This is a genomic window from Streptomyces sp. NPDC054047 (assembly GCF_055585065.1).
This window is the reverse complement of record NZ_JBVJKV010000002.1, coordinates 259787-316180: the sequence shown is the minus strand read 5'-3', so window position 1 is coordinate 316180 and position 56394 is coordinate 259787. Positions and strand designations below refer to the sequence as shown.

Annotated in this window: 50 protein-coding genes and 1 pseudogene (2 of these 51 only partly in view); 30 read left to right on the top strand and 21 right to left on the bottom strand. The window is 70.7% G+C overall.

Features of this window, described 5'->3' with window-relative positions; translation table 11 throughout:
* The 5 genes from ACZ6ZP_RS08075 to ACZ6ZP_RS08055 form a co-directional block, all read left to right on the top strand.
* A protein-coding gene (locus ACZ6ZP_RS08075) for a chemotaxis protein CheB (RefSeq protein ID WP_469406023.1) crosses the window boundary here: on the top strand, positions 1-539 show its 3' portion. 61 nt of this gene lie to the left of the window's left edge; 539 of the gene's 600 nt are visible here — the last part of the coding sequence; its start codon lies beyond the left edge, outside the window; it ends in the stop codon at positions 537-539.
* On the top strand, positions 539-2581 hold the full coding sequence (locus ACZ6ZP_RS08070; protein WP_469406022.1) for a CheR family methyltransferase: 2043 nt from the start codon (positions 539-541) through the stop codon (positions 2579-2581). The genes ACZ6ZP_RS08075 and ACZ6ZP_RS08070 overlap by 1 nt, the downstream gene beginning before the upstream one ends.
* Before the next feature lie 24 nt (positions 2582-2605).
* Complete coding sequence (locus tag ACZ6ZP_RS08065) at positions 2606-3466, top strand: ANTAR domain-containing protein (protein WP_469406020.1); 861 nt, start codon at positions 2606-2608, stop codon at positions 3464-3466.
* A 101-nt stretch (positions 3467-3567) separates the two neighbouring features.
* Complete coding sequence (locus ACZ6ZP_RS08060) at positions 3568-4785, top strand: hypothetical protein (RefSeq protein WP_469406018.1); 1218 nt, start codon at positions 3568-3570, stop codon at positions 4783-4785.
* Entirely contained in the window at positions 4773-6035 is a 1263-nt protein-coding gene (locus ACZ6ZP_RS08055; protein WP_469406017.1) for a hypothetical protein, read from the top strand. The genes ACZ6ZP_RS08060 and ACZ6ZP_RS08055 overlap by 13 nt, the downstream gene beginning before the upstream one ends.
* Positions 6036-6125: 90 nt before the next feature.
* Here ACZ6ZP_RS08055 and ACZ6ZP_RS08050 read toward each other — a convergent pair whose 3' ends face one another.
* Positions 6126-6791, bottom strand: coding sequence for a pyridoxamine 5'-phosphate oxidase family protein (locus ACZ6ZP_RS08050; RefSeq protein WP_399974312.1), 666 nt, complete (start codon positions 6789-6791; stop codon positions 6126-6128).
* Positions 6792-7027: 236 nt separating this feature from the next.
* On the opposite strand from ACZ6ZP_RS08050, the gene ACZ6ZP_RS08045 reads away from it, so the two are divergent.
* Positions 7028-9970 carry a glycoside hydrolase family 2 TIM barrel-domain containing protein gene (locus ACZ6ZP_RS08045; protein WP_383817317.1) on the top strand — a complete coding sequence of 981 codons (2943 nt, stop codon included), beginning with the start codon at positions 7028-7030 and terminating at the stop codon, positions 9968-9970.
* Here ACZ6ZP_RS08045 and ACZ6ZP_RS08040 read toward each other — a convergent pair.
* Positions 9912-10577, bottom strand: a complete 666-nt coding sequence (locus ACZ6ZP_RS08040; protein WP_351158612.1) for a DUF4389 domain-containing protein — start codon at positions 10575-10577, stop codon at positions 9912-9914. The two genes, ACZ6ZP_RS08045 and ACZ6ZP_RS08040, sit on opposite strands and share 59 nt — an antisense overlap.
* Positions 10578-10768: 191 nt before the next feature.
* On the opposite strand from ACZ6ZP_RS08040, the gene ACZ6ZP_RS08035 reads away from it, so the two are divergent.
* Positions 10769-11176: a VOC family protein gene (locus ACZ6ZP_RS08035; protein ID WP_351159342.1), complete on the top strand. Its 408-nt coding sequence runs from the start codon at positions 10769-10771 to the stop codon at positions 11174-11176.
* Here the strand turns inward: ACZ6ZP_RS08035 and ACZ6ZP_RS08030 are convergent.
* Together ACZ6ZP_RS08030 and ACZ6ZP_RS08025 are read right to left on the bottom strand one after the other, a co-directional pair.
* On the bottom strand, positions 11157-11876 hold the full coding sequence (locus tag ACZ6ZP_RS08030) for a DUF6597 domain-containing transcriptional factor (RefSeq protein WP_383817314.1): 720 nt from the start codon (positions 11874-11876) through the stop codon (positions 11157-11159). The two genes, ACZ6ZP_RS08035 and ACZ6ZP_RS08030, sit on opposite strands and share 20 nt — an antisense overlap.
* Positions 11877-11902: 26 nt before the next feature.
* Positions 11903-12838: an AraC family transcriptional regulator gene (locus tag ACZ6ZP_RS08025; protein WP_351158608.1), complete on the bottom strand. Its 936-nt coding sequence runs from the start codon at positions 12836-12838 to the stop codon at positions 11903-11905.
* An 80-nt stretch (positions 12839-12918) separates the two neighbouring features.
* Here ACZ6ZP_RS08025 and ACZ6ZP_RS08020 point away from each other — a divergent pair, with 80 nt between their 5' ends.
* Positions 12919-13785: an NmrA family NAD(P)-binding protein gene (locus tag ACZ6ZP_RS08020; RefSeq protein ID WP_469406014.1), complete on the top strand. Its 867-nt coding sequence runs from the start codon at positions 12919-12921 to the stop codon at positions 13783-13785.
* Between the two features lie 188 nt (positions 13786-13973).
* Here the strand turns inward: ACZ6ZP_RS08020 and ACZ6ZP_RS08015 are convergent, their stop codons facing one another.
* Positions 13974-15122 (bottom strand): YihY/virulence factor BrkB family protein, encoded by a 1149-nt coding sequence (locus ACZ6ZP_RS08015; RefSeq protein ID WP_351158604.1) that lies wholly within the window; start codon positions 15120-15122, stop codon positions 13974-13976.
* A gap of 17 nt (positions 15123-15139) precedes the next feature.
* Between ACZ6ZP_RS08015 and ACZ6ZP_RS08010 the strand changes: the two genes are divergently transcribed.
* Together ACZ6ZP_RS08010 and ACZ6ZP_RS08005 are read left to right on the top strand one after the other, a co-directional pair.
* Positions 15140-16777 carry an acyl-CoA dehydrogenase family protein gene (locus ACZ6ZP_RS08010; protein ID WP_351158602.1) on the top strand — a complete coding sequence of 546 codons (1638 nt, stop codon included), beginning with the start codon at positions 15140-15142 and terminating at the stop codon, positions 16775-16777.
* A gap of 293 nt (positions 16778-17070) precedes the next feature.
* The gene (locus ACZ6ZP_RS08005; protein WP_361470674.1) at positions 17071-18363 is read left to right on the top strand and encodes a GAF domain-containing protein; all 1293 of its coding nucleotides are present in this window, start codon (positions 17071-17073) and stop codon (positions 18361-18363) included.
* Positions 18364-18479: 116 nt separating this feature from the next.
* On the opposite strand, the gene ACZ6ZP_RS08000 is transcribed toward ACZ6ZP_RS08005, so the two are convergent.
* Positions 18480-19505 carry a M4 family metallopeptidase gene (locus ACZ6ZP_RS08000; protein ID WP_361470676.1) on the bottom strand — a complete coding sequence of 342 codons (1026 nt, stop codon included), beginning with the start codon at positions 19503-19505 and terminating at the stop codon, positions 18480-18482.
* Between the two features lie 108 nt (positions 19506-19613).
* On the opposite strand from ACZ6ZP_RS08000, the gene ACZ6ZP_RS07995 reads away from it, so the two are divergent.
* The 14 genes from ACZ6ZP_RS07995 (at position 19614) to ACZ6ZP_RS07930 (ending at position 31321) form a co-directional block, all read left to right on the top strand.
* Positions 19614-20177: a GNAT family N-acetyltransferase gene (locus ACZ6ZP_RS07995; protein WP_383817301.1), complete on the top strand. Its 564-nt coding sequence runs from the start codon at positions 19614-19616 to the stop codon at positions 20175-20177.
* Positions 20178-20358: 181 nt separating this feature from the next.
* Entirely contained in the window at positions 20359-20442 is an 84-nt protein-coding gene (locus ACZ6ZP_RS07990; RefSeq protein WP_323178717.1) for a putative leader peptide, read from the top strand.
* 116 nt (positions 20443-20558) lie between these two features.
* Positions 20559-22256, top strand: coding sequence for a nitrite/sulfite reductase (locus tag ACZ6ZP_RS07985; protein WP_469406011.1), 1698 nt, complete (start codon positions 20559-20561; stop codon positions 22254-22256).
* On the top strand, positions 22253-22432 hold the full coding sequence (locus ACZ6ZP_RS07980) for a hypothetical protein (RefSeq protein ID WP_160507861.1): 180 nt from the start codon (positions 22253-22255) through the stop codon (positions 22430-22432). Before ACZ6ZP_RS07985 ends, ACZ6ZP_RS07980 begins: the two co-directional genes overlap by 4 nt.
* A complete protein-coding gene (locus tag ACZ6ZP_RS07975) occupies positions 22429-23142 on the top strand; it encodes a phosphoadenylyl-sulfate reductase (RefSeq protein ID WP_351158589.1) in 714 nt (237 codons plus the stop codon). The genes ACZ6ZP_RS07980 and ACZ6ZP_RS07975 overlap by 4 nt, the downstream gene beginning before the upstream one ends.
* The gene (gene cysC, locus ACZ6ZP_RS07970; RefSeq protein WP_351158586.1) at positions 23142-23729 is read left to right on the top strand and encodes an adenylyl-sulfate kinase; all 588 of its coding nucleotides are present in this window, start codon (positions 23142-23144) and stop codon (positions 23727-23729) included. The genes ACZ6ZP_RS07975 and cysC overlap by 1 nt, the downstream gene beginning before the upstream one ends.
* A complete protein-coding gene (gene cysD / locus ACZ6ZP_RS07965) occupies positions 23726-24664 on the top strand; it encodes a sulfate adenylyltransferase subunit CysD (protein WP_351158584.1) in 939 nt (312 codons plus the stop codon). Before cysC ends, cysD begins: the two co-directional genes overlap by 4 nt.
* A gap of 2 nt (positions 24665-24666) precedes the next feature.
* Entirely contained in the window at positions 24667-26040 is a 1374-nt protein-coding gene (locus ACZ6ZP_RS07960; RefSeq protein WP_351158581.1) for a sulfate adenylyltransferase subunit 1, read from the top strand.
* A gap of 230 nt (positions 26041-26270) precedes the next feature.
* Positions 26271-27401, top strand: coding sequence for an aliphatic sulfonate ABC transporter substrate-binding protein (locus ACZ6ZP_RS07955; RefSeq protein ID WP_351158578.1), 1131 nt, complete (start codon positions 26271-26273; stop codon positions 27399-27401).
* A 36-nt stretch (positions 27402-27437) separates the two neighbouring features.
* Complete coding sequence (locus tag ACZ6ZP_RS07950) at positions 27438-28229, top strand: ABC transporter ATP-binding protein (RefSeq protein ID WP_351158576.1); 792 nt, start codon at positions 27438-27440, stop codon at positions 28227-28229.
* Complete coding sequence (locus tag ACZ6ZP_RS07945) at positions 28216-29118, top strand: ABC transporter permease (protein ID WP_351158573.1); 903 nt, start codon at positions 28216-28218, stop codon at positions 29116-29118. Before ACZ6ZP_RS07950 ends, ACZ6ZP_RS07945 begins: the two co-directional genes overlap by 14 nt.
* A 6-nt stretch (positions 29119-29124) precedes the next feature.
* Positions 29125-29895 (top strand): sirohydrochlorin chelatase, encoded by a 771-nt coding sequence (locus ACZ6ZP_RS07940; protein ID WP_361470688.1) that lies wholly within the window; start codon positions 29125-29127, stop codon positions 29893-29895.
* Positions 29896-29906: 11 nt separating this feature from the next.
* Positions 29907-30764, top strand: a complete 858-nt coding sequence (locus tag ACZ6ZP_RS07935; protein WP_351158568.1) for an SCO6745 family protein — start codon at positions 29907-29909, stop codon at positions 30762-30764.
* Between the two features lie 47 nt (positions 30765-30811).
* Complete coding sequence (locus ACZ6ZP_RS07930) at positions 30812-31321, top strand: GNAT family N-acetyltransferase (RefSeq protein ID WP_366464049.1); 510 nt, start codon at positions 30812-30814, stop codon at positions 31319-31321.
* Between the two features lie 6 nt (positions 31322-31327).
* Here ACZ6ZP_RS07930 and ACZ6ZP_RS07925 read toward each other — a convergent pair whose 3' ends face one another.
* From ACZ6ZP_RS07925 to ACZ6ZP_RS07910, 4 genes are all read right to left on the bottom strand, one after another.
* A complete protein-coding gene (locus ACZ6ZP_RS07925; protein ID WP_469406006.1) occupies positions 31328-32353 on the bottom strand; it encodes a ketopantoate reductase family protein in 1026 nt (341 codons plus the stop codon).
* Between the two features lie 32 nt (positions 32354-32385).
* Entirely contained in the window at positions 32386-32769 is a 384-nt protein-coding gene (locus tag ACZ6ZP_RS07920; RefSeq protein ID WP_351158559.1) for a nuclear transport factor 2 family protein, read from the bottom strand.
* Positions 32762-33325, bottom strand: a complete 564-nt coding sequence (locus ACZ6ZP_RS07915; RefSeq protein WP_361470697.1) for a DUF1697 domain-containing protein — start codon at positions 33323-33325, stop codon at positions 32762-32764. Before ACZ6ZP_RS07915 ends, ACZ6ZP_RS07920 begins: the two co-directional genes overlap by 8 nt.
* 67 nt (positions 33326-33392) lie before the next feature.
* Positions 33393-34601 carry a S8 family peptidase gene (locus ACZ6ZP_RS07910; protein WP_351158554.1) on the bottom strand — a complete coding sequence of 403 codons (1209 nt, stop codon included), beginning with the start codon at positions 34599-34601 and terminating at the stop codon, positions 33393-33395.
* A 370-nt stretch (positions 34602-34971) separates the two neighbouring features.
* Between ACZ6ZP_RS07910 and ACZ6ZP_RS07905 the strand changes: the two genes are divergently transcribed.
* On the top strand, positions 34972-37236 hold the full coding sequence (locus ACZ6ZP_RS07905; RefSeq protein ID WP_469406004.1) for an MMPL family transporter: 2265 nt from the start codon (positions 34972-34974) through the stop codon (positions 37234-37236).
* 154 nt (positions 37237-37390) lie between these two features.
* Here the strand turns inward: ACZ6ZP_RS07905 and ACZ6ZP_RS07900 are convergent, their stop codons facing one another.
* From ACZ6ZP_RS07900 to ACZ6ZP_RS07890, 3 genes and pseudogenes are all read right to left on the bottom strand, one after another.
* Positions 37391-38359: a CDP-alcohol phosphatidyltransferase family protein gene (locus ACZ6ZP_RS07900; RefSeq protein ID WP_469406002.1), complete on the bottom strand. Its 969-nt coding sequence runs from the start codon at positions 38357-38359 to the stop codon at positions 37391-37393.
* Between the two features lie 213 nt (positions 38360-38572).
* Positions 38573-39830, bottom strand: a pseudogene (gene mgt / locus ACZ6ZP_RS07895) (macrolide-inactivating glycosyltransferase).
* A 41-nt stretch (positions 39831-39871) separates the two neighbouring features.
* Entirely contained in the window at positions 39872-40318 is a 447-nt protein-coding gene (locus tag ACZ6ZP_RS07890; protein ID WP_361470700.1) for a MarR family winged helix-turn-helix transcriptional regulator, read from the bottom strand.
* 81 nt (positions 40319-40399) lie between these two features.
* Here ACZ6ZP_RS07890 and ACZ6ZP_RS07885 point away from each other — a divergent pair, with 81 nt between their 5' ends.
* Entirely contained in the window at positions 40400-41497 is a 1098-nt protein-coding gene (locus ACZ6ZP_RS07885) for an ABC-2 transporter permease (protein ID WP_469405999.1), read from the top strand.
* A gap of 90 nt (positions 41498-41587) precedes the next feature.
* On the opposite strand, the gene ACZ6ZP_RS07880 is transcribed toward ACZ6ZP_RS07885, so the two are convergent.
* Entirely contained in the window at positions 41588-43858 is a 2271-nt protein-coding gene (locus tag ACZ6ZP_RS07880) for an MMPL family transporter (RefSeq protein ID WP_361470704.1), read from the bottom strand.
* A gap of 275 nt (positions 43859-44133) precedes the next feature.
* Here ACZ6ZP_RS07880 and ACZ6ZP_RS07875 point away from each other — a divergent pair, with 275 nt between their 5' ends.
* Positions 44134-45339, top strand: coding sequence for a sensor histidine kinase (locus ACZ6ZP_RS07875; protein WP_351158537.1), 1206 nt, complete (start codon positions 44134-44136; stop codon positions 45337-45339).
* Positions 45336-46070: a response regulator gene (locus tag ACZ6ZP_RS07870; RefSeq protein ID WP_469405998.1), complete on the top strand. Its 735-nt coding sequence runs from the start codon at positions 45336-45338 to the stop codon at positions 46068-46070. Before ACZ6ZP_RS07875 ends, ACZ6ZP_RS07870 begins: the two co-directional genes overlap by 4 nt.
* Positions 46071-46178: 108 nt before the next feature.
* Here the strand turns inward: ACZ6ZP_RS07870 and ACZ6ZP_RS07865 are convergent, their stop codons facing one another.
* From ACZ6ZP_RS07865 to ACZ6ZP_RS07855, 3 genes are read right to left on the bottom strand one after another with little or no spacing between them, the layout of a single operon-like run.
* On the bottom strand, positions 46179-47468 hold the full coding sequence (locus ACZ6ZP_RS07865; RefSeq protein WP_469405997.1) for an ABC transporter substrate-binding protein: 1290 nt from the start codon (positions 47466-47468) through the stop codon (positions 46179-46181).
* The gene (locus tag ACZ6ZP_RS07860; RefSeq protein WP_351158529.1) at positions 47468-48310 is read right to left on the bottom strand and encodes a carbohydrate ABC transporter permease; all 843 of its coding nucleotides are present in this window, start codon (positions 48308-48310) and stop codon (positions 47468-47470) included. Before ACZ6ZP_RS07860 ends, ACZ6ZP_RS07865 begins: the two co-directional genes overlap by 1 nt.
* Complete coding sequence (locus ACZ6ZP_RS07855; RefSeq protein ID WP_361470711.1) at positions 48307-49230, bottom strand: carbohydrate ABC transporter permease; 924 nt, start codon at positions 49228-49230, stop codon at positions 48307-48309. Before ACZ6ZP_RS07855 ends, ACZ6ZP_RS07860 begins: the two co-directional genes overlap by 4 nt.
* 182 nt (positions 49231-49412) lie before the next feature.
* Here ACZ6ZP_RS07855 and ACZ6ZP_RS07850 point away from each other — a divergent pair, with 182 nt between their 5' ends.
* Positions 49413-50267 (top strand): phosphotransferase enzyme family protein, encoded by an 855-nt coding sequence (locus ACZ6ZP_RS07850; RefSeq protein ID WP_469405994.1) that lies wholly within the window; start codon positions 49413-49415, stop codon positions 50265-50267.
* A gap of 4 nt (positions 50268-50271) precedes the next feature.
* Here ACZ6ZP_RS07850 and ACZ6ZP_RS07845 read toward each other — a convergent pair whose 3' ends face one another.
* The 4 genes from ACZ6ZP_RS07845 to ACZ6ZP_RS07830 form a co-directional block, all read right to left on the bottom strand.
* Complete coding sequence (locus ACZ6ZP_RS07845; RefSeq protein WP_469405992.1) at positions 50272-50997, bottom strand: exonuclease domain-containing protein; 726 nt, start codon at positions 50995-50997, stop codon at positions 50272-50274.
* A gap of 124 nt (positions 50998-51121) precedes the next feature.
* Positions 51122-52363, bottom strand: a complete 1242-nt coding sequence (locus ACZ6ZP_RS07840; RefSeq protein ID WP_351158518.1) for an SAV2148 family HEPN domain-containing protein — start codon at positions 52361-52363, stop codon at positions 51122-51124.
* 103 nt (positions 52364-52466) lie between these two features.
* On the bottom strand, positions 52467-53783 hold the full coding sequence (locus ACZ6ZP_RS07835; RefSeq protein ID WP_351158516.1) for a copper amine oxidase: 1317 nt from the start codon (positions 53781-53783) through the stop codon (positions 52467-52469).
* A gap of 64 nt (positions 53784-53847) precedes the next feature.
* Positions 53848-54633, bottom strand: coding sequence for a Tat pathway signal sequence domain protein (locus ACZ6ZP_RS07830; RefSeq protein WP_469405989.1), 786 nt, complete (start codon positions 54631-54633; stop codon positions 53848-53850).
* Positions 54634-54791: 158 nt separating this feature from the next.
* Here ACZ6ZP_RS07830 and glgX point away from each other — a divergent pair, with 158 nt between their 5' ends.
* Positions 54792-56394 carry the 5' portion of a glycogen debranching protein GlgX gene (gene glgX / locus ACZ6ZP_RS07825; protein ID WP_351158511.1) on the top strand. 506 nt of this gene lie beyond the right edge of the window, so the window shows 1603 of its 2109 coding nt (coding positions 1-1603); its start codon is at positions 54792-54794; the stop codon falls past the right edge of the window.

Here is a 56394-nt window from a genome sequence, read left to right as displayed (position 1 = left end):
GAGGCATTCAGGGCCTGGGCGAGCTTCTGGGCGGGCTCGGGCCCGATCTGCCGGTGCCGGTGCTCGTGGTCCAGCACCTTGATCCGCGCCACCGCACCCTCCTCGCGGAGGTTCTCTCCCGGCGCACCGAGCTCTATGTGAAGCTGGCGGAGGACCAGGAGCCCGTTAATCCGGGGACCGTGTATCTGGCACCGCCCGACCGGCACCTCCTGGTGGGCCCGGACGGCGTGCTCACGCTGTCGAACAGCGAACTCGTGCACTTCGTGCGCCCATCGGCGGACCTGCTCTTCGAGTCGGTGGCCGGGGCGTACGGCTCGGGGGCCATCGTCTGTGTGATCACCGGTACCGGCGTGGACGGCTCGATGGGCGTGGAGGCGATCAAGTCGCGCGGCGGCACCGTGATCGCCGAGGACCCGCGGACCGCGCAGTTCACGGGGATGCCGAAGGCGGCGATCGACACCGGCTCCGTGGACTTCGTACTCCGTATCGAGGAAATCGCCGCGGCCATCCGCGGACTGGTCGAGGACAAGAGGCAGTGATGAGCGAGTCGCCCGGCGCCGGGACAGAGCAGGGCGCCGAACAGGGGGCGCAGGAACGGCCGGAGCAGGCGAGCGAGTCCGACCAGGTGCGTGAGGCCGAGCGGGTGAGTGAGGCGGAACAGGAGCGTCAGACGGAGCGGGCGCAGGAGAGCGGCCAGGAGACGGGTCGGCCGCCGCGCGGGGCGCAGGCCGACGGGCTCGTCGACCAGGGTCTGGAGGATCTCCTGCGGTTCATCCGGGACGCGCGCGGCTTCGACTTCACCGGGTACAAGCGGTCCACGCTGGGCCGCCGCATCCGCAAGCGGATGGGCGACGTCGGTCTGCCGGACTACAGCGACTACCGCGATCTCCTGGAGACCGACACGGACGAGTTCCGTGCGCTGTTCAACACGATCCTGATCAACGTCACGTCGGTCTTCCGCGACCCGGAGGCCTGGGGGCTCCTCAAGCGCGACGTGCTGCCCGCGCTGATCGCGGAGGCCGGGCCCGACGACGAGATCCGGGTGTGGAGCGCGGGCTGCTCCAGCGGCGAGGAGGCGTACTCGCTGGCCATCCTCTTCGCGGAGCAGATCGGCATCGAGGAGTGCGTGCGCCGCGTCAAGATCTACGCCACGGACGTCGACGAGGAGGCGCTGCGCGACGCGCGCCTCGGCCACTACCCCGCGAAGACCCTCGCGCCGCTCTCCAAGGAGCTGCGCGACAAGTACTTCGAGCGGTACGGCACGCAGTGCGTCTTCCGGACCGATCTGCGGCGCCGGGTCATCTTCGGGCGCCACGACATCACCCGCGACGCCCCGATCTCGCGCCTGGACCTTCTCGTCTGCCGCAACACGCTGATGTACTTCAACGTCGAGGCGCAGACCAAGATCCTGGACCGCTACCACTTCGCCCTGCGCCAGGGCGGCTATCTCTTCCTCGGCAAGGCCGAGATGCTGCTGAACGACGGGGAGCGGTTCGAGGCGGTCAGCATCCGCCAGCGCGTCTTCCGGCGCCGCCCGGGAATCAGCTCACCGCCCTATCCTTCGCACCCCGCCAAGGAGCGGACCAGCGTCGCGGAGGAGCAGCAACAAGCCAGCCGCACACGGCAGTTGCTCGACCTGATCCTGGACGCGTCGCCGGGTGCGAGCGTCGCCCTGGACGGCGACGGCACCGTCATGCTGATCAACAACGGGGCCCGCGCCCAGTTCGGCCTGACCTCCAACGACATGGGCCGCCCGTTCCAGGACCTGGAGCTCTCCTACCGGCCCACCGAGCTGCGCTCCCTGATCGACCAGGCCACGCACGAGCGCCGGACGCTCCAGGTACACGGGGCCGAGCGCCGCCTGGGCAACGAGCTGCAGTACTTCGACATCGACATCCAGCCGATCATGGGCGGCCCCGGCCTGCCGGTCGCGATCAACGTCACCTTCACGGACGTCACGCAGGCCACCAAGCTCAGGTCCGAGATCAAGCGGGTCCGCGAGGACCTGGAGACGGCCTACGAAGAACTCCAGTCGACGAACGAGGAACTGGAGACCACCAACGAAGAACTCCAGTCGAGCATCGAGGAACTGGAGACGACCAACGAAGAACTCCAGTCGACGAACGAGGAACTGGAGACCACCAACGAAGAACTCCAGTCGGGCAATGAAGAGCTGGAGACGATGAACGACGAGATGCGGCTGCGCACCACGGACCTGGACGAGGCCAGGGCCTTCCTGGAGGGTGTGGTGAGCAGCATCGCGGCGGGGGTGGTGGTCCTCTCCGCCGACCTGCGGGCCAGGAGCTGGAACCGCGGCGCGGTCGATCTGTGGGGGCTGCGCCCGGACGAGGTCCTCGGCGAGCAGTTCTTCGCCCTGGACTTCGGGCTGCCCACCGGCCAACTGCGTGATGTCATCCAGGAGTGCGTCGCGTCGGGCAAGCGGTCCGGTCCCGTGGTCATCCCGGCGGTGAACCGCATCGGACGCCACATCGACTGTTCGGTCATCTGTTCCCCGTTCGACGGCCACAACGGCGGTGTCGTCCTCCTGATGGAAGACCTCTCGAACGAAGGCGGCAACTGAACCGGTACGTCGTATTCTGTGAACATGAGCTCCAGGCAAGGCAGTTCCGGGCTGCCGGGCGGTCAGGCAGAGGCCGCCTGGCAGAGAGCGGATCGGGCCGCTGAACGCGCCGTGCAGGAAACGGCGAACGCCGAGCGGCACGACCGGCTGTTCGTGGAGAGCGGGCGCGACCTCCACGCGGCGATGGCGACGCGGCACCGCGCGGTCGCCGAGCGGCACGAGACCACGGCCCGCCTCCAGCGGGCATACGCGCGGCGGCTTGCGGAGGCGGAGGGGAGGGGCGGTCTGCGCCCTCTCTTCATGGCGGGGGTCGCGGAAGCCTGCGGGACACTCAGCGCCGCCCTCACCCTCGTCGGAGCGGACCTGAGCCAGCTCGCGGTCGCCGCCTCGGACCGGTCGTCGCGCGGCGCCCAGGATCTGGAGTACGTCCTGACCGCGGGCCCCGGTCGCGACGCGGTCCGCAGCCGCCGTGCGGTGTACGCGTCGGGCCCGGCGCTCGAAAGGCGCTGGCCCGGTTACGGCTCCGGGCTCGCCGCCCTCGGGTTCACGTCCGTCGCGGCGCTGCCGCTGAAGGTGTTGTCGGACTGCATAGGCGCGCTCACCGTCTTCGATCCCCCCTCGGCGCTCGCCAGAGCGGGGAAGTTCCGCGAGGTCGCCGACGCACTGGCGGACGGCATCCTGATCGGCCCCGACTCCGATCCCTGCCTCTACGGCGGCGCGGACCTGCGGGCCGTGGTCCACCAGGCCGCCGGTGTGCTGTCCGAGCAGTCGGGCAGTTCGGTCGGTGACGCCCTGGCGCTCATCAAGGCGCGGGCGTTCGCCCTGGGGGTGCCCCTCGAATCGGTGTCCCGGCGCGTGATCTCCGGGGAACTGAAGCTCCACTAGCCCTCGCCCCACCGCCCCGATCGCGATTGATAGCGTCACTCATCGATCGTGATGTGTGATCTTGCTGTCGGCTCTACGGGGAAGGGGAGCGCGTGCCCGGGATGCGTGACGTCCAAAGGCGTACGTGGCTGCTGCTGGCAGGCGGGGCCGCGCTGCTGCTCATGGTCGCCGGTACCGGGATCGCCGTGTCGCGCTCCCAGGAGCGCGACGACCTCCGCGCCGCCAACCACGACCAGCTGGCCCGCGCCTGCGAGGGCCTGCTCCCCGGTGAGCTGAGCGACTTCGTGCCGGACGACTCGGCGGGCGTACTGGACGAGTACGGCACGCTGCTCGCACCGCGGCAGCAGAGCCGGGCGCTGCTCGACTGCACGCTGACGTGGGGCGGCGGCCGCGGGGAGCCGGACGCGCAGGCGGGGGTGCGGGCCCAGGCGGTGCTCGGCAAGACCGACGCGCCGGGCGGCGGCTTCGAACTGCCGCTGCCCAGCGGTGCCTTGGGTGGCATATCCGTCGAGGAGCGGCTGGACGGCAGCCAGGTGTCGGCCACCCTGCTCACCGAATGTCCCAAGGGCCTGAGCGGGCGGGTCCGGCCGTCGAAGGATCTGCTCGTCTCGGTGGAGCTGCCCTCGCACGCCGACAGCGAGTACGCCGTCCCGAAGGCCGACCGGCTCCTGGCGTCGAGCACGGCGGTCCGGGTCGCCGACTGGGTCAGCCGTGAACAGGGGTGCGGTGGACGACCGTTGGCTGACACCGAGGAACCGAAGGGCTCCGACGCGCTCTGCGCCTGGCTCTCCCCCAAGGCGCTGAAGTTCGCGCCGGGCACATGGAAGTTCCGCGAGAACGACACGACGTACAGCAGGCGCGCCGGGTCGTGCGGCGGGCGGTCGGACGACGAAGACCGCTGGTCGGCCGAGCCGACGACCAAGGCGGCGAGCGCGCAGAGCTGGTCCGGTGTCCTCGCGCCGGGCGCGTACGAGAGGTTCACCGGCAGCGGCGACGTCCCCGGGTCCGAACTCGACCCGCACAAGCCGGATTCCGCAGGCGGGCTGACCGTCGAGCGGTCGGGCGACGATCCGCTGCTCGCGCTCTGGGCGCGGTCGGTGTGCGACGGCGGTCCGACGTTCCACCGGGTCACCGTGACGCCCGCGCTCGACTTCCAGAACCAGGACAAGGTCGTGCTGGACAAGAAGGACCAGCGGCGCGTCTCCGCGGACGCGCGGGCCGTGCTCGACCGCTATCTGGCGGCGGACGACGGCTGGCCGCGGCGCTCGCACTGCGCGGACACCGAGATCATGGGAGAGGTGGAGCAGTGGCGGGGCTGACCTTGCGGTCCGGGGCCCGACGGAAGCTCACCACGGCTGGTGGGGCGGTGCTCGCCCTGGCGCTGGTGGCGGGCGGGTACTTCTGGTTCGGCGGTGGCTACGACCGGTGGGTGGCGCAGCGCCTGGTGGGCGGGGCCTGCGCGGGGGTGCTCCCGGCCACCGAAGTGCGTGACGTACTGGGCGAGGGGCCCTTCAAGGACGAGACGCGCGACCGGGCGGACGGCGAGCTGAGCGACGCCTCGCTGCGCGTGGAGTGCACGATCGCCCGCGACGACGACGAGGACAGCTCCGCGCGCGAAGGCTCGGTCTCGGTGAGCGTGCGCGCGGTGCCGGAGCGGGTGGCGAAGGACGACGACGGCCTGGACGCGCGGCAGCGGCGCGACGAGGCCTTCGCCGGCCAGTACAGCGGGGTGTACCCGGACGTCTACCCCACCCTGCCGCCGGTCGCGGTCGGCGCCGGCTGGAACGGCCTGTTCACCACCGGGGAGTCGGGCGGCGACGCGTCGGCCACCACCGCGGTCCTCCTCGACTGCGCCCGTGGCCGCGGCGGACTTCTGGTCACCGTCGACACCAAGGACGAGGACGTGTCCCTGGACGACCCCCGGCAGCGCACCGCCTTCGCCCGGATCGCCACCGCGACGGCGGCCAACGCATCCGGCCACTGGGGCTGCGACGCCGACCTGGGCAAGGCCCCGCGCACGGTGCCGCTGCCGGTGGACACGGACGAGTCCGTGCCGCTCACCGAGGCCGCCGCGTCCTGCCGGGGCGTTCCGGGGCGCGGCTCCGGGACGGCACTGGCGTGGGAGGGCGCGCGGCGCGGGACGCCGGTCGAGGTGTGCGTGCTGGGGCCCGGGAGCGTGACGGGGGACGGCCTTCCGGTGGCCGGGTCGAGCGACGACGTGGGCGGGCGGTATCGGCTGAGCGCCTCCTACGGCCCGTACGCGCAGGACGAGCGGTACCGCTTCCAGGACCGCTTCAGCTACCTGGCGCCGGGCCGCGTCCCCGGCGCGTCGCCCTCGGGACGCTTCCCCGATGGCGGCTACTGGGTGAGCGCGGCGTGCGAGAAGGGCGGCGAGCGGGCCCTGTTCACCGTCGAGCCGCCGGGGTCCGACTCGCCCTCGTACGAGCAGGACGGGAAGGCCGAACCCACGTCCGCCGACCGTGCCTACCAGCGCGCCGCCCTCAAGGCGTTCGCGGAAGGCTCGGCGAAGGCGCACGGCTGCGGGAAGCCCGCCCCCGTGCGGCCCTGACCCGACTCGGCCGTGCCCTGACCTGAGTCGGCCGTGCCCTGACCTGAGTCGGCCGTGTCCTGACCCGAGTCAGCCGTGCCGGGACCCGAGTCAGCCGTGCCGTGTCCCGCCGCGCCCGGCGATGTGCGGCGGGACCGCGATGCCCGGCGGGAGCAGCGGGTCGGCGACCGGGGTGCCCCAACTGGCCGTCAGGGGAAGGTTCCCGGCCCAGACGCCGAGCCCGGCGTCCGGTCCCTCGCCGTCGTCCGGCGGGCCCACGCTCGTCTTGACCGACGCCTCCTCCAGGGAGAGGGCGAGCAGCGTGGTCGCGGCGAGCTCCTTGCGGCTGGGGCCGCGGGCGTAGTCCCACTGGCCGGGGGCCGCGTGTTCGGTGAGCAGGCGCAGGCCGGTCAGCTTCTCGTCCGGGTCGGTGACCTTGCGCGGGACGCCGTAGATCATCGCGCTGCGGTAGTTGACGCCGTGCTCGAAGACCGAGCGGGCCAGGATCAGGCCGTCCACGTGGGTGACGGTGACGCAGACCGTCGCGCCGGGGTCGGCGGCCAGGCTGCGGCTCGCGACCGAGCCGTGCAGATAGAGCTGGGTGTCGTCGCGGCCGTAGACGGTCGGCACCACCATGGGGTGCCCGTCGACGACGACACCCAGGTGGCAGAGGAACCCCGCGTCGAGGATCGCTTCGAGGTCGGCGCGGTCCAGGCTGCCCTGCTCGCGCAGGCGGCCGTGGCGGGTGCGGTCGGTCTGCGGGAGCGTGCCGGACAGGGGCCGGGAGGGCGGCGTGTGCTGGTTGCTCTGCTGCTGGCTGGTGGTCACGCCTCCGCAAGCTACCGATATCGCCGCCAAAATGCCATGCCTCAACGGATTACATCCGGTGATCTGCAATGAACGACGAAATCCGCACCTCGCGTGTCATTCGTCCAACTCCGCCGCCGAGAATCCAACAACCCCCACCGCGTGAGTGTTGTGACGTCCCACCTCACCGCTGTCTGATGGAGGTCATGGAGCTCCCCTATCTTGAGGACGTGTCCCCCGGCACCGGCAGCCTCCCGCCTCGCGCGTGGAACGCGCGCTCGGATGCCATCTCCCTCCCACTGAACGGCAGTTGGCGCTTCCGACTCTCCCCGGCCGCCGACACCGCCGACGACTCCTTCGCATCGGACGGCTACGACTCCGGGACCTGGGACACCGTGGCGGTGCCCGGCCACTGGGTGCTGCAGGGCCACGGCGCGCCCATCTACACCAACATGGTCTACCCCTTCCCGGTCGACCCGCCCCGCGTGCCCACCGAGAACCCGACCGGCGACCACCTGCGCACCTTCGACCTGCCGGCCGACTGGCCCACGGCCGGCGGCGGCACCCTGCGCTTCGACGGCGTCGAGTCCTGCGCCCGCGTCTGGCTGAACGGCACGGAGCTCGGCGAGTTCAAGGGCTCCCGGCTGCCGCACGAGTTCGCGGTCGGCCACCTCCTGAAGCCGTCGGGCAACGTCCTCGCGGTCCGCGTCCACCAGTGGTCCTCCGGGTCCTACCTGGAGGACCAGGACCAGTGGTGGCTGCCGGGCATCTTCCGCGACGTGACCCTGCTGCACCGCCCCGAGGGCTGCGCGCTCGACTTCTTCACCCATGCCTCGTACGACCACGGGGCGGGGACGGGGACGCTGCGGGTCGACTCGGACGTCAAGGGCCGGGTCACCGTGCCCGAGCTGGGGATCGACGTCGCCACGGGCGAGCCCGTGACGGTGGCCGTCGAGCCCTGGACCGCCGAGACGCCCCGGCTCTACGACGGGGTCCTGGCCACGGCGGGCGAGCGCGTCCCGCTGCGGATCGGCTTCCGCACGGTCGCCGTCGAGGACGGGGTCATCAAGGTCAACGGCCGCCGGATCCTGTTCCGCGGCGTGAACCGGCACGAGTTCCACCCGGAGACGGGCCGCGCGCTCGACCTCACGACCATGCGCGCCGACGTCCTGCTGATGAAGCAGCACAACATCAACGCGGTCCGCACCAGCCACTATCCGCCGCACCCCGCCTTCCTCGACCTCTGCGACGAGCTGGGCCTGTGGGTCATCGACGAGTGCGACCTGGAGACCCACGGCTTCACCGAGCAGGGGTGGCGCGGCAACCCCGTCGACGACGACCGCTGGACGCCCGCGCTCCTGGACCGCGCGGCCCGCATGGTCGAGCGCGACAAGAACCACGCCTCGGTGATCATCTGGTCCCTGGGCAACGAGTGCGGCACGGGCCGCGGCCTGACCGCCATGGCCCGCTGGATCCGCGCACGGGACGCGGACCGCCTCATCCACTACGAGGGCGACGCGTCCTGCGCGGACACCGACATGTACTCGCGCATGTACGCCGACCATGCCGAGGTCGAGCGCATCGGACGGCGCGCGGACAGGGACGGACCCCCGTCGCGTCGCCAACTGCCCTTCATCCTCTGCGAGTACGGGCACGCGATGGGCAACGGCCCCGGCGGCCTGAGCGAGTACCAGGAGCTGTTCGACGCGCATGAGCGCAACCAGGGCGGCTTCATCTGGGAGTGGATCGACCACGGCCTCAGCCACCCGGAGTTCGGCTACGCCTACGGCGGCGACTTCGGCGAGGAGCTGCACGACGGGAACTTCGTCTGCGACGGCCTGGTCTTCCCCGACCGGATGCCGTCGCCGGGGCTCGACGCGTACAAGCGGGTCGTCCAGCCGGTGCGGTTCGCGTACGACGAGGGCGCGGGGACGGTCAGGGTCACCAATCTGCACGACTTCGCGGACCTGTCGCACCTGTCCTTCGAGTGGACGTACATCAGTGACGACGACGCGCTCCGCGAGGGCGGGGAGCTTGCCGTGCCGCCGGAGCTCGGGCCCGGCGAGTCCGTCGAACTGAAGCTGCCGGACGCGCCGCCCGCGAGCTGCGCCGCCGAGACCTTCCTGCATCTCACGGCGCTGGTGGGCGTCGAGACGAACTGGGCGAAGCTGGACCACGGCGTCGCGCGGGCCGAGTTCCGCATCTCGCCACGCCCGGCCGTCCGCGCCGCCATCGGTGAACGGCCGCTGCGGGAGGGGGACTTCATCACGCTCGGCCCCGGCATCTTCGACGCCCGCACCGGCGAACTGCGCACCCTGCACGACATCCCCCTGTCCAGCGCCCCGCGCCTGGACATTTGGCGGGCTCCCACCGACAACGACAACGGCGCTTCCTGGCAGGGCGGGCAGCGCAACGGCCTCGTGTGGCGCGAGCTCGGCCTGCATCGCATGCGACACCGCCTGGACGCGGTCGAGTTGACGGACGACGCGCTCACCGTCCGCACCCGCGTGGCGCCCGCCGCGCAGGACATCGGCCTGCGCACCGTCTACCGCTGGACCGCCGACGGGACCCAGTTGCGCCTGGCGGTGTCCGTGGCACCCGAGGGCGAGTGGACGGTGCCGCTGCCCCGGCTCGGCGTCCGGCTCGGTCTGCCTGCCGCGTACGGGCACGCGTACTGGTTCGGCGGCGGACCCGGTGAGGGGTATCCGGACACGGCGGCGGCATCCGACATCGGCACCTGGTTCCTGCACGTCGACCGGATGCAGACCCCGTACGTCCGCCCACAGGAGAACGGCGCCCGTGCGGACGTCCGGTGGGCCGAGCTGCGGGCGGGCTTCGACGGCGAAGGGGTACGGGTGGTCGGTGATCCCGCCTTCTGGTTCACGGCGCGCCGCTGGACCACCGAGCAGCTGGACGCGGCCGCGCACCGCACGGACCTCGTCCCCGGCGACACGGTGTGGGTCCATCTCGACCACGGGCAGCACGGCATCGGATCGCAGTCGTGCGGGCCCGGGGTGCTGCCACGCCACGAACTCCACGCCGCTCCGGCGGAGTTCACGTTCACCTTCTCCCACCGGGAGGCCCGCGCAGTCAGCCCATGGGCTCCCGCTCACCCAGGTCGAGGCGGTAGGGCGGATACACGTCCGTGAGCAGCAGGCCGTAGGCCAGGACGCGCGCGGCCCAGCGGTGCAGGCCGATGTTGAGGTCGTGCATGCCACGGGGGTAGCGGCCCGTGAAGAGCAGGGACACGCCCGCGTAGAAGGCGATGATCGCGGCGAGACCGAAGCTGACGCGGAAGCCGCCCGTGAACAGACCGACCACCAGGAGCTGCGGCAGGATCAGGAGCCAGCTCTTGACGAGGACGAGCCCCCTGGAGAGGTGCTCGGGGTAGGCGATGTCGAAGTGGGCCGGGTAGTCGGCGACCTCGCGCAGGGCGAAGGGAGGATAGCGATCGGTGCCGAGTGATCCGTACGCGTAGTACTCGACGCGCCAGGTCCAGCGCATCACACCGACGTTGAAGTCGAACAGCGCCCGTGGATAGCCGCCGGTGATCAGGATCGCGAAGAAGGCGACCACGGTGACGAGGAAGAGGCCGATCCACAGGAAGAACAGGACCACGTGGTGCGGGATCACGAGCAGCCACTTCACCAGCCAGAGCCAGCGGGACAGCACCACGTCGTCGTCCCGCACCTCCAGACTGACCGGACTGACCGGGTGCTTGCCGAGCGCGGTCGTCGCCGTGGGCATGGCGGACATGACGGTCAACTCCCCTCGTCCCGTGCTGTGCGGTTCTCTGGGCGGTTCTCTGGGCGGTTCGCGTCCCGTGCTGTGCACGTCCTGCCCACATGTACGGCTGGGCGCGGGCCGCGGCAAGGAGTGGCGCGGCGTCCGTTTTCTTCAAGACGGGCCAAGGGCGGCTGCCTAGGCTGCGAAGCATGAACACGAACATCACACCCCGCTTCGATCTGGTCGGCCTGGTCGTCTCCGACATGGCCGCGACACTCGCCTTCTACCGCCGTCTCGGCCTGGAGTTTCCCGAGGGTTCCGAGGGTCAGCCGCACGTCGAGGCGGCGCTCCCGGGCGGTCTGCGCATCGCGTTCGACACGGAGGAGACCATCCGCTCCTTCGACAAGAACTGGGAGCCGCCGCAGAGCGCGGGCCGCATCGGGCTCGCGTTCCACTGCGAGACCCCCGAGGGCGTCGACGCCGCCTACGAGGAGCTGGTCGGCGCCGGCCACCACGGTGAGCTCAAGCCGTGGGACGCCTTCTGGGGGCAGCGGTACGCCTCCGTGCTCGACCCGGACGGCAACGGCGTGGACCTGTTCGCGCCGCTGTCTAGCCCGGCCGCCGACTGAGCAGTTCGCTCAGCGGCATGCCCGCCAACTCCTTGACGTCACGGGCCAGATGGGCCTGGTCGGCGAAGCCCGCGACGACCGCGGTCTCCGCGTAGGCCAGGCCGCCCCTGGCCAGGGCGAGGGCGCGCTGCAGCCGCAGGACGCGGGCCAGCGTCTTGGGTCCGTAGCCGAACGCGGCCAGTGAACGCCGGTGCAGCAGGCGGGCGTTGATGCCCGCCTCGTCGGCGGTCGCCGCGATGGACCGTCCCGCGTCCAGTGCCTTGACGACGTGCGTGAGCAGCGGGTCGGGCGGCTCCGTCTCTCCCGCCCGCGCCAGCGCGAAGGACTCCAGGACGGCCGCCGGGTCGCGGGCCGCGTCCATGCGCTCGGTCAGGCGGCGCGCGTCGGCGGACGGCCACAGGTCGGCCAGGTCGACCCGCCGGTCGCGCAGCTCGTGCGCGGGCACGCCGAGGAAGGCCGGGGCGGTGCCGGGGTAGAAACGGATGCCCACGTACCGGGCGGCGACATCCGGTGCGGGGCGGTGCGCGCGGGTGTCCGGTCCCGCCACCATGAGCCTGCCCCCGGCCCACAACAGGTCCATGCAGCCATCGGGAAGTACGGGGTACACGGGGCCGGCCGCACCGCTGCTGGTGCGCGTCCACAGGACCGCGCCCGGGACACGGGACGGCCGCTCCGCGTACTCGACGGTCTCGTACGACACGCGGTCAAGGTTACGCCGCTCAGGGGCTACGCGGCCCGTGAGCGGTGCTCCTGCGGGCTGACCCCGTACACCCGCTTGAAGGCGCTGGAGAGCGCGAACGCGCTGCCGTACCCGACGCGGCGGGCGATCGCGGCGATGGTCTGCTCGCTGTCCCGCAGCAGGTCGGCGGCGAGCGCGAGCCGCCAGCCCGTCAGGTACGCCATCGGCGGCTCGCCCACGAGTTCGGTGAACCGCCGGGCGAGCGCGGCCCGCGACACCCCCGCCTTCGCGGCGAGCGCGGCGATCGTCCAGGGGTGCGCGGGGTCGTCCTGGAGCAGCCGGATCGCCTGCCCGACGACCGGGTCCCCCATCGCCCGGTACCAGGCGGGGGCCTCGGCCTCCGGCCGCGAGAACCAAGCCCTCAGCGTGGCGATCATCAGCAGGTCGAGCAGCCGGTCGAGCACGACCTCCTGTCCCGGCTCGTCCTTGGCGATCTCGTCGGCGAGCAGCGGGGTGAGCGGGCAGTCCCACACCTCGGTGGGCAGGATCAGGAGCGGGGGCAGCGCGTCGAGGAGCCGCCCGGTGATCTCGCCGCGCGCCTGGTAGGTGCCGATCAGCATCTCCGCCGCGCCGTCGAGCGATTCGCCCCAGGTGCGCAGGCCGAGGTCCTGGTACTGCCCGATCGGGGTACCGCCGAGGGGCACGCAGCGTTCGCCGGGCAGGATTTCGGCGCGGGGTGGCGTGTCCGGGGTGTCCGCGACGGTGTAGTGGTCGGGGCCGCGCGCGACGGCGACGTCTCCGGGGCGGATGCGCTGGGGTTCGCCGCGGTCGGGCACGATCCAGGCGGTGCCGCGGACCATGATCATGACGGAGAGCGGCGCCTCGTCCGCGATCCGGACGGACCAGGGCGGGTCGAAGCACGCGCGGATCATGAAGGCTCCTCGCGCGCGCGGGCCCTCCAGCAAGCCTGCGAGTACGTCCATGCCGAAAGCGTAGACGCACGCGTATGGGGGCGAGCCCCTGACGGATGGTTCCTCGTGGCGCGGCCCAGTTCACTGGAGGCATGACGGAGAACGCGATGAACTCGCAGGACACGCAGGGCACACGGACCATGACGGTGCTGGTCACGGGCGCTTCGGGCAAGACGGGACGCCGGGTCGCGGAGGCCGCCGAGGCGGCGGGGTTCACGGTGCGGGCCGCTTCCCGCTCGGGCGCGGTGCGGTTCGACTGGTACGACCCTTCGACGTGGGAGGAGGCGCTGCGGGGCGCGGACGCCGCGTACCTCGCCTACATGCCGGACGTCGGCGCGCCCGGCGCGGGCGACGCGGTGGGCGCGCTGGCCCGGCAAGCGGTTTCGCTCGGCGTGCGGCGGCTCGTGCTGCTGTCCGCACGGGGCGAGGACCAGGCGGAGCCGGCCGAGCGTGCGGTGCGGGAGTCCGGGGCGGAGTGGACCGTGGTGCGGGCGAGTTGGTTCGCCCAGAACCTGAGCGAGGGTCCGCTGCTCGACGGCATGCGGGCGGGGGAACTGGTGTTCCCTGCCGGGGAGGTCCTCGAACCGTTCATCGACGCGCGGGACATCGCCGATGTGGTGGTGGCGGTCCTTCGCCCCGACTCGGGCTACGCGGGGCGGGTGGTGGAGATATCGGGCCCGCGTCTGCTGTCGTTCCGCGACGCGGTGGCCGAGGTGTCGGCGGCCACGGGCCGGGAGATCCGGTACGTCCCGGTCTCCGCGAGGGAGTACGGGGGTGCTCTCGCGGAGTACGGGGTGCCGGAGGAGGAGGCGGAGTTCCTGATCGAGCTCTTCGAGACGAATCTGGACGGCCGCAACGCGCATCTGTCCGCGGGGGTGCGGGAGGTCCTGGGACGGGAGCCGCGTGACTTCGCCGATTTCGCCCGGGAGCAGGCGGAGGCGGGCGTCTGGAAGGCGTAGTTCTCCCCGACCTCGCCCCTTCCCGAAAACCCGCTGCGCGGGGGCGTCCTCAAACGCCGGACGGCTGGAAGATCAGCCCCTCCGGCGTTTGAGGAGCGGGGCCTGGGGCGGAGCCCCGGGTAGGTCCGGGGCGCAGGCACGGCTTTCGGGAAGGGGCGGGGTCGGGGAAAAGCCCCGCAGGGACGTTCCTACTCCGGCGGTGGCTGCTCGCCGCTTCCCCCGCCGTTCTTCTTGACGTGCGTCCGCAGGCGGGAGGAGACGTCGTCCGGGGGCAGGAAGCGTGACCAGCGCTCGGGGAACTCGGAGGGCATGTCCGGGTCGTCCGGGTCCGCGGACGCTTCGCGCGCCGCAGCCGCCCGCGCCACCACCTCCACCGCCCGCGCCTCCCGTATCCGGTCGTTGGCGGCACGCGCGGCAGCCGTGGCGACGGAGGGCCACACCCGGTCGATCGCCGCGTTCACCGCGGCCCCCACCAGGACCGCGAACGCCGACACCCCTATCCACAGCAGCACGGCCACCGGCGCCGCCAACGAACCGTAGATCGTGGGCCCTTCGACCGTGCTCGTCAGGTAGATCCGCAGCAGGAAGCTGCCCAGGACCCACATCCCCAGGGCGATCAGCGCGCCCGGCATGTCCTCCACCCAGGGCGAGCGCACCGGCACCGACACGTGGTACAGCGTCGTCAGGAACACCACCGACAACAGCGTCACCACCGGCCAGTACAGGATCTGCACCACCGTCGTGGAGCCGGGCACCAGCTTCACCACCGCGTCGGGCCCCGCCACCATCAGCGGCAGCGCCACCGAACCGATCAGCAGCGCCACGATGAACAGGCCGAACGCGAGCAGCCGGGTCTTGACGATGCCGCGTGCGCCGTCCAGGCCGTACATGACCGTGATCGTGTCGATGAAGACGTTCACGGCGCGCGAGCCCGACCACAGGGCGAAGAGGAAACCGATGGAGATGACGTCGGGCCGGCCGACCCGCATCACGTCCTCCAGTATCGGCTGCGCGATCTGGCTGACGCCCTTGTCGGAGAGGACCGTGCGGGACGCCTCCAGGATGTTGTTCTCGACGCTGGCGATCGTGTTCGCGCCGGTCCACCGGTCCACGTACGCGAGCAGGCCGATCAGGCTCAGGAGCAGCGGCGGCACGGACAGCAGGGTGAAGAACGCCGCCTCGGCCGCGAGCCCCAGGATCCGGTATTCCACGCACGAGTTGACCGTGTCTTTGAGCAGCAGCCAGGCAGTCCTGCGCTTGGAGACGTTGCTGTAGAGAGCGCGGGCCCGGTTCCAGCGGCCCGACGGCCTCCCGGGTGTTTCTTTTGCCTGGTGCACCTCCTTACCGTAGCGGCATGGCAGCCAGCACCCACACAGTGACCAACCAGGCTCCGCCCCTGGTGGGATATGACGTCTTTACGTCCGACCGCGCGCTCACAGAGGGAGTCGAACGGCATCTCGATCCCGCCCTTCTCAGTACCGCGCGCGAGCAACTCTCCGAACTCGGGCGCACCGCAGGATCGGCCCAGGCGCGGGAATGGGGCTTTCTGGCCAATGAGAATCCGCCCGTTCTGCACACCCATGACCGCTATGGGAATCGCATCGACGAAGTCGCCTTCCATCCCGCGTGGCACCGGCTGCTCGGCAAGGCCGTTTCGTCGGGTCTGACCACCGCCTGGTCGCGGCCCGGCGGCCATCTGCGGCGCGCGGCCGCGTTCCTGGTGTGGACGCAGGTCGAGGCGGGGCACGCCTGCCCGCTGTCGATGACGCACGCGGCGGTGCCCGCGCTGCGGGCCGATCCCGCGCTCGCCGCCGAGTGGGAGCCCCGGCTGACTTCCCTCGTCTACGACGAAGGGCTTCGGCCCGCGTCCCAGAAGGCCGGAGTGCTCTTCGGGATGGGCATGACGGAGAAACAGGGCGGCAGCGACGTACGCGCGAATACGACGCGTGCGCGTGCTCTCGCGGAAGACGGCACGTATGAACTCACGGGGCACAAGTGGTTCTGTTCCGCACCCATGTCCGACGGCTTTCTCGTGCTCGGGCAGACGGATGCGGGACTTACGTGTTTTCTGGTGCCTCGGGTGCTCGACGACGGAACACGGAACGCCTTCGCCATTCAGCGGCTGAAGGACAAACTGGGCAACAAGTCGAACGCGTCCAGCGAGGTCGAGTTCGACGGGACGTGGGCGCGCCGGGTCGGGGACGAGGGGCGCGGGGTGCGCACCATCATCGAGATGGTGGCGGCGACGCGGCTCGACTGCGTGGTGGGCTCGGCGGCGATCATGCGGCAGGCCGTCGCGCAGGCCGTGCACCACGCCACGTACCGCGAGGCGTTCGGCGGCAAGCTCATCGACAAGCCGCTGATGCGCAACGTACTGGCGGACCTGGCCCTGGAGTCGGAGGCGGCCACGACGCTCGCGCTGCGGCTCGCGGCGGCGTACGACGACGGGAGCGAGCAGGAGCGCGCGTTCCTGCGGATCGCGGTGCCGGCCGCGAAGTACTGGGTGACCAAGCGCTGCACACCGCTCGTGGTGGAGGCCCTTGAGGTGCTCGGCGGCAATGGATACGTCGAGGAGTCGGGGATGCCGCGGCTCCTTCGCGAGTCGCCGCTGAACTCGATCTGGGAGGGCTCGGGGAACGTACAGGCCCTGGACGTGCTGCGGGCGCTTCAGCGCGAGCCGCAGGCGCTGAACGCCTTCCTCCAGGAGGTCGGCCTGGCGCGCGGCGCCGATCACCGCCTGGACGGCGCGATCAAGGGACTGCTCACCGAACTGGCCGATCTGGACGGCATCGAGGCGCGGGGCCGCCGGCTCGTGGAGCGGATGGCTCTGGTGCTCCAGGGCTCGCTGCTCGTGCGGTACGCGCCCCCGGAGGTGGCCGACGCGTTCTGCGCCTCGCGGCTCGGCGGGGACTGGGGCTCGGCGTTCGGGACGCTGCCGCACACCCTCGATCTGGCGGCCGTGGTGGAGCGGGCCGCTCCCGGCGGCAACTAACGGCGGACGGCTCCCTGCGGCAACCGGCGGGAGTCGCGGGGGTGGTGCTGCGCCGACACGGCACCACCCCCGCTTCCCGGCCCCGTCCAGGAGCGTGAACACCGCCTGAGCGGCGTCGACATCACCTTCGGCCACCAGACTGCTGTTCGCGAGGGTTGCAGACCGTTGCAAGTCGTCGGTTCAACGCCGAACCACATCGGTTCATTACTGAACCAATACCCTTGCGGGCGCCGAGGGGGCACGATGGACGCACGCCCCCCGACGCACTGGCTCTGCTCGGGAAGGACCCGGTGATGAACGCGACTTCGACGATCAACCTCGCGAGGATCTCCACCATGGACTGCACGCAGGCCGCGCGGCTGCTCGCGGGGGTCCGCCACGCGGCGCTCGCCGGAGAGCAGCCGCGTGTGCTGCCGCGTCCGGTGATCGAGGAGTCCTGGGGGCGCATGCTGCTCGACGGGGTCGATCCGGACCACGACTTCCGCTCCCGGCTGCTCAGCTTCGAGGAGCTGGAGGAGCGGCGCCGCGCCTCACGGCTGACGGAGATCATGCCGGTCCTCCGGGACGCGCTCGTCTCGGTGGCGGACGCGGCGCACCACATCATGGTCGTCTGCGACGCGGACGGCCGGGTCCTGTGGCGCGAGGGCAGCTCCGCGGTGCTGCGCAAGGCGGACTCGCTCGGCTTCGAACTGGGCGCCGACTGGGCCGAGAGCGTCGTCGGCACGAACGGCATAGGGACACCGCTCGTCGTGCGCAGGCCCGTGCAGGTCTTCTCCGCCGAGCACTTCGTGGAGACGCATCACGCGTGGACGTGCACGGGCGCACCCATCACCGATCCCCGTGACGGCCGCCTCCTCGGCGTGGTCGACATCAGCGGTCCGCTGAACACGATGCATCCGGCGACGCTCGCCCTGGTCGACTCGGTGGCCAAGCTCGCCGAGGCCCGGCTGCGCGAGAGCCACGGGACGACGCTCGACCGGCTGCGTTCGGTGGCGGCGCCGGTCCTCGCCCGCCTCGAAGGGCGCGCCGTCGCGGTGGACTCGCACGGCTGGACGGCGGCGGTCACGGGAATGCCGCACACGGACCGGCTCCCCCTGCCCAAGTCCCTGTCCGCGGGCCACACCTGGCTGCCCTCGCTGGGCACCTGCGCAGTGGAGCCGCTGCCCGGCGGCTGGCTGCTGCGCGTCGAGGAGGACCCGCAGCCGCTGGCCGCGACCCGTGTCGTCCTGGACGTGAGCGGGCCGCGCCGCTGGTCGGTCACCGTCGAGGGCGGCGGCGCGGGCGGCTGGACGCACGAGCTGAGCCCGCGCCACGCCGAGCTGCTCTACCTCCTCTCCACCCACCGCAAGGGCCGCAGCGCCTCGGGCCTGGCCGAGGACATGTTCGGCGACCCGGCACGCACGGTGACGGTCCGCGCCGAACTCTCCCGGGTCCGCCGCTACTTGGGCGGGCTCCTGGCCCACCGCCCCTACCGCTTCCCCGAGGACGTGGACGTGCAGGTGATCCTGCCCGAGCACCCGGCGAACCTGCTGCCGCACTCGACGGCGCCCGCGGTGCGCGAGGCGCGGAGGGTGCCGGAGCCTTGAGTGCCGCGGCCCCCTCCTTCTTCTCCCTCTGTCTCTCCTTCTCTCCCGCCGGGCCGCCGGGCCGCCGGGCCGCCGGGCGGCCCGGTGACCACCCGGCGGCTGGTCGTACGGGCCCCTCACACGCCGGGTATCTCCCGCGCCTGGAACGCCTCGCGCACGGCGTCCGCCGCGCTCTTGCCGTACATCTTCTGGGCGGTCGCGATCGTCGTCAGGGCCGCGTCCTCGAAGCTGGTGTCGGGCGCGAAGCCGAACTGGGCGTTGACGATGATCCGGTCGGCGGTACGCGCACCGAGCGAGCCGCGGATGTCGAAGAGCGCCCGGGACCAGATCTCCCCGTCCGCGTGCACCTCCCCCACCTTGTCGGCGTACGTCTTGTCGCTGTCGACCCGGCGCAGACAGTGCGGGGCGTCCGAGTACGAGACGGCGTCCCAGTCGGCGACGCAGGCGAGGTCGGCCTTGGCGGGCCAGCCGTACTTGGCGTCGGCGTACGCGCCGACCGACACCGCCAGGTAGTCGCCCCAGGCCTCACCGATCGAGCCCGCCTCCGGCGACGTGCCGAAGCCGGGCACCTGGGCGTGGTGCACGGCGTGCCCGTACTCGTGGACGACGACCTCGGCGTCCTCGGCGTCGTCGACACCCCCCTTGCCGAACCGGATCTCGGCCTTCTTGTCGGTGAAGAACGAGTTGTCCGCGCCCCACTGGTTGATGCGGACCGGCTGGGCCCGGTCGTTCGCCCCCGGCAGTTCGCTGCCGAAGCCGAGGCTCTGCAGATACTCCTGCGACTCATTGACCCAGAAGTACGCCATGACCTGCTCGAACTGGTCGTCGTCGCGGGCGTAGCCGCCCGCGTCCGCGACCTTGGCGGAGGCGCCGGTGTCGGATCTGATGTACGCCCACTTGCCAAAGAGTCCACCGCTGGAGTCGAGATTGCGCAGGGCGGCGGTGGCATAGGCACCGGCGGGAACGGACGTCGCGGAGTCCTTCGCGTCGACGAGGGTCTGGTCCCCCGACGACTGGACGGGGTTGACCATGAAGACGCGGGCCTGCGGGTCCGCGGAGGCCGAGGCGGGTGCGGCAAGCGTCGCGAGGGCCACGGTGACGGTGGCCGCGGCGAGCAGGCCGCGGGGTGTGCGGCGGGCCATGGGACATCCTCCAGCTCGAAGAATGCGGGGGGTGGCAGGCGCTGCGGGATCTTCCCGCATCCCGGGCACCTTTGGCCAGGGTGCGTGGCACATGGTTCGCTGACCCGCATGAGCCTCACTGTCACCACTTGGTCCCTGGAGCAGACCGCTCCCACCGATCTGCTGGCCGCCGCCGCGCCCGAGGGCGACGACGTGCGCATCGTGCGGGCCGAGATCCCCTCCCCCGAGTTCAGCCGCTTCCTCTACGCCTCCGTCGGCGGCGACATCCGCTGGACGGACCGGCTCTCCCTCTCTTACGACCAGTGGCAGGAGGAGCTCGGCAAGCCGGGCGTCGAGACCTGGGTCGCGTACGAGAAGGGGACACCGGCCGGATACGTCGAGCTGGCGGCGCAGGAGGGCGGTGTCGTCGAGATCGTCTACTTCGGGCTCATCCCGGCCTTCCGGGGGCGGCGGATCGGCGGCCACCTGCTCTCCCAGGGCGTCCGTCGCGCCTGGGACCTCGCCGAGCGCTGGCCGGACCTCACCCCGACCAAGCGGGTGTGGCTGCACACCTGCTCCAAGGACGGCGAGCACGCCATGGACAATTACCTGCGGCGCGGCTTCAAGCTGTTCGACACGAAGGTGGAGCAGGAGCCGGAGGTGGCCACGCCCGGACCGTGGCCCGGCGCCTAGCGCTCCGCGCGGGGGCGCGTTCTCGGCCGCACGGCCGTCGTGGCCGGTCGCGCGGTTCACCGCGCCCCTGACGGGGCCGCAGCGAGTGACCGACGCCACATCATCTCGCATGGTAAGACCCTCACGTCCACATTCTGGATAATGGTGGACTGGGCCGAAAGTCCCATGACACGCTTCCGTCATGGATCGCACTGGAATTGCCTTGGTGAGTCGACGTCACGTCGATCTCTGCCGCATGTCCAGCGCCATGTGTCCGGCGAGCTGACAGCACCAGCGCCGACGACTCTCTCCGCTTGACCACCTATCTGCGCACCGCCGCGCCCCTTGCGCGAAGTGTGCAGGTCAGAGCCGCCCTCAGCCCGCCTTGAAGGACGTATAGCCATGGCTGCCACCCCTGAAAAACCCACGACTGCCGCGCCCCGGCGCAAGGCGAGCCGTCACCGTGGTGAGGGCCAGTGGGCCGTTGGCCACTTCACGCCGCTCAATGGGAACGAACAGTTCAAGAAGGACGACGACGGTCTCAATGTGCGGACACGCATTGAGACGATCTACTCCAAGCGTGGCTTCGACTCGATCGACCCGAACGATCTTCGTGGACGTATGCGCTGGTGGGGGCTCTACACCCAGCGCCGCCAGGGAATCGACGGCGGCAAGACCGCCATCCTGGAGCCCGAAGAGCTGGACGACGAGTACTTCATGCTGCGGGTGCGCATCGACGGCGGCCGGCTCACCACCGAGCAGCTGCGCGTCATCGGCGAGATCTCGCAGGAGTTCGCGCGCGGCACCGCCGACCTCACCGACCGGCAGAACGTGCAGTACCACTGGATCCGCATCGAGGACGTTCCCGCGATCTGGGAGCGGCTGGAGGCCGTGGGCCTCTCCACGACCGAGGCCTGCGGTGACACCCCCCGCGTCATCCTCGGCTCGCCCGTCGCCGGTGTCGCCGAGAACGAGATCATCGACGGCTCCTCCGCCATCGACGAGATCCAGCGCCGCTTCATCGGCAACCCCGACTTCTCGAACCTGCCGCGCAAGTTCAAGACGGCCATCTCCGGCTCGCCTCAGCTCGACGTCGCGCACGAGATCAACGACGTCGCGTTCGTCGGCGTGAACCACCCCGAGCACGGCCCCGGCTTCGACCTCTGGGTCGGCGGCGGCCTCTCCACCAACCCCAAGCTGGGCGTACGGCTCGGCGCCTGGGTGCCGCTGGACGAGGTGCCGGACGTGTACGGCGGCGTCATCGGCATCTTCCGCGACTACGGCTACCGGCGGCTGCGCAACCGCGCCCGCTTGAAGTTCCTCGTCGCCGACTGGGGACCGGAGAAGTTCCGGCAGATCCTGGAGGACGAGTACCTCAAGTACAAGCTCGTCGACGGGCCCGCGCCCGAGCAGCCGACCGGCACCTGGCGCGACCACCTCGGCGTGCACAAGCAGAAGGACGGCCGCTTCTACGTCGGCTTCGCCCCCCGCGTCGGCCGCGTGGACGGCACGACGCTCACGAAGATCGCCGATGTCGCCGCCGCCCACGGCTCGGGCCGCCTTCGCACCACCGCCGAGCAGAAGATGATCGTGCTCGACGTCGAAGAGGCGCAGGTCGAGTCGCTCGTGGCCGGGCTCGAAGCCCTGGACCTGCGGGTCAACGCCTCCCCCTTCCGGCGCGGCACCATGGCCTGCACCGGCATCGAGTTCTGCAAGCTGGCGATCGTCGAGACCAAGGCGCGCGGCGCCTCGCTCATCGACGAACTGGAGCGCCGCATCCCGGAGTTCGACCAGCCGATCACCATCAACATCAACGGCTGCCCGAACGCCTGCGCCCGTATCCAGGTCGCCGACATCGGCCTGAAGGGGCAGTTGGTCCTGGACGGCGAGGGCAATCAGGTGGAGGGCTTCCAGGTGCACCTGGGCGGCGCGCTCGGCCTGGAGGCCGGGTTCGGCCGCAAGGTCCGCGGCCTGAAGGTCACATCGGCCGAGCTTCCCGACTACGTGGAGCGGGTCCTCACGCGCTTCCAGGAGGAGCGCGTGGACGACGAGCGCTTCGCCACCTGGGTGGCCCGCGCCAGCGAGGAGGCACTGTCGTGAGCGAGCGTGCCGCGCCCTTCTACTGCCCCTACTGCGGCGACGAGGACCTGCGTCCCAACGAGACCGGTCACGGCGCGTGGGAATGCGCCGCGTGCAATCGAGCCTTCCAGTTGAAGTTCCTCGGGCTGCTCGCCCAGGGGGTTCAGCGCAACAGCGGTGGAGGGGAAGAGATATGACGGCCGTTCAGACCCAAGAGCAGCGCACGGACGACGAGTTGAAGGCTCTCGCCGAGCAGGCCGGACGGGACCTTGAGGACGCGTCGGCCCTGGAGATCCTCCGGTGGGCCGTCGACACGTTCGGCGAGCGCTTCTGCGTGACCTCCTCCATGGAGGACGCCGTCGTCGCCCACCTCGCCTCGCGGGCCCGCCCCGGCGTGGACGTCGTGTTCCTCGACACCGGCTACCACTTCCCCGAGACCATCGGCACCCGTGACGCCGTCGCCGCCGTGATGGACGTCAACGTCATCACGCTCTCGCCGACGCGGACGGTCGCCGAGCAGGACGCCGAGTTCGGCGCCAAGCTGCACGACCGCGATCCCGACCTGTGCTGCGCCATGCGCAAGGTCAAGCCCCTTGAGGAGGGCCTGACTTCGTACGCCGCGTGGGCGACGGGCCTGCGCCGCGACGAGTCCCCCACCCGGGCGAACACCCCGGTCGTCGGCTGGGACGAGAAGCGCCGGAAGGTCAAGGTCTCGCCGATCGCCCGCTGGACGCAGGACGACGTGGACGCCTACGTCGCCGAGCACGGCGTCCTCACCAACCCCCTCCTCATGGACGGCTACGGCTCCGTGGGCTGCGCGCCCTGCACCCGCCGCCTCCTGGAGGGCGAGGACGCACGCGCCGGCCGCTGGTCGGGCAATGCCAAGACCGAGTGCGGTATCCACTGATGACAGAGCCGCAGAGCGTGACAGAACCTCGACACGTAACGGAGAAGCACGTGACCACCGGAGCCACCATCTGGCTCACCGGCCTGCCCAGCGCGGGCAAGACCACCATCGCGTACGAGCTGGCGGAGAAGCTGCGCGGCGACGGCCACCGGGTCGAGGTCCTCGACGGCGACGAGATCCGCGAGTTCCTCTCGGCGGGCCTCGGCTTCAGCCGCGAGGACCGGCACACGAACGTGCAGCGCATCGGCTTCGTCGCCGAACTGCTGGCGCGCAACGGCGTGAAGGTCCTGGTGCCGGTGATCGCGCCGTTCGCGGACAGCCGTGAGGCGGTGCGGGGGCGCCACCAGAAGGGCGGCACGCCCTACCTGGAGGTCCACGTGGCCACGCCGGTGGAGGTCTGCTCCGTACGCGACGTGAAGGGTCTGTACGCCAAGCAGGCGGCCGGTGAGATCTCCGGACTCACCGGCGTCGACGACCCCTACGAGGCACCCGAGTCACCCGATCTGCGCATCGAGTCCCAGGACCAGACCGTGCAGGAGTCCGCGGCGGCCTTGCGCGCGCTGCTCATCGAAAGGGGTCTGGCATGACGACGACCGTGGCCACCGTGACCGAAGGGACGGACAGCCCCTACGCGCTGTCCCACCTGGACTCGCTGGAGTCCGAGGCGGTGCACATCTTCCGCGAGGTGGCGGGCGAGTTCGAGCGGCCGGTGATCCTCTTCTCCGGCGGCAAGGACTCCATCGTCATGCTGCACCTGGCGCTGAAGGCCTTCGCCCCCGCGGCGATCCCCTTCTCGCTGCTGCACGTCGACACCGGGCACAACTTCCCCGAGGTCCTCGCCTACCGCGACCGTGTGGTCGCCGAGCACGGCCTGCGGCTCCATGTCGCCTCGGTGCAGGACTACATCGACGCGGGCAAGCTGCGCGAGCGCCCCGACGGGACGCGCAACCCGCTCCAGACCGTCCCGCTCACGGAGAAGATCCAGAGCGAGAGGTTCGACGCGGTGTTCGGCGGCGGGCGCCGCGACGAGGAGAAGGCGCGCGCCAAGGAGCGGGTGTTCTCCCTGCGCGACGAGTTCTCGCAGTGGGACCCGCGCCGCCAGCGCCCCGAGCTGTGGCAGCTCTACAACGGCCGCCACGCGCCCGGCGAGCACGTCCGCGTCTTCCCGATCTCCAACTGGACCGAGCTGGACGTCTGGCAGTACATCGCCCGCGAGGGCATCGAGCTCCCCGAGATCTACTTCGCGCACGAGCGGGACGTGTTCCAGCGCTCGGGCATGTGGCTGACCGCCGGTGAGTGGGGCGGCCCCAAGGACGAGGAGACGGTCGAGAAGCGGCTCGTGCGCTACCGCACGGTCGGCGACATGTCCTGCACCGGCGCCGTCGACTCCGACGCCACCACGCTGGACGCCGTCATCACCGAGATCGCCGCGTCCCGTCTGACCGAGCGGGGCGCCACCCGCGCCGACGACAAGATGTCCGAGGCCGCGATGGAAGACCGCAAGCGCGAGGGGTACTTCTAACCATGACCAGCACCACCGAACCCGACAAGGCGCAGCCGCTCTCCACCGAGCAGCTCTCGGCCACCACCCTGCTGCGGTTCGCCACGGCCGGTTCCGTCGACGACGGCAAGTCCACCCTGGTGGGGCGGCTCCTTCACGACTCCAAGTCGGTCCTCACCGACCAGCTGGAGGCCGTGGAGCGCGTGTCGCTGGGCCGCGGCCAGGAGGCGCCCGACCTGGCGCTGCTCACCGACGGCCTGCGGGCCGAGCGCGAGCAGGGCATCACCATCGACGTGGCCTACCGCTACTTCGCGACCCCGCAGCGGCGGTTCATCCTCGCCGACACCCCGGGCCACGTGCAGTACACCCGGAACATGGTCACCGGCGCCTCCACCGCCGACCTCGCCGTGGTCCTCGTCGACGCCCGCAACGGCGTCATCGAGCAGACCCGCCGGCACGCCGCCGTCGCCGCGCTGCTGCGCGTCCCGCACGTGGTGCTCGCCGTGAACAAGATGGACCTCGTCGCGTACGAGGAGACCGTCTTCGCGAAGATCGCCGAGGAATTCACCGCGTACGCCAGTGAGTTGGGTGTCCCGGAGATCACCGCGATCCCGATCTCGGCGCTCGCCGGGGACAATGTCGTCGAGCCGTCCTCGAACATGGACTGGTACGGCGGCCCGACCGTCCTCGAGCACCTGGAGACGGTCCCGGTCAGCCACGACCTGACCTCCTGCCACGCGCGCCTGCCCGTCCAGTACGTGATCCGCCCGCAGACCGCCGAGCACCCCGACTACCGCGGCTACGCGGGACAGATCGCGGCGGGCACCTTCCGGGTCGGCGAGTCCGTGACCGTGCTCCCCTCGGGCAAGACGTCGAAGATCGCCGGGATCGACCTGCTCGGCGAGCCGGTGGACGTGGCCTGGACGCCGCAGTCCGTGACGCTGCTCCTGGAGAGCGACATCGACATCGCGCGCGGCGACCTGATCGTGCCCAGCGGCGACCAGCCGCCGATCTCGCAGGACCTCACGGCGACGGTCTGCCACGTCGCGGACACCGCGCTCGCCGTCGGCCAGCGGGTGCTGCTCAAGCACACCACCCGCACGGTCAAGGCGATCGTCAAGGACATCCCCTCGCGGCTCACCCTGGACGACCTCTCCCAGCACCCGGCACCCGGCGAGCTGGTCGCCAACGACATCGGCCGCGTCGTCATCCGCACCGCGGAGCCGATCGCCGTCGACGCGTACGCGGCCTCGCGCCGCACGGGCTCCTTCCTCCTGATCGACCCGGCGGACGGCACGACGCTCGCCGCTGGCATGGCGGGCGACGCGTTCGCCACCGTCACCGAGCCGGCCGAAGAGGCCGCTTCGGCCGTGGACGACGAGGGTTGGGACTTCTAGCGATGACCTCGATCGACTTCTTCTCGACCTTCGCGAAGGAGGGCGGCCGCGTCGGCAGCGGCGCCCTCGGCAGCGGACAGGGCGGGGTCGGGCGATGTGCGTGATGACGTACGCGCACCGCTTGCGCGCCCTCACCCCCCGCGAGCTCGACCTGCGAAGACGAAAACCTGCCGATCTCCCGGCCGCGCCCTGAGGGCGTGAGAGCCGGGCCAACGAGAGGACCACCTCCCGTGCCTGCCAGCTTCCGCACTCCACGCACCACCGGCGGCCGACGCGCCCTGACCGCCGTCGCCGCCCTGCCGCTGCTCGCCGTCGTGCTCACCTCCTGCGGCTATGGATCCAACTCGGACGACGACAACGACAAGGCCGAGGTGGCCGCGGGTGCGAAGAAGATCGAGGGCCTGGACGAGGTGAAGATCGGGTACTTCCCGAACCTCACCCACGCCACCGCCCTGGTCGGTGACCAGGAGGGCCTGTTCCAGAAGGAACTGGGCGCGACGAAGGCCACGTACACGCAGTTCAACGCCGGTCCTTCGGAGATCGAGGCGCTGAACTCGAAGTCGATCGACATCGGCTGGATCGGCCCGTCGCCCGCGATCAACGGCTACACCAAGTCCCAGGGCAAGAACCTGCGCATCATCGGCGGCTCCGCGTCCGGTGGCGTGAAGCTGGTGGTCAACCCGGACAAGATCAAGTCCCTGGACGACGTCAAGGGCAAGAAGATCGCGACGCCGCAGCTCGGCAACACGCAGGACGTCGCCTTCCTCAACTGGATCAAGGAAAAGGGCTGGAAGGTCGACGCGGAGAGCGGCAAGGGCGACGTCTCCGTGGTCCGCACCGACAACAAGATCACCCCGGACGCCTACAAGTCCGGCTCGATCGACGGCGCCTGGGTGCCGGAGCCGACCGCGTCGAAGCTGGTCGCCGAGGGCGGCAAGGCGATCCTCGACGAGGCCGACCTGTGGCCGGACAAGAAGTTCGTGATCACGAACATCATCGTGTCGCAGGAGTTCCTCGAGGAGCACCCGAAGGTCGTCGAGGCCGTCCTGCGCGGTTCGGTGAAGACCAACCAGTGGATCAAGGACAACCCCGACAAGGCGAAGGCGTCCGCCAACGCCGCCCTCAAGGAGTCGTCCGGCAAGGCGCTGCCCGCCGAGGTCATCGACCCGGCGTGGAAGTCCATCCAGACCACGGACGACCCGCTGGCCGCCACGCTCGACTCCGAGGCGAAGCACGCGGTCGCGGCGGGCCTCCTGGAGAAGCCGAACCTCAAGGGCATCTACGACCTGAAGCCGCTGAACAAGGTCCTCAAGGCCGAGGGCAAGCCCGCCGTCGACGACGCCGGTCTCGGCGTCAAGTAACCCCGGACTCAGACCAGTTCCCAGGAGGTGACGACCATGGCGACGACCACCCTCGCCAAGGCGGCGGACGACATCACGGCCGCCCCGCACGCAGCCCGGATCGAGCACGTCTCGAAGTCCTTCTCCACGCCCGCCGGGCAGCAGCTCGTCCTGGACGACATCACGCTCGATGTCGCTCCTGGCGAGTTCGTCACCCTCCTGGGAGCCTCGGGCTGCGGCAAGTCGACGCTGCTCAACCTGGTGGCGGGGCTCGACAAGCCGTCGGCCGGCGCCATCGCGACCGACGGCCGCCCCGCCCTGATGTTCCAGGAGCACGCGCTGTTCCCGTGGCTGACCGCGGGCAAGAACATCGAGCTCGCCCTGAAGCTGCGCGGCGTCGCGAAGGCGGAGCGGCGCGAGCGTGCCGAGGAGCTCCTCGGTCTCGTACGGCTCCAAGGGGCGTACGGCAAGCGGGTGCACGAGCTGTCCGGCGGCATGCGCCAGCGGGTGGCGCTCGCCCGCGCGCTCGCCCAGGACAGCAAGATCCTGCTGATGGACGAGCCGTTCGCGGCGCTCGACGCGATCACGCGGGACGTCCTGCACGACGAACTGACCCGCATCTGGCGCGAGACCGACGTCTCCGTCCTGTTCGTCACGCACAACGTGCGCGAGGCCGTCCGCCTCGCCCAGCGCGTCGTGCTCCTCTCGTCGCGTCCGGGCCGGGTGGCGCACGAGTGGCGGGTGGACATCCCCCACCCGCGCCGCATCGAGGACTCCGCCGTGGCGGAACTGTCCGTCGAGATCACCGAACAACTGCGTGGGGAGATCCGCCGACATGGCCAGCACTGACACTCCGGTCGACAAGGCCGAGAGGGACAGCAGCCAGGACCTGGCCGGCCTGGAGGCGGGCCTCGACGCCCTGGACGCCGTCCAGACCCGGCGCACCCCCTTCCGCCAGACCCTCGTGCAGAAGATCCTGCCGCCGGTGACCGCCATCGTGCTGGTCCTGGTCGTCTGGCAGATCATGGTGTGGGCGAAGGTCACCGACTCCTACAAGCTGCCCGCTCCCTCCGCCGTCTGGCACGAGGTGGAGGACGCCTGGCTCCAGGGAACGCTCCTGGAGTACATCTGGACGTCCGTGTCGCGCGGTCTGCTCGGCTTCCTGATGGCGCTGGCGATCGGTACGCCGCTCGGTCTGGTCGTGGCCCGGGTGCGGTTCGTCAGGGCCGCGATCGGCCCCATCTTGTCCGGTCTGCAGTCGCTTCCGTCGGTGGCGTGGGTGCCGCCGGCCGTGATCTGGCTGGGGCTCAACGACCAGATGATGTACGCGGTGATCCTGCTCGGCGCGGTGCCCTCGATCGCCAACGGACTTGTCGCCGGCGTCGACCAGGTGCCGCCGCTGTTCCTGCGGGCGGGCCGCACGCTGGGCGCGACGGGCCTGCGCCACACCTGGCACATCGTCATGCCGGCGGCGCTGCCCGGCTATCTGGCCGGTCTGAAGCAGGGCTGGGCGTTCTCGTGGCGCTCGCTCATGGCCGCGGAGATCATCGCGCAGTCGCCGGACCTGGGCATGGGGCTCGGCCAGCTCCTTGAGGCCGGCCGCACGAACAGCAGCATGTCGCAGGTGTTCTTCGCGATCCTGCTCATCCTCATCGTCGGCATCGCCATCGACCTGCTGATCTTCAGCCCGCTGGAGCGGCGCGTCCTGCGCAGCCGCGGACTGCTCGCGAGGAGCTGACCCACCATGTTCGGCCGTCCCGCCCGCCCCGTCCTGTTCGTCATCGCCCACGGCAGCCGCGATCCGCGGCATGCCGAGACGGTGCGCGCCCTGGTGCGCCGGGTGCGGGAGCAGCGGCCGGGGCTGCGGGTGGAGACGGGTTTCCTGGACTTCAACTCGCCCTCGGTGCCCGAGGTGCTCGACTCCCTGGACGCCGAGGGCGTACGCGACGTGATCGCGCTGCCGCTGCTCCTCACCCGGGCGTTCCACGCGAAGTCGGACATCCCCGCGGTCCTGGGCCAGGCGCCGCCGCGTCTGCGCATCCGGCAGGCGGCGGTGCTCGGCCCCTCCCCGCTGCTCCTGACCGCTCTGGACCAGCGGCTCTACGAGGCGGGGCTCAGCCCCGCCGACAAGTCCTCGACCGGGGTCGTGCTGGCCTCGGCGGGATCATCGGACCCGGAGGCGATCGCAGTGATCGCTGAAATCGCGCGGGAGTGGCGGCACACCGGTTGGTGCGCCGTGCGGCCTGCGTTCGCCTCCGCATCTCTGCCCCGCACGGAGGACGCCGTGCGGGAACTGCGTGACCTGGGGGTGGCCAGGGTGGCGGTGGCGCCCTACGTCATCGCGCCCGGTTTCCTGCCGGACCGCATCGCGCGGGGCGCCGCCGAAGCGGACGTCACGGCCCAAGTGCTCGGCCCTTCGGCGGGGTTGGCGCGGCTGCTCGTGCAGCGCTACGACGAGGCACGCGCCGAGTCCGGTGTGGTCGGGCGGGTGGCGCGGGTCCCCGTGCTGGCCTAGCTTGTGGGTTCATGACCCTCACCAGATCCCGCACGCTCTGGCTGCGGACCGAGCCCCTGCACGCAGTGATCTACTTCGAGGAGCGCTGCCGCGACCTGGGCAGGGCGCTGGGCCTCAAGGGCTTCTGGATGGGCTACTTCGCGGCCCGCGCCGCCCCCATGGGCCCGGTCGAGTCGGGCCCGGCGACGGCCGCGCTCGGCGTCTTCGCCCCGGGCATGGTGGCGCGGGCCCTGCCCTCCGCCTGGCAGTACGTGTCGCCGGGCCGGATCGTGGAGGAGCGCGCGGCCAGCACGGCACGCGCCCTGCGCGCCCTGGTCCCGGGCATCGACGACCAGGCCATCGCCCTGTGTCCGCCCCTCGCCGCGATGGTCGAGGACGCCCCGTCGCTGGCCCGCCCGCTGTTCGCGGCGAACCGGGACGTGAGCGAGCGGACCGATCCGGTGCAGCGGCTGTGGCAACTGGCGACCTGCGTACGCGAGTTCAGGGGCGACGCGCATGTCGCCGCGCTCGCCGACCACGGCCTGGACGCCTGCGAGGCGCTGGTGCTCGCCGCCGCCACGAACCGCGTGGACCCCGGCACCATCCGGCACGACCGGGGGTGGACCGAACAGGAGTGGGCGCACGCGGTGGACCGGCTGCGCGGGCGCGGCCTGGTGGACGGTGACGGGCACATCACCGAGCACGGCCGCACGGAGCGGGAGTTGATCGAGGACGCCACGGACCGTCTGTCGGCGCGGCTGCTCCGCCCGCTCGCCGCGCGGGACGCGGACGCCCTGCTGGCCGCGCTCGAACGTCCGGTGCGGCACATCCTGGCGGCGGACGTCGTCCCCTTCCCCAACCCGATCGGACTGCCGCGCCCCACGGGGTGAGCCAATCCGGTTGCCGAGGCGTCACTTGTACCCCTACCGTCTCGCCGATGACCCCCGTACTGCGTTCAGAGCGTCTGAGCCTGTCCCCCTATGTCGCCGCCGACGAGGAACAGTTCGTCTCGCTGCTCCAGGACGAGGCCGTGGGCCGCTGGTTCGGGGACGGTATGCAGAGCGTGGAGCAGACCCATGCCCTGTTCCGCCGGATCTTCGGCCTCGTGTACGCCGAGAACCAGTTCCCGGTCTGGGCGGTGCGGCACGAGGGCCGTTATGTGGGCCACGCGGAGATAAAGCCGTCGCCCGAGAGCTGGCTCGACGGCCACGAGATCGTCTACGGCCTCTTCCGGGGCAGCTGGGGGAAGGGTCTTGGCACGGAGCTGGCCCGGCTGCTCACCGCGTACGGCCATGAGACCTTGGCGCTCTCCGAGGTGCACGCGACCGTGGACGCGGAGAACGTCGCGTCCCTCACCGTCCTCAAGCGGCTCGGCTTCACGCAGGGCCGCGCGGTCCCGGAGGACAACGGCCGCACCACGCTCCTGATGACCTCGGTCCACAGCTGACGGCCCTCAGGGCTGCCGCTCCGCCCTCTCCTTGGCCTGCGCCACGAGCCCAAGGAGTTCGGTCACCGGCATCGACCCCGCGTCCCGCCGCTCGCGCGCGAACGCGTTCGCCACGCCCTGCAAGGTGTCGTTCACCGGCGTCGGCACTCCGTGCAGACGGCCCAGCAGCGCGATCTCGCCATTGAGGTAGTCCGCCTCGATGGTGCCCGTGCCCCGGCTCAGGCTCTGCCAGGAGGAGCCGCCGCCGCGCTCCGAGCCGTCGAAGGGCTCGAAGCGGATGCGGTCGCCGCGGGCCTCCTGCTGCTCCCGCTCGCTCGCCGCCTCGATGCCGGCCGCGGCGAGCACCGCCTCGCCCTCCGCGCGGGCCTGCCGGTAGAGCGCCATGGCATCGTTGCCGCTGAGCACGCCCGTGACCGCCTCGATGGCGTTGGCCAGATTGGCGAGCAGCTTCCCGTACTTCCAGCGCATCACGTCCGCCACGACGGGCGAGAGCAGCCGCGACTTCTCCAGGTCGGCGGAGATGAGACGGGCGGTGTCGTCCGTGCCCTTCGGGTAGCGGCCGAGGTGCAGGATGCCGGTGTAAGGGGCACCCGCGGCGGAGACCGAGCCCGGTTCGACATGGGTCGCGGGCAGCCAGACGCACATCCCGTACACCCGCCGGAAGCGGCGCAGCGCGATGCGTTCGCTCTCCACGCCGTTCTGCGCGCAGACCAGCGGGAGGACCTCGCCCGCCGTCCCGCCGCCCGCCACCGGACGCCCGCTCCAGGCGTCGAGCGCGGCCTCGCCGTCCTGGGTCTTCACGGCGAGGAACAGCACGTCGTCCGCCCTCAACTCACCGAGTTCGGCGGGCGTTCGCACGACGGGCAGCCGGTGCGCCACCGTGCCGTCGGGCGTCGTGACCCGCAGTCCGCCCTCGCGCACCGCCTCGTAGTGCGCACCCCGCGCGACGAGGACCACGTCATGTCCGCTCTCGGCGAGGCGCCCGCCCACGGTGCCGCCGATCGCCCCTGCTCCGATGATGATGTAGCGCATGGAGCCGAGCCTCGCACATCGCAGCGGGAAGATCAGGCTTCCGGCGGCCCTTCCGCGCTGAACGGCGTTCCCTGGTGGAACCAGAGCAGCCACTCGCCCTCGCACCGCCGCCACAGTGAACTGCGGTGCGCCAGACGGCCGTTGCTCTCGGTGTCGAAGGTCAGGTGCACGAGGTCGTCGGCGAGCTGGGTACCCCGCATCCGGGAGGTCATGATCGGACGGCCGGTCCGGTTCGCGCTCTCGGTCAGGGCCGTGATGATGGACGCGCGGTCCCAGTGGGTCCCGGAGGTGCCGAACTCGCTGAACTCGGGGTGCAGCAGCTCCCCGAGCAGCTCGGGCGAGGTGCGGACCTCGGGGGCCAGCAGCCGCAGTTCGGCCTCGATGGCCGCGTCGACGGCGGGCGTCCGGTCAGCCACGGGCCGGCTCCCGCGTCAGCTCGACCAGCTTGGTGACGGTGTTCCAGTTGCGGGTGGTGGCGATCACGCCCTTGAACAGGGCAGGCCGTGACAGGACCGCACCGAGCCTGGAGCGGCCGAGGCCGTCCGGCGCGTAGAGGTAGAGCGCGCGGTCGCCGAGCCGGAACTCCTCGGGGAGGAAGGCCGCCGGGTCGATGTCGTCGAGCCGGGACGCGTCCACCGGCTCGGAGAAGTACGTGACGTGCAGTTGCTTGGCCTCGAGCGTGGCGGCGGGGAAGGGGCAGGCGTCGGCGACCGCCTTCAGATAGGCGCCGTCGCGCACCAGGACGTCCACGGCGAAGCCGAAGTGCCGCTCGATGGCCTCGCTCACCCGCGCGGCCAGGGCGTCCTCGTCGCCGGCCTCGCTCGTGAAGACCGCGTTGCCGCTCTGGAGATGGGTGCGTACGTCGCCGAGTCCGAGCCCGGAGAGCAGCGGGCGCAACTCCCCCATCGGGAGCTTTCTGCTGCCGCCCACGTTGATGCCGCGCAGGAGCGCCGCGTATGCCTTGACCGTCATCCGCACACCATAGGACGGCCGCCGCGCCCCGTGGGGGTGGGCGCGGCGGCCGCCGGTCCAGTGGGTGTTACTCGACGACCTTGAGCAGCTTGTTGGGCGTGCCCTCGCTCGGGTTGGAGATCTTGTCCGGGGTCGCGCCGTCGGTCAGCGCCTTGGCGACGGCGTCCGGCTTGGCGTCCGGGTGGGCGCCGACGTAGACGGCCGCGGCGCCCACGACGTGCGGGGTCGCCATCGACGTACCGGAGATCGTGTTGGTGGCGTCGTCGCCGGTGTTCCAGGCGGACGTGATGTCCGAGCCCGGGGCGTAGATGTCCACGACCGAGCCGAAGTTGGAGAAGTCCGACTGCTCGTCGTCCTTGGTGGAGGAGGCGACCGTGATGGCCTCCTTCACACGGGACGGGGAGCCCTGACCGGCGTCCGAGGACTCGTTGCCGGCCGCGACCGCGAAGGTGACGCCGGAGGCGATCGCCTTCTGGACCGCCGCGTCGAGCGCCTCGTCGGCGCCGCCACCGAGGCTCATGTTGGCGACCGAGGGGCCCTGGTGGTTCTTGGTGACCCAGTCGATGCCCGCGACGACCTGCTCGGTGGTGCCGGAGCCCTGGTCGTCCAGGACGCGGACCGCGACGATCTTCGCCTTCTTGGCGACGCCGTGCGCCTCACCTGCGATGGTGCCGGCGACGTGCGTGCCGTGGCCGTTGCCGTCGTCGGCGTTGTCGTCGTTGTCGACGGCGTCGAAGCCGGACGTGGCGCGGCCGCCGAAGTCCTTGTGGCTGACGCGGACACCGGTGTCGATGACGTACGCCGTGGCGCCCTCACCGGCCGCGTCCGGGTACGTGTACTTCTTGTCGCCCGCGGTGTCCGCCTGGTCGACGCGGTCCAGGCCCCACGACGGCGGGTTGTCCTGGGTGGCGTTGATGCTGAACTTCTTGGACTGGACGACCTTGCCGACGGCCGGGTCGGCGGCCAGGCGCTTGGCCTCGGTCTCGGTGAGGCTCTTGGCCGAGAAGCCGTTGATCGCGGACGAGTAGTTCCGCTTCAGCTCGCCGCCGTACTCCTCGGCGAGGTCGGACTTGGCGCCCTTGTCGGCCTTCTCGTCGAGCATGACGATGTAGCTGCCGGAGACGGCACCCTTGGCGTCGGCTCCGTAGACCTTGCCCTCGGCGGGGGTTGCCGCGCCGGCGAACGAGGTGGCGAAGACGGTGACACCGACAGCGGTGGCGGTCGCGGCTATCGCCGAGACGAGCTTCACCGAGCGTGCACGCTTGTGTGTTGCCATGAAGAGGGATCTCCTCGTGGTGATGTGGGGGTATGTGGGGGGTTTCAAAACTTCGCTGCAACGGCCCTCGAGATCCGGAAGATCTCCGGGCGTTGGGACGAAACCATGTCTGATTGACGCGCGCAGATCAATACCTACATGCACCTGTGACTTGTTCAACAAGGTTCTGTAATAACAAAACGGGCCCCCGTCGGCAGATCGGACACCGGGTGGCCCAATCCCCTCAAGTCGTCATAGATGTAAGGGGCTTGTGACGGCCGGACTCCTTCTTGACGAGGAGGGCCTACGGTCCGGAGGGAGGAGAGCGGGCCCGCCCGGTTCACCGGCCAGCACGACGAGCGCTCCCCCGCCGCACCCCTAGCTTCGAGCCATGGGGAATCAAGACATACGAGTACGGGGGTTGGCCGCTCGGGCCGGCGGATGGAGCGCCAGGCACCGATGGGCGGCCGTGGGCATCTGGGTGCTCTTCGTCGTCGTGTCCATGGGGCTCGGCTCGGCCGTGGGCCGCAGCGACGTCGACCAGAACGATCTGAAGGGCGAGATCAACCAGGCGACACAGATCGTGGACGACGCCGGAATCAGGGAACCGGTCGGCGAGAGCGTCCTGATCCAGACCAAGGAGACCGGCGGTAACGCGCTCAAGGCGACCGATCCGCGCTTCCGCCAGGCCGTCGACGACGTGATGAAGTCGGTCGGGGCCACCGGTGAGGTGACGGCGGTGACATCGCCGTACAAGAGCGGGTCGGTCTCCAAGGACGGCCGGAGCGCGCTGGTCCGGTTCGACATGCGCGGCGACGACGAGACCGCGGGCGACCGGGTCGGGCCGGTCCTGGACGCGGTCGACGAGGTGGCGGACGCGCACGGGCGCGACGGGCTGCGGATCGAGGAGATCGGCGGCGCCAGCATGCAGAAGACGTTCGACGACGCCTTCGGCAAGGACTTCCAGCAGGCCGAGTACTCCGCGGTGCCGGTCGCCTTCGGCATCCTGCTCATCGCGTTCGGCGCACTGGTCGCCGCGCTGCTCCCGGTGGCCCTCGCCGTCACCGCGATCATGGCGACGATGGGCCTGATGGCCTTGGTCAGCCAGGTCCAGCCGATGAGCGAGACGGCGAACTCGGTGATGCTCCTGGTCGGCCTCGCGGTCGGCGTCGACTACTGCCTCTTCTATCTGCGGCGCGAACGCGAGGAGCGCGCCAAGGGCCGGGACGCGCAGACCGCGCTGCGCATCGCGGCGGCCACCAGCGGCCGTGCCGTGGTCGTCTCGGGCATCACGGTGTGCGTGGCGATGGCGGGCATGCTGTTCACCGGCATCGGCGAGTTTGAGGCGATGGGCGTCGCGTCCCTGATGGTGGTCGCGGTCGCCATGGTGGGTTCGGTGACGGTCCTGCCCGCGCTGCTCTCGCTCCTGGGCGAGCGGGTGGAGAAGGGCCGCGTGCCGTTCCTGCGGCGCCGGGAGCGGGCGGGCGGCGTGCCGAGCGAGAGCAGGATGTGGCGCGCGGTCGTCGGCCGGGTCCTGAAGCGCCCGGCCGCCTCGGTGGTGATCGCCGGGGGTGTCCTCGCGGCGATCGCGCTGCCCGCGCTCGGCATGAAGACCCAGGAGCTGACGCTGGACCAGGAGTTCGGCGACTCGCTGCCGATCGTGGCGACGTACGAGCGGGTGAACGAGGCGTTCCCGGGCGGCTCGGAACCCGCCGAGGTCGTGGTCAAGGCCGACGACATCGACGCGGCTCCGGTGCGGGCGGCGATCGCCGGCTTCCGCGAGCAGGCGGTGAGTTCGGGCGCGTCCAAGGGCCCGGTCGAGGTGAAGGTGCACGAGCGCGAGAACGTCGCGTTCCTGTCCGTGCCGCTGGTCGGCGGCTCCGACCAGGGAAGGGCCGAGAAGAGTCTCGACCTGCTGCGGGACGAGGTGCGGCCCGCGACGCTCGGCGACGTCGAGGGGGTCGAGGCGCCGGTGACGGGCCAGGTGGCCGGCTCGAAGGACTTCAACGAGCAGCTCTCCTCCTCGGTACCGCCGGTCTTCGCCTTCGTGGTGGTCTTCGCCTTCGTGCTGATGCTGCTGTCGTTCCGCTCGCTGACGATCGCGGTCACCTCGATCGTGCTCAACCTGCTGTCGGTGGGAGCGGCCTACGGAATCCTGGTGATGGTCTTCCAGCACGGCTGGGGCGCGTCGCTGGTGGGAGCGGAGGGCGTGGGCGCGATCGTCGCGTGGCTGCCGCTGTTCCTGTTCGTGATCCTGTTCGGCCTCTCGATGGACTATCACGTGTTCGTCGTCTCCCGGATCCGGGAGGCGCGCCTTCAGGGGCGTACGACGAAGGACGCGATCAGCCACGGGGTGGTGACCACGGCGGGCGTCGTGACGAGCGCGGCCGTGATCATGGTCGCCGTCTTCGCGATCTTCGGGACGCTGTCGATGCAGTCCATGAAGCAGATGGGCGTGGGCCTCGCGGCGGCGGTCCTGATCGACGCGACGGTGATCCGCGGGGTGCTGCTCCCGGCGGTGATGGCGCTGCTCGGGGAGCGGAACTGGTACCTGCCGCGGTGGCTGCGGTGGCTGCCGGACCTGACGCATGACGAGTCCGTGGCGGAGGAGACGCCGGTGTCCCGCCCCTGGGAGCGGGTGCGGGTGACGGGCTAGAAAGCCCCGGCCGGGCTGGCGACTTCCAGCCCGGCCGGGATCTTCCAGCCCGTCCGGCGGCTTCCGGCCCGGCCGGAGAGTTCAAGCCCGTCCGGCGTTTGAGGACGAACTCGGCGAAGCCGGTGACCAACGGCGCCCGAGGCCAGGCGGCCCGCTACGCCGCAGCCAGGAGCTTGCGCTCCTCGAAGGAGTCGATCGTCCGCGTGAAGTCCCGCGTCGACAGCAGCAGCTTGTAGATGATGGCGAGCTCGAAGACCAGAAGGAGCGCGCCGGAGACGATCGTGGCCGGGAGCACCACGTCGAACAGCGGGCCGATCATGAAGACGCCCATCTGGAACTCGATGCCGCTCACCAGGTGCGTACGGATGCGGTGGCGCAGCAGGAAGGAACGCGCCCGCAGGTACGCGGGGAACTTGTGGCGGAACTCCTGGTGCAGGTCGATGACCTGACGCTTGGGCGCGGGCTCGGGAGCCTCCGGGGTCTCGGGAACCCCCTGCTCCGACTGCGCCTTCTGCATGTCCTGCTCGATGTCGGCCTCGGGGTTGTCACGGAGGAGGTCCTCCATGAAGGTCAGCTCGGCCTGGTTCTCGGCCCGGCGGGCCGCCCTCATGCGCACCTTGATCTGCTTGCGCATGGTGTGGCGGATCTTGAAGATTTCGAGCCCGTTGATGTAGCGCAGCGTGTCGAGGGCGACCACGGCCACCGCGGCCCAGATGTAGAAGGCATCCCCGGTGCGGTGGAACTGCCCGCCCATCAGCGCCACCGCGCACGCCATCACGCGGATGCGGTCGAAGACGAAGTCGAGCCACGCGCCGAACACCGAACCGGTGCCGGTGAGGCGGGCGACCTTCCCGTCCATGCAGTCGAGGATGAAGCTGAAGTGGTAGACGACCGCTCCGGCGACGAGCCACTGCCAGTCGCCCAGGGCGAAGAAGCCAGCGGAGACCAGCCCCAGCAGGAACGCGCCCCAGGTGATCTGGTTGGGCGTGATCCGGGTCCGCATCGCCGTCCACCGCACGAGCGGCGTGGCGACCGGATCGACCAGGATCACGGTCCACCACGCGTCGCGCTTCTTCTGGGTGATGCGGCGCACCTCGTCGAGGGGCGGTATGTCTCGTCGCATGGGGGTCAACTTCCTGGCGTTCGCGGAACGTTCACCTCACGCTAAGAAGACATTGGTTCAAGGAACAAGAACCTGGCTGTGCAACCTTTGGCCGGGGGTAACGGTCAACCTTTCAGGACGAGTCAATACCTATGCCAGAACCACCCTGCGTTACCTGAGCGTTATCGAACGACAGGTATGTAACAGAAACACCCGGGACGCAACGGAATTGCCTCACGGAGTGTCACACCCCGCCGCCTTCGCGAGCTCCTCCTCGATCAGGTCCGCCGCCATCTTCGTGCCGCCCTCCCCCGCCATCCCGGCCCGCACCTCGGCGAGGCGGCGCGCCACCTCCGGATCGCCGACCAGGCCGAGCACGGCCTCACGCAAGGTCTCCGCGGTGGCCTCCTCCATCGGTACGTGCCGGGCCACCCCGATGCCCTGGAGCATGTCCGCGTTGCCGAACTGGTCGACGGCCTGCGGCACGGCGACCATCGGCGTCCCGGTGGCGAGCCCCTCCTGGCTGCCGCCCGCACCGGCGTGCGTGATGAAGGCGTCGGCCTGCTTGAGGACCGCGAGCTGCGGCACCCACTGGTGCACCTCCACGTTCTCGGGGATGTCCCCCAGTTCGCCCGCCTCGACGTGCTTGCCGACCTGGAGCACGACGTGCCACCCGGGCAGCTCCCCGAACGCCTTGACGCACTCGCGGTAGAAGTCGGGCTGCTTGGTGAAGGACGAGCCGAGCGAGACGAGCAGCACCTTCTCCGCCCCGGCCGGACGCCGCCAGTCGCCCTGCGCCGAGCGGTCGCCCTGGCAGGCACCGACGAACGTGTGCACCGTCTCGTCGACCCGGTCGGCGTTCGGCTGGAGCGCCTTGGGGATCAGGACAAGGGAGCGCGGCGGGCGGCCCACGAAGGGGTCGGGGTGCTGGGTGACGCCGTTCTCCTCCAGCCAGGCGTGGAAGCGCGCGTAGTAGGCCTGCCCGCGCTCGGTCTCCTTCAGCCCGGCGTACATCGGCTCCGCGACTTCTTCCTCGTACCCCTCCCAGGCCACCAGGTTCGGCGAGAGCGAGATCTCGGGGACGCCCCAGCGGCGGGCGAGCACGCGCGCCGGATACGAGGTGATGTCGTGCAGGACGAGGTCCGGCTCGTCGCCCTCATAAGCCGCCGCCAGCTGGGGCAGCGTCTCGATCGCCTCGGTGAGGAACGGCTCGATGTTGTCGATCAGTTCGGTCCCCCAGGCCTCGGGGTCGTCGTCCGGGCCCGGCAGCGTCGTGGTGAACGGGACGGGCTCGGCGCCGGTCTCGGCGACCTTCTCGGCGAAGAGGTGCGGGATCGCGTACGTGACGCGGTGGCCGCGGGCGACGAGCTCGCGGATGACTTCGAGGCTCGGGTTGACGTGCCCGTGCGCGGCGATCGAGAACATGGCGATGTGGGCACGCTGGCGTGTGGTCATGCCCCAGACCTTAAACGAGACGAGACGTCTCGTGCAACCTCGCGGCCGAATTCGATCAACCCGGTATGCCCGCTCGCCCTATTCGACGTCGAGGCCGCTCCGCGACGCCGCGTCGTTGTAGCGCAGCAGGCACTCGGCGAACTTCTCCAGGTCCGGCGCGTCCCAGTCCGTCAGCCGCTCCTGGAACGCGACCCGGCGCGCGTCAGTGACCTGCGCGAGCACCTCGATGCCCCGGTCGGTGAGGTGCAGCACGTGCACCCGGTGGTCGGCCGGGTCGAGGCGCCGCTCCACGAGACCGGCCTTCTCCAGCGCGCCCACCTGCCTGCTGATCGTCGACTTGTCGAGCGTGTAGTGCGCCGCGAGGTCCGTGGCCCGGCAGCCGCCCTGGTACTCCAGGTGACTCAGGAGCGTGTACGAGACGAGCGAGAGCTCGGGGTGCATCCGCGCGGCGGTGGCGCGGGCCCGCCGGGCGAACGCCGTCATCTCCCGCTGAATGATCTCGATGGACCCGTCCCGGTCGGCCACGATTTCTCCCTCTCCACGAATGGTTGTACAGTACAACATCGAGATTGAGTGTATAAGCCAACTATTGCGAGAGGTCTTCCGATGACCGCCACCTCGGCGCCCGCCCACAAGGCATCTGCCGGCCCGGCACCCGCTTCCGGACCGCTCCGCCACGTACTCCTGCACCTGCTGACGCCGCTGCTGATGTGCCTGGGCATGGGCCTCGCCTACATGGGCGCGTTCGTCACGCCGGAGCCGCACGACCTGCCGATCGCCGTCGTCGGATCGGGCGAGCAGACCCAGGCCCTCGCGCAGACCGTCAAGGACAAGGCGGGCGACACCCTCGACGTACGGACCGTCGGCTCCCGCGCCGATGCGGTCGACGCGCTCAAGTCGCTGGACATATCGGGGGCCTACGTCCCCGACGCCAAGACCCCCGAGGTGATCGTGGCCACCGCGGGCTCCGACATGAGCGCCATGGCGGTCGAGAAGGTCTTCACGCCGGTCGCCGCCGGGCAGGGCGTACCGCTCAAGGTCAGCGATGTCGCGCCGACCGTCGACGACGACCCCACGGGGCAGGGACTGTTCTTCCTGCTCGTCGCCGTGAGCATCGGTTCGTACGCGTCGGTGGCGGCGCTCGGCGCCGCCGGGGCCGGGATGCGGATGCGGGCCCGGGCGGCGCTCGCCCTCGGTGTCTCGTTCGCCGTGAGCCTGATCGGCGCCGCGCTCGCCGGACCCGTCTTCCACCTGGCGCACCAGGGCCTGTGGGGCGTGTGGGCCATGGCCTGGCTGTACTCGGCCGGCATCCTGCTCATCGGCGTCGGCCTGCACACGTTCCTGAAGCGCTGGACGACGCTGGCGATGATGGTCCTCTTCGTGATGCTCAACTTCACGTCGTCCGGCGGTCTGTTCAGGCCGGAGCTCCAGAACGGCTTCTTCGGCTCCCTGCACGCCTTCTGGAACGGCGCCGGATTCGTCGAGGGCCTCCGCAGCCACCTCTACTTCGGCGGCCACGGCCTCGGTCAGCACGTGTGGACGCTGGCGGCCTGGCTGCTGCTCGGTCTGGTGATCACCGGCATCGCGGCGCTGTGGGAGCGGCGGCAGCGGCCGGTGACGGCCACGCCCGAGACCGACGACGCCGCCGGGCGGGAACAGAGGCAGGAGCAGGAAGAGGAGATGGAGGAGTCGGTGGCGGTGTGACACACCGGCGGTCCCACTCCCCCACGGGACAGCCGAGGCCCCCGCGTACGGATGCGTACGCGGGGGCCTCGCCTTTCACCGGCTGGTCTTTCACCGCCTCGGCGGGTACCCCGAGTGCGCAGGAGCGTCCGCGTACGGCTGGTACTGCTCGGGGGCGTCGGCGTACGGCCGGTACTGCTCGGGGGCGGTCGGCCCGTCCGGTGTGTGCCCGTCCGGTGTGTGGTGGCGACCGTGGGAGCGGTTCGGCCTGCGCGGCCACCACAGGCCGCGGCCGAGGATCGCGGCGAGCGCGGGCACCAGGACGAGGGAGAGCACGAGCGAGGACAGGATGATCCCGAGGCCGGTGGCGAAGCCGATCTCCTGCGTCGCGGGGCTCGCGGCCAGGCTCGCGAAGGAACCGGCGAGCACGATTCCGGCCGTGGCGACGGCGGGCGCGGTGTGCCGCACCGCCTCGGCCACCGCGTGCCGCGCCGAGACCGGCTTCTCCATCTCCTCCCTGATCCGGTCGGTGATCAGGATGTTGTAGTCGGTGCCGAGTGCGACGACGAACAGGAAGAGCACCAGGGGCAGCGTGAACGAGACCCCGGTCCGGTCGAGTCCGTGCTGGAAGACCAGCGTGCTCGCGCCCAGCGTGGCCACGAACCCGAGCCCCACGGCGATCAGCAGTACGAGGGGCGCCAGCAGGGAACGCAGCAGCAGGAAGAGGATCACCGCGATCAGCAGCGCCGCGACCGGGAACACGAGCCGCAGGTCCTTCTCCACGGCCGTCGAGATGTCGGCGAAGACGGCGGCCGTCCCCGTGACGTACGCCTTGGTGCCCTGTGGAGTGGTGCGTGCCGCCGTGTCCCTGACGGGCCCCGAGACCAGGTCGCGCGCCTTCTGCGTATCGGACTCGACGCTCAGGAACACATCCACCCGCGCGGCCGTGCGGTCCTTGGCGAGCACCGGCTTGCCCACCTCGCCGACGCCCTCCGCCTTGCCGAGCGCGCGGGTCATGCCGGTGAGGGAACTCTCCTTGATGTCACCGCCGTCGGTGCTCCGTACGTACACGCTGTGCGGGTCGGAGACGCCCGCGGGCAGGCTGCGGGAGATCTGCTCGGCCGTCCTGACCGCGGCGGTCTCGGGCAGGCCCTGCTGGTCGTAGCTCATCTTGATGCCGATCGCGCCCGCGCCGAGCGCGCCGAGCAGCACCAGGCTGCCCAGGGCGTACCGCACCGGCCGGGCGCTCACCGCGTGCCCCAGGCGGGCGCTGATCCCGTCGGTGCGCTCCTTCTTCCAGGCGCGTGCGGGCCAGAACATGCCGCGCCCGAGCACGGCCAGGAGGGCGGGCATCAGCGTGAGGCTCGCGAGGAGCATCACGAGTACGGAGATCGCGATCGCGGGGCCGAGGACCCGGAACTGTCCGAAGCTCGCCAGGCCGAGGGTCGCGAAGGCCGCCACGATCGTCAGGGCCGCGGAGGTGATCGCGCTGCCCACGCGCCCGGTCGTCTCGGCCGCCGCCGTTCGCGCGTTCTGCTCGGGGTGGTTCCGCAATTGCTCCCGGAAGCGGAACATCAGGAAGAGGAAGTAGTCGATGCCGATGCCGATGAGGACGACACCGATCAGCGAGGGAGTGGACGGGTCGAGGGCGATGCCGAAGAGCTTCGCCGCGCCGACCACCGCTCCGGAGGCGACACCGCCGATCAGCGCCACCGCGATCAGCGGCACGAAGGCGGCCGCAAGGCTGCGGAACACCAGCACGTTCAGCAGGACGATGAGGCCCATCGTCAGCATCCCGACGACTTTCCCGGTGGTCTCCTCGGCATCCGTGTTGTCCGCCGTGGAGGCTATGCCGCCGGTGAATCCCACGCGCAGGTCGGCGGCGGCGAATTCGTGCTTCGCATCGTCCCGGAATTCCTTGTAGACGTCCTGGACACCGGGGTCGTTGGGATTTCCGTCGAGCGACACCGTGAGGAGCCGGAAACTCTTGTCCGGGGCCACGGCGCCCGGCGACACCCGCGGGGTCTGGGAATGGTCCTTCATGAACTCTTCGGGCTTCGGCGCGACGATCCGCTTCCGCCCCAGGTCGGCCGCCGTGGCGGCGATCCGCCGCTGGTCGCCCGCGGTGAGCCGGTCGCCGTCGTTCCTGGCCACGAGCACGGTGAGGGCGTTGGGGTCGGGCTTGGTGCCGAATTCGTCCTCGGCGATGCGCAGCGCCACGGCCGAGTCGTATTTCTTGGGAAGGAAGTCCCCGGCCTGGGAATCGGTGACGTCGTACATCATCGTCTGCCCCACGAGCGACAGTGCCGCTCCGAGGATGGTCCAGACGACGATGGTCAGCCATCGTTGTCGGGTGGAGAAGGAGGTCAGCTTGCGGATCATGTCTTCTTTTCCCTGCTTTTCCCGGCCGGCGAAAGGAGCCGCGAGTATTCCCCGAGGCTCCAACAGGTCATCACGGAAAGCCCTTTGCGGGCGTCGGCCGCCGGAAGGGGACGCACCCGTGACCCTGGTCCGGTACGGCGCCCCGGGCAGTACTCCAGTACTGGGCGGAAGAACCGCCCCTGCGCCGATCCACGGCCCGGCGGGCCGGGATGTAATGGAGCCGACGGACGGGAACATCAGGGCCCGACGCACTGGCACGACTAGGAGGCGCCCGGATGGGCCGCGACTTCTTCCCACCGGTACCGCCCACGGGCGGGGCGCGGCCGACGCCGGGTGACGTGGCGGTCGCCGTCGTCGCGGTGGGGCTCGACGTACTGGCCTACCTCGCACCGGGCGAGGAGGGCCCCGGGGCGCCCGTCACCGTGCCCGGTGTCCTGCTGGTCGCCGTCTCGGTGTTCCCGTTGCTCTTCAGGCGCCATCACCCCGTGCCGGTGCTCGGCGCGGTCCTCGCCGTGCAGATGGCCGTCAACTTCGGCCTTGTCGTCGACCCGGGCGCGCCGATGTCGAACAGCTACGGCGGCGCCGTCGCGGTGGCGCTCTACACCGTGGCCCGGTACAGCGGGCGGCGCGCCGTGGCGCTGGGGGTGGTGGCCACCGCGCCCGTGCAGCTCGTGCGCTACCTGCACAACGACATTCCCTTCCTGGGAATGGGCCTCACCGACGTCCTGGTCACGCCCTGCCTCATCGTGGCCGTGGGCCTGGCCGTGCGGCAGTGGAAGCGGCAGCTGGACATCAACCGGACGCTCCTCGCGGACCGCGCGGTGACCGAGGAGCGGCGCCGCATCGCACGGGAGCTGCACGACATCGTGGCCCACCACATCACCACCATGTACCTGATGTCCGGCGGCGCCCGCTCGACGCTGGACCGCGATCCCGAGACGGCCCGCGAGGCCCTGGTGACCCTGGAGGAGTCCGGCCGCACGGCGCTGAAGGAGATGCGGCAGCTCCTCGGGGTCCTGCGCAGCACCGAGGCGCCGGAGGAGGCGCCGTCGGAGCCCCAGCCCGGAGTGGACGGCATCGAGCGGCTCGTCGCCGATTCGACCGCCGCGGGTCTTCCGGCCGAACTCCACGTCACCGGGCGGCCCGTGACGCTGCCGATGCCGGTCGGCCTCTCCCTCTACCGGATCGTCCAGGAGGCACTGACCAACGCCCGCAAACACGCGGGCCCCGCCCGCGCCACGGTGCGGCTCGACTATCTCCCCGGGCGCGTCACCGTCGAAGTGGCCGACGACGGCGCCGGTGACGGCAGGGCGCGGAGCGGCAGGGACGAAGGCGGTGGGTACGGTCTTCTGGGCATGCGGGAGCGCGTCGCCCTGCACGACGGCTCCTTGCGGGCCGGCCACCGCGAGGAGGGCGGATTCGTGGTGACCGCGAGCGTGCCGCTGTCCACCGAAACGTACGAGAAGGACAGGATCCGATGACCTCTCCCACTGCATCCGGGCCCGGGCCCCGGCCCGAGTCCGAGTCCGAGTCCGACGGCATCACCGTGCTGATCGTGGACGACCAGCCCCTGGTGCGCCGGGGTCTTTCGCTGATCCTGCTCTCGGACCCCTCCATTCGCGTCGTCGGCGAAGCGGGCGACGGCGAGCAGGCCGTCGCCATGGCCCTCGAACTCCGCCCCGACGTGGTCCTGATGGACATCCGCATGCCCGTGCTCGACGGCGTCAGGGCCACCGAGCGGCTGAGCGCCGAGCTGCCCGGGTGCCGGGTCCTGGCGCTCAGCACCTTCGACATGGACGAGCACGTGGTCGGCGCCCTGCGGGCGGGAGCCTCGGGGTTCCTGCCCAAGGACGTCTCCCCCGAGGAGCTGGGTGCCGCGCTGCGCACCGTCCACCGCGGCGAGTCCGTCGTCGCCCCGCGGCTGTTGACCCGGCTGCTCGCCACCTTCGTGACCCCGGCTCCGGCCTCGCACCCGCCGAGCGCCGACCTCGCCGGGCTCACCCCGCGCGAGGTCGACGTGCTGCGCCTGATCGCCGCGGGCCGCGACAACACCGAGATCGCGCAGCGGATGGAGATCGGCGTCCAGACCGTGAAGAACCACGCCACCGGCATCTTCGCCAAGCTGGGCGTCCGTGACCGCGCGCAGGCGGTCGTCGTCGCGTACGAGACGGGGCTCGTGCGGGCGGGGCAGGGCAACGGGTCTCAGCGCTGAACGCCAGGTGTGCCGCCGCGCCCTCAGGGGCGCGGGGACCTGCGCGCCCGGCCCCCACCGGCCCGCAGGTCCATCCATCACCCCATCCCCGCGCCCTCGGCGGAGCCCTCAGCGCTGGTACCTCTTGAGAACCAGGTTCCCGTCCTTCACCAGGCGTTTGCGCAGTTCGTCCACGTCGATCGCCCCGCTGTAGTACTCCTGGAGCGCCGGGGTCGCCACCTTGTCCTTCCACTCCGCGTAGCCGCGCACCGACTGCGCGGGCGCCGAGCGGAGGTCCTTCGCCAGGGCCGTGCCCGTCGCCCAGTCGTGCTTCTCGGTGCGCAGGGCCGGATCCTTCAAGGCCTCCGTGCCAGTGGGAAGCATCCAGTCGCCCTGCGCGAGGCGCACCATGTTCTCCGGCTGGAGGAGGAAGTCGATGAACTCGACCGCCTCCTTCTTGTGTTCGGTGTCCTCGGACACGGACAGCGTCTGCGGGCTGACGCCCTGCGCGAGCCCCTCGGCTCCGGCCGGGGCGGGCAGTACCTGCCAGTCGAAGCCCTTGGGGGCCTGCTGGACGATCTGCTGGCGGTAGGAGAAGCCGAGCGGGACCATCGCGTACTTGCCGCCGAAGAAGCCCGGCAGCGTGTCGGAGCCGCCCATGCCCAGGGTCGTACTGGACGCGCTCTTGTCGGTGTTGACCTGGTCGTGGACCGTGCGCGGCATGATCTCGTCGGCCTTGTCGAAGCGGATGTCGACCTTGCCGTCCTCGCCGCGGTGGAACATCCGGCCGCCGGTGGACAGCGAGAGGTTGAGTGTCGCGGAGACGGGTTCCTTGAGCGGCCAGGCCACGCCGTACTTGCCCTTGCCGTCGCTCAGTTCCTTGGTGACCGACCGGAACTCGTCCCAGGACCAGGGCTTCTCGGGCGTCGGAATCCGTACGCCCGACTCCTTCAGCCACTTCGCGTTGGCGATCAGGACGCGGGGCTCCTGGAGGAACGGCACTCCGTAGACACCGTCCCCGAACGTCGTGGTCTGCCAACTCCGCTCGGGGATGTCGGACTTGAGGCGTTCGGGGAGCAGCTCGTCGAGGTCCGCGAGGTATCCGCCGTACGCGAAGTCGGCCAGGTCGTCCGACGCGTCATGGATGATGTCCGGCGCCTCGCCGCCCTCGAAGGAGGTGAGCAGCTGGTCGTGGACGCTGTCCCAACTGCCCTGGACGTACTCGACCTTGACGTCGGGATGGGCGGCGTTCCACTCCTCGACGAGTTCCTTGTTGGCGTCGACCGACTCCTTCTGCCAGGCGAGCGACTGGAAGCGCAGGGTGATCCGGCCGTCGTCGGACTCGTCGGACCCGCCACTGCATCCGCAGAGCAGCAGCGCGATGGCCGCGGTCGCCGCGGTGGCGATGCGTGCGCGCATCAGCTCTTCACCGCCCCGGTCAGCATGCCGCCCGTGATCCGCTTCTGGATGACCGCGAAGATGACGAGCGAGGGGAGGGTCGCGAGGAACGCGGCCGCGGCCAGCGGGCCGAGGTCGGCGGCGCCCTCGGCGCCGATGAAGTGCGTGAGGACGACCGGCAACGTCTGTTTCTCCGGGGTCTTGAGCAGCACGAGCGCGAAGAAGAATTCGTTCCACGCGGTGATGAAGGCGAACAGGACCGTGGCCACGATGCCGGGCGCCAGCAGCGGCGCGGTGATCGAGACCAGCGTGCGCAGCTTGCCCGCGCCGTCGACCGCGGCCGCCTCCTCCAACTCGGTGGGCACGGCGCGGACGTAGCCCACCAGCATCCACAGCGCGAAGGGCAGCGCCCACACCACGTACACCATGATCAGGCCCGGCAGGGAGTTGATCTGGCCGAGGTTCTTCAGGACCAGGAAGAGCGGGATGATCACCAGGACGAAGGGGAACGCCTGGCTGACCACGACCCAGCCGGTGGCCGCCCGCGCCAGGAGCGTGCGGTGCCGTGCCATGACGTACGCCATCGGGGTCGCGATGGCGACGGCGATGAGCGCCGCGCAGACCGCCGCGATCAGGGAGTTGCCCGCGGCGCGCAGGAGCGGCTGCTCGTCGAAGGCCTGCCGGAAGTTGGCGAGGGTCGGGTCCTCGGGAATCCAGGTGGGATGCAGGCTGGCCAGTTCGCGCGGCGGCTTGAAGGCCGTCGAGATCAGCCAGAGGAAGGGGAAGGCGAGGAAGACGAGGTAGCACAGGAGCGCGAGGTACTGCCCGGCGCGGGCGGGCTTGCCGGTGCGTGTGGTGCTCACTTCTCGTCGCCTCCCTTCAGGCGGCCCGCGAGGTAGAACGCGAGGATCACCGAGATCACGGCGACCATCACGCAGCCCATCGCCGCGGCGTAGCCGAACTGGCCGTAGCGGAAGGCCTCTTCGTAGGCGAAGAGCATGGGGAGGCGGGTGCGGCCGCCGGGGCCGCCGTTCGTCAGGACGTAGACGAGGGCGAAGGAGTTGAAGTTCCAGATGAAGTTGAGCGCCGTGATGGCGAGGGCGACCGGCTTCAGCGCGGGCCAGGTGACCGTGCGGAAGCGGCGCCAGGCGCCCGCGCCGTCCATCTCGGCCGCCTCGTGCAGTTCGCGCGGGGTGTTCTGCAGTCCGGCGAGCAGCGCCACGGTGGTCTGCGGCATGCCCGCCCAGATGCCGACGACGATGACGGCGGGCAGTGCGGTGCTCAGGCCGGTGAGCCAGTCGCGGCCGTCACCGAGGCCGAGGTTGCCGAGGGTCTCGTTCAGGACGCCCGCGTCCGGGTTGTAGACCAGGCGCCACATGATGCCGACGACCACTTCGGGCATCGCCCAGGGAATGATCGCCAGCGACCTGGCCAGCCAGCGGAAGCGCAGATTCTGGTTGAGCAGGAGGGCCAGGCCCAGGGCCAGCAGGAACTGCGGCACGGTCACGCCGACCGCCCACAGCAGGCCGATGCGGAACGAGTCCCAGAACAGGGTGTCGTGCAGCAGGTCCTGGAAGTTGAGGAGGCCGATCCACTCGGTGGGCTCGGTGCGGCCCGACTGGGAGTCGGTGAACGCGAGCGTGATGCCGTAGAGGAGCGGGCCCACGCTCAGGATCAGGATCGGGATCAGCGCGGGCAGCACCAGGAACCAGGCGCCGTGGTCCGCGCCTCTACGGGCGGACGCGCCTTTCGCTGACCGCTTCGTCGCGGTCGCCAATGTCACGGAATGGACTCCTTTGGGCGGCTCATCGGGGTTTGGCCGCCCAGGCGGCCCCCGTCATCGTGCTGATGGGATCTTGATACGTCAAGCAGCTGCGCAGGCCTCACAACGGCGTGGCCTGTACGAATGGGACACTGTGCGCCGGTCCGCGTGAGGTACGCGGCGAGCGGTGCGGGAGGCAACGGATGGACGAGGCGCGGGCACGGGACGTACTGAGCGCCGCGGGTCTCGAGCGGGACGCGGCGTTGCTCGCGCTCGGCGAGAACGCGGTGTTCGGCAGCGGCGGTTCGGTGGTCAAGGTCGGCCGTGCGGCGCCCGAGCTGCTGGACCGCGCGCGGCGGGAGCTGCGGATCGCGCGGTGGCTGGAGGAGTCGGGCGTACCGGCGGTGCAGGCGGCCGAGGAGGAGCCCCGGCTCGTGGACGGGCACCCGGTGACGGTCTGGCACCGGCTGCCGGAGGCCGTGCGGCCGGCCGAGCCGCGTGACCTCGCCGCACTGCTGCGGCTCGTGCACGCCCTTGACGCGCCCGCGTTCGAACTGCCCCGGCGTGAACTCCTCGGCGGGGTCGAGCGGTGGCTGCGCCTTGCCGGTGACGCGATCGACGCCGAGGACGCGGACTATCTGCGCGAGCGCAGGGACGGCTTCGAGGCGGCGGCTTCGGCGCTCACCCCACGGCTCGCCCCCGGCCCCATCCACGGCGACGCGCTGCCGCGCAACGTCCTGGTGGGCGCGGACGGTCCGGTCCTCGTGGACCTGGAGACCTTCTCCGCCGATCTGCGGGAGCACGATCTGGTGGTGATGGCGCTCTCGCGGGATCGGTACGGTCTCGCGCCCGAGGCGTACGACGGGTTCGTCGCGGAGTACGGCTGGGACGTGCGGGAGTGGGAAGGGTGCGCGGTGCTCCGGGGAGCCCGGGAGACGGCGAGCTGTGCGTGGGTCGCCCAGCACGCGCCGACCAATCCGAAGGCCCTGGCCGAGTTCCGCCGCCGGGTCGCCTCGCTCCGGGACGGGGACGCGGCCGTGCGGTGGTATCCGTTCTGAGCCCTCACACCCCGGACGCGCTGAACTCCTCCCGGAGCGGCCACGTGCCGTCGATCACCGCGTCCGTCTCGCCCTTCTTCCGCAGGAACTGCTGGAAGTCCGCCGCCCACTGCGCGTACCAGTCGATCTGGCGGCGGTGCAGCTCCACCGGGCCGAAGGCGGCGAGCTTGGGGTGGCGGTCGGCTATGGCGGTGGCCAGGCGGGCCGCGGCCAGGGCGTCCGACGTGGCGTCGTGGGCCGATTCCAGGAGCACGCCGTACTCGGTGCAGACCGCTTCGAGGTTGCGCTTGCCCTTGCGGTAGCGCTCGACGGAGCGGTCGATCGTGTACGGGTCGATGACCGGGGCCGGTTCCATGCCGCCCAGCCGCTCGCGCAGGGACGGCAGGCCGTGCCTGCGCAGCTCGGCGGAGAGCAGGGTCAGGTCGAAGGTCGCGTTGTACGCCACGACGGGGACGCCCGACTGCCAGTACGACACGAGCACCGCCGCTATCGCGTCGGCGACCTCGGCGGCCGGTCTGCCGTCCGCCGCGGCCCGTTCGTTCGAGATGCCGTGCACCGCGACGGCCTCCGCCGGGATCTCGACCCCCGGGTCGGCGAGCCACTCCCTGCGGCCCAGCGTCTCGCCGGCCCTGACCTCGATGACCGCCGCCGTGACGATGCGCGCCTCGCGCGGGTCCGTCCCGGTCGTCTCCAGGTCGAACCCGATCAGCAGCTCCCGGTGCCAGCCCATGGCCGCCCCCTTCTCTGTGGTGCTTTCCCCCATTGACCACCACGATCCCACGCGCCACTGACAATCCGAGGCGCGCGTTCCGCTTGCCGCCCGGCGCCGCGCCCGGGCGGCCCGGGAGACGGACTCAGGAGACCGGCCGCGAGTCCGCCCAGGCCAGCTCGAACTCCTCCCGGTACGTCTCGAAGAGTCCGTTCTCGTCCGGCTCGTCCGCTTTCACCACCCGGCGGCCGCCGCGCAGCACGAGCACCGGCGCCTCCATCCCGCGCGTCCTGCGCAGATACGACTGGACGACCGCGATGCCGTCCGCGCCGTCCCCGTCGACCAGATACGCGGTGAAGCGCGGCGTCTCGTCGAAGACCTGGATCTCGAAGGCGCCCGGATCGCGGAGGCGGGCCCGCACCCGGCGCATGTGCAGGATGTTCATCTCGACGCTGCGGCTCAGCTCGCCCCGCTTCAGGCCCAGTTCACGCTCCCTGCGCTTGACCGCGCTGCTCGCCGGGTTGAGGAAGAGCAGCCGCACCCGGCAGCCGGACTCCGCCAGGCGCACGAGACGGCGCCCGGAGAAGTTCTGGACCAGGAGGTTCATGCCTATCCCGATCGCGTCGAGGCGGCGGGCCCCGCCGAAGATGTCCTCGGCCGGGAACTGCCGAAGCAGCCGTACACGGTCCGAGTGGACGCCCACCACGTCGGCGTACCGGTCGCCGACCAGGGACTCGACGGCGTCGACGGGCAGCCGGCGCGCGGAGGGCGTGTCGGAGCCCGCGCCGAGTATGTCCAGGAGCTTGGCCGAGGCGCGCTCCGCCTGGGCGAGCACGGCGGTGGACAGGGCGCGGTTGCGCGACACGACGTTGCGGGTGACCTCCAGCTCGTCCAGGGCGAGCTCGACGTCCCTGCGGTCGTCGAAGTACGGCTCGAAGCACGGCCAGTGCTGCACCATCAGCTCGCGCAGCTGGGGCAGCGTGAGGAAGCTCAGGACGTTGTCGTCGGCCGGGTCGAGCAAGTAGCCCTTGCGGCGGCTGACTTCGCGGACGGCGACGGCCCGCTGCACCCACTCCTGCCCCGCGGGTCCGGCGGCGGCGACCACCCAGTCGTCGGCGTGGACGGGTTCGTAGATGGGTCGCAGAACAGCGGCCACGACCGCGCGCAGCCGCTGCTCCACGAGATTCAGCCAGATGTAGGCCCGCCCGGCGCGCTGGGCGCGCGTGCGCACCTCGCGCCAGGCATCGGCGCCCCAGTCCAGTTCGGGTCCGATCTGAGATCCCATCTCCATCGGCCGCGCCAAGGACACCGCTCCGGGCGGGCCGTCCGCGGGACCCCCCTCGTGACCCTCGTCACCAGGGGGCAGTTCCCGCCCTCCCGAGCTCACCCAGCGCACCCCTTCCGCTCCCCCGAGCACTCCCCCGTTCAACGATCAAGGAAGGGTACTCCGGGAGCGGCGGGCGGTGCAGCCGGATGGCAAGGGTCAATTCTCAACGACCAAGCGGCGGCTGGCCGTTCTGGCCGGCGAGGTCCTGCGGAGTGAGCGGGCTCATAGCGGTGACGTCGCGCGCGGCCAGCGAGAAGCCCTGCCAGTGGACCGGCATCGGCTGCTGGTCCTCGTCACGCGCGATGTGGTGGTAGCCGATGTGCACCCAGGTGACCGGGTGCGTGAGGGACTGGCCGTCCACCCACTTGTCGACACTGTCCGGTGTGCCGTTGGGGCATCCCGGGTTGTTGCTCGCGTACTGCTCGCACTTCTTGTACTCGGTGAAGTACACGTCGTGCTTGGTGAAGGGGCGTCCGGCGTGCTTGCTGCTGGCCCCGGGCACGATCTCGTACGAACGGGGGTGGCCGTCCTTGTTCTTGCCGGCCCCGCTGACCACGCGCCACCAGCGCATGTCCTTGCGGTCACCGGCGAGCTCCTTGGTGACCTTGGTGCGGGTGGTCTTCGTGGTGGGGCTGCCCTGGCCGGTGGGCGGGGTGACCTTGGAGTCGTACTGCTCGACCTTGGCCTTCGGGGAGCCGTCCAGGCCGAAGTTGAGCCGCCAGAAGACGTTGTGGGCGTGGCTCTCGGCCTTGGCCTGGTCGCCCTTGCCGATGGGCCAGCCGCGGCTGTCGCCGCCGTCGTAGTCGAACGGCGAGAGGCTGCCGGTCGCGCCGACCTGGGAGCTGATGGTGCCGTCCGAGGAGAACCGCCACTCGGTGATGTACTCGTACCAGGAGGCCTTGTTCACCGTGTAGACGAGCAGGTCCTTGCCCTGGCCGGTGTAGACCTTGCCGTTGCCGCCGGTGCTGGCGTCGTCGTTGAGGCGGTACGCGTGCCCACGCGCGCGCGTGGTGGCGCACAGGCCCTTGACGTTGCCCCGCTGCGGGACCTTCACGGTCTTGATGGTGCCGCCGGGACACTCGCCGGGGTTCAGGTTCTGCAGGGCCATGCCGAAGTCGGTGCCGGTGACGTCGTCGTACTCGGCCTCGCCGTCGTCGTAGGGGACGTGGACCTGGGCGAGCCGGGCGCTGGTCAGGACGGGTATCGGCTTGGCCTCGCCCTTGGGCTGGTAGCTGATCTTGTCGAGGATCAGGCCGGAGAGCGTGTTGTAGTGCCAGCACATGCGCCAGGTCGTGCCGCCGTCGACGGTCTGCTCGATCTTGTAGGCGTCACTGCAGTCGGCGGCCGCCGCGGGGGCGCTCGGCGCCTTGGGTGCGGCCGATGCGGGTGAGGCGACGGTGGCGGCGCCGCCGATGAGCGCGGAGACCGCGAGGGCCATGGTGACCCTTTTGCGGGCGCGCGAAAGTCTGTTGACGTGCATTGCGGTGTGAACTCCCTCGTACGAGGAGAAGCAGAAGTGTGGTGTCGTGCGCGAGCGGCCGAAATCAGCCGAGTCGGCCCACGGAGCGGGTGCTGAGGTCGACGACGAGGGACCGGGTGTCGATCCACGGACCGTTCTTGACCTTGGTGACGACCTGGAGGCACCGGTGCTTGCCGCACTCGGTGAGGTCGGAAGGCACCTGCTCGACGGTCTCCTTGCGGAAGACCATGCCGCTCAGCTGGAGCTGGCCCGGGCCGGTCAGCGCCTTGCCCGTGGCGTGCTTGAAGTCCTGCTTCAGGCCCTTGCCCAGCGGGTCGGCGATCAGCAGCTGGGCGCCCTCGGCGAGCTCTTCCTGGCTGGGCGGCGGCTGGACGTTCTGCGTGGTGTTCGTGTTCTCCACCTTGCCGGTCGCCACGTTGACCGTCTTGGTGATGACCGCGTCCTTCTTGTAGTCGTAGTAGACGACCTCCGCGCGGCGCGGGGCATCGGCGTCCGCTTCGGTGGGTCCGGGCTCACTGAGGTTCGTCGACAGGAGCTGCGGGCCGCGGTCGCCCTCGACGTCCCTGGCGCTGGAGCGCAGGCCGGGCGTCACCGAGGCCTTTTCGGCGCGTTCGATCTCCGCATCGGTCAGCGGGTCGCTGCCTATGCCCTTCTCGCCCTCGTCGGGCGCGGCCTCGACGACGCCGTCCTTCGCGATCGCGTTCTGCTTCGCGGCCGCCGCGTTGGCCTGGCGGTCCCCCGACTCGCCCGCCCCCGGCAGTGTGACGCCCACCAGCACCGCGGTGGCGGCCACCGCTACTGCCGCGCCCGCCACCACCTTCCCCAGGTGGCGTCTGACTAGCTCTCTCACTTACTCCCCTTTTCCCCCACGAGCCCCAAGAACGGGCATACCGAGTATGTGGTCGGTCGGTTAGACGGGTTCAACTCCCGCGTGGTTGCCCCACTTTCGGGGAGACTCTGACCAAAGTGACCCCGGGCCGAGGGGGCGGTAGTGGAAGAGTCGTATGCATGCAGGTGTGGCCAGGGCAGGCGTATCCACTCGGTGCCACGTACGACGGCGCCGGCACGAACTTCGCGGTCTTCTCCGAGGCCGCCGACCGCATAGAGCTCTGTTTGTTGCACGACGACGGCTCGGAGACAGCCGTCGAGCTGCGTGAGTCCGACGCGTTCGTACTCCACGCGTACCTGCCCGGCGTGATGCCGGGCCAGCGGTACGGCTTCCGTGTGCACGGCCCGTACGAACCGGCGCAGGGGCACCGCTGCAATTCGGCGAAGCTGCTGCTCGATCCGTACGCGCGGGCGGTGAGCGGCCGGATCGACTGGGGCGAGGAGATATACGGCTACCGGTTCGGCGCCCCCGACAAGCGCAACGACATGGACTCGGCACCGCACATGATGACGTCCGTGGTGGTCAATCCGTACTTCGACTGGGGCGACGACCGGCCGCCCCGCACCCCGTACAACGAGACCGTGCTCTACGAGGCCCATGTGAAGGGCCTGACCATGCGGCATCCGGACCTTCCCGACGAATTGCGCGGTTCGTACGCGGCGCTCGCGCATCCGGCGGTCATCGATCACCTCACGCAGCTGGGCGTGACGGCTCTCGAGCTGATGCCGGTGCACCAGTTCGTGAACGACCACCGTCTGGTCGACATGGGCCTGAACAACTACTGGGGCTACAACACGATCGGCTTCTTCGCGCCCCACAACGCGTACGCCTCCTGGGGCGACCGGGGCGAACAGGTCCTGGAGTTCAAGCAGGCGGTCAAGGCGCTGCACGAGGCGAACATCGAGGTGATCCTCGACGTCGTCTACAACCACACGGCCGAGGGCAACCACCTGGGCCCGACGCTCTCCTTCAAGGGCCTGGACAATGCCTCGTACTACCGCCTGACGGACGATCCCCGCTACTACATGGACACCACGGGGACCGGCAACTCGCTCCTGATGCGGTCGCCGCACGTACTCCAAATGATCATGGACTCGCTGCGGCACTGGGTCACCGACATGCACGTGGACGGCTTCCGCTTCGATCTCGCGGCGACGCTCGCCCGGCAGTTCCACGAGGTGGACCGCCTGTCGTCGTTCTTCGACCTCGTGCAGCAGGACCCCGTGGTGAGCCAGGTGAAGCTGATCGCCGAGCCGTGGGACGTCGGCGAGGGCGGCTATCAGGTCGGCAACTTCCCGCCGCTGTGGACCGAGTGGAACGGCATGTACCGCGACACGGTGCGCGACATGTGGCGCGGCGAGCCGCGCACGCTCGCCGAGTTCGCCTCACGCCTGACCGGTTCCTCGGACCTCTACCAGGACGACGGCCGGCGCCCGCTGGCGTCGATCAACTTCACGACCTGCCACGACGGCTTCACGCTGCACGACCTGGTCTCGTACAACGACAAGCACAACGACGCCAACGGCGAGGACAACCAGGACGGCGAGAGCCACAACCGCTCCTGGAACTGCGGCGTCGAGGGCGACACGTACGACCCGGAGGTCCTGGAGCTGCGCGAGCGGCAGATGCGCAACTTCATCGCGACGCTGATGCTCTCCCAGGGCGTCCCGATGCTCAGCCACGGCGACGAGTTCGCCCGGACGCAAGGGGGCAACAACAACG

What these genes read in the sequence shown, in the direction of transcription:
- ACZ6ZP_RS07960 (WP_351158581.1), top strand. Translation starts at nt 24,667, where the DNA reads ATGACCAGCACCACCGAACCCGACAAGGCGCAGCCGCTCTCCACCGAG.
- ACZ6ZP_RS08010 (WP_351158602.1), top strand. Translation starts at nt 15,140, where the DNA reads ATGGCAGCCAGCACCCACACAGTGACCAACCAGGCTCCGCCCCTGGTG.
- ACZ6ZP_RS08060 (WP_469406018.1), top strand. Translation starts at nt 3,568, where the DNA reads ATGCGTGACGTCCAAAGGCGTACGTGGCTGCTGCTGGCAGGCGGGGCC.
- ACZ6ZP_RS08020 (WP_469406014.1), top strand. Translation starts at nt 12,919, where the DNA reads ATGACGGAGAACGCGATGAACTCGCAGGACACGCAGGGCACACGGACC.
- cysC (WP_351158586.1), top strand. Translation starts at nt 23,142, where the DNA reads ATGACAGAGCCGCAGAGCGTGACAGAACCTCGACACGTAACGGAGAAG.
- ACZ6ZP_RS07905 (WP_469406004.1), top strand. Translation starts at nt 34,972, where the DNA reads ATGGGGAATCAAGACATACGAGTACGGGGGTTGGCCGCTCGGGCCGGC.
- ACZ6ZP_RS07880 (WP_361470704.1), bottom strand. Translation starts at nt 43,858, where the DNA reads ATGATCCGCAAGCTGACCTCCTTCTCCACCCGACAACGATGGCTGACC.
- ACZ6ZP_RS07945 (WP_351158573.1), top strand. Translation starts at nt 28,216, where the DNA reads ATGGCCAGCACTGACACTCCGGTCGACAAGGCCGAGAGGGACAGCAGC.
- ACZ6ZP_RS08005 (WP_361470674.1), top strand. Translation starts at nt 17,071, where the DNA reads ATGAACGCGACTTCGACGATCAACCTCGCGAGGATCTCCACCATGGAC.
- ACZ6ZP_RS07865 (WP_469405997.1), bottom strand. Translation starts at nt 47,468, where the DNA reads ATGCGCGCACGCATCGCCACCGCGGCGACCGCGGCCATCGCGCTGCTG.
- ACZ6ZP_RS07845 (WP_469405992.1), bottom strand. Translation starts at nt 50,997, where the DNA reads ATGGGCTGGCACCGGGAGCTGCTGATCGGGTTCGACCTGGAGACGACC.
- ACZ6ZP_RS07850 (WP_469405994.1), top strand. Translation starts at nt 49,413, where the DNA reads ATGGACGAGGCGCGGGCACGGGACGTACTGAGCGCCGCGGGTCTCGAG.
- cysD (WP_351158584.1), top strand. Translation starts at nt 23,726, where the DNA reads ATGACGACGACCGTGGCCACCGTGACCGAAGGGACGGACAGCCCCTAC.
- ACZ6ZP_RS07870 (WP_469405998.1), top strand. Translation starts at nt 45,336, where the DNA reads ATGACCTCTCCCACTGCATCCGGGCCCGGGCCCCGGCCCGAGTCCGAG.
- ACZ6ZP_RS07930 (WP_366464049.1), top strand. Translation starts at nt 30,812, where the DNA reads ATGACCCCCGTACTGCGTTCAGAGCGTCTGAGCCTGTCCCCCTATGTC.
- ACZ6ZP_RS08000 (WP_361470676.1), bottom strand. Translation starts at nt 19,505, where the DNA reads ATGGCCCGCCGCACACCCCGCGGCCTGCTCGCCGCGGCCACCGTCACC.
- ACZ6ZP_RS07915 (WP_361470697.1), bottom strand. Translation starts at nt 33,325, where the DNA reads ATGACGGTCAAGGCATACGCGGCGCTCCTGCGCGGCATCAACGTGGGC.
- ACZ6ZP_RS08025 (WP_351158608.1), bottom strand. Translation starts at nt 12,838, where the DNA reads ATGGACGTACTCGCAGGCTTGCTGGAGGGCCCGCGCGCGCGAGGAGCC.
- ACZ6ZP_RS07940 (WP_361470688.1), top strand. Translation starts at nt 29,125, where the DNA reads ATGTTCGGCCGTCCCGCCCGCCCCGTCCTGTTCGTCATCGCCCACGGC.
- ACZ6ZP_RS08065 (WP_469406020.1), top strand. Translation starts at nt 2,606, where the DNA reads ATGAGCTCCAGGCAAGGCAGTTCCGGGCTGCCGGGCGGTCAGGCAGAG.
- ACZ6ZP_RS07995 (WP_383817301.1), top strand. Translation starts at nt 19,614, where the DNA reads ATGAGCCTCACTGTCACCACTTGGTCCCTGGAGCAGACCGCTCCCACC.
- ACZ6ZP_RS07975 (WP_351158589.1), top strand. Translation starts at nt 22,429, where the DNA reads ATGACGGCCGTTCAGACCCAAGAGCAGCGCACGGACGACGAGTTGAAG.
- ACZ6ZP_RS08040 (WP_351158612.1), bottom strand. Translation starts at nt 10,577, where the DNA reads ATGTCCGCCATGCCCACGGCGACGACCGCGCTCGGCAAGCACCCGGTC.
- ACZ6ZP_RS07985 (WP_469406011.1), top strand. Translation starts at nt 20,559, where the DNA reads ATGGCTGCCACCCCTGAAAAACCCACGACTGCCGCGCCCCGGCGCAAG.
- ACZ6ZP_RS07885 (WP_469405999.1), top strand. Translation starts at nt 40,400, where the DNA reads ATGACCGCCACCTCGGCGCCCGCCCACAAGGCATCTGCCGGCCCGGCA.
- ACZ6ZP_RS07875 (WP_351158537.1), top strand. Translation starts at nt 44,134, where the DNA reads ATGGGCCGCGACTTCTTCCCACCGGTACCGCCCACGGGCGGGGCGCGG.
- ACZ6ZP_RS07925 (WP_469406006.1), bottom strand. Translation starts at nt 32,353, where the DNA reads ATGCGCTACATCATCATCGGAGCAGGGGCGATCGGCGGCACCGTGGGC.
- ACZ6ZP_RS08070 (WP_469406022.1), top strand. Translation starts at nt 539, where the DNA reads ATGAGCGAGTCGCCCGGCGCCGGGACAGAGCAGGGCGCCGAACAGGGG.
- ACZ6ZP_RS07900 (WP_469406002.1), bottom strand. Translation starts at nt 38,359, where the DNA reads ATGCGACGAGACATACCGCCCCTCGACGAGGTGCGCCGCATCACCCAG.
- ACZ6ZP_RS07910 (WP_351158554.1), bottom strand. Translation starts at nt 34,601, where the DNA reads ATGGCAACACACAAGCGTGCACGCTCGGTGAAGCTCGTCTCGGCGATA.
- ACZ6ZP_RS08045 (WP_383817317.1), top strand. Translation starts at nt 7,028, where the DNA reads ATGGAGCTCCCCTATCTTGAGGACGTGTCCCCCGGCACCGGCAGCCTC.
- ACZ6ZP_RS07990 (WP_323178717.1), top strand. Translation starts at nt 20,359, where the DNA reads ATGGATCGCACTGGAATTGCCTTGGTGAGTCGACGTCACGTCGATCTC.
- ACZ6ZP_RS07950 (WP_351158576.1), top strand. Translation starts at nt 27,438, where the DNA reads ATGGCGACGACCACCCTCGCCAAGGCGGCGGACGACATCACGGCCGCC.
- ACZ6ZP_RS07935 (WP_351158568.1), top strand. Translation starts at nt 29,907, where the DNA reads ATGACCCTCACCAGATCCCGCACGCTCTGGCTGCGGACCGAGCCCCTG.
- ACZ6ZP_RS07835 (WP_351158516.1), bottom strand. Translation starts at nt 53,783, where the DNA reads ATGCACGTCAACAGACTTTCGCGCGCCCGCAAAAGGGTCACCATGGCC.